47 protein-coding genes and 2 tRNA genes (1 of these 49 only partly in view) are annotated in these 56598 nt (G+C 69.2%); 19 read left to right on the top strand and 30 right to left on the bottom strand.

Translation table 11 applies throughout. The features are described from left to right. On the bottom strand, positions 1 to 17 hold the 5' portion of the coding sequence (locus WAE60_RS01765; RefSeq protein WP_337684618.1) for a UBP-type zinc finger domain-containing protein. Its footprint begins 289 nt before the window's first position; 17 of the gene's 306 nt are visible here — the first part of the coding sequence; its start codon is at positions 15 to 17; its stop codon lies off the left edge, out of view. A gap of 124 nt (positions 18 to 141) precedes the next feature. Between WAE60_RS01765 and WAE60_RS01760 the strand changes: the two genes are divergently transcribed. After that, a complete protein-coding gene (locus tag WAE60_RS01760; RefSeq protein ID WP_337684617.1) occupies positions 142 to 1158 on the top strand; it encodes an LLM class flavin-dependent oxidoreductase in 1017 nt (338 codons plus the stop codon). Here the strand turns inward: WAE60_RS01760 and WAE60_RS01755 are convergent. After that, positions 1155 to 2387, bottom strand: coding sequence for a glycosyltransferase family 1 protein (locus tag WAE60_RS01755; protein ID WP_029913290.1), 1233 nt, complete (start codon positions 2385 to 2387; stop codon positions 1155 to 1157). The genes WAE60_RS01760 and WAE60_RS01755 overlap by 4 nt on opposite strands. A 283-nt stretch (positions 2388 to 2670) precedes the next feature. Then, the gene (locus tag WAE60_RS01750) at positions 2671 to 3552 is read right to left on the bottom strand and encodes an SPFH domain-containing protein (RefSeq protein ID WP_337684616.1); all 882 of its coding nucleotides are present in this window, start codon (positions 3550 to 3552) and stop codon (positions 2671 to 2673) included. A 104-nt stretch (positions 3553 to 3656) separates the two neighbouring features. On the opposite strand from WAE60_RS01750, the gene WAE60_RS01745 reads away from it, so the two are divergent. Continuing rightward, complete coding sequence (locus tag WAE60_RS01745) at positions 3657 to 4910, top strand: glycosyltransferase (RefSeq protein WP_337684614.1); 1254 nt, start codon at positions 3657 to 3659, stop codon at positions 4908 to 4910. Here the strand turns inward: WAE60_RS01745 and WAE60_RS01740 are convergent. The 6 genes from WAE60_RS01740 to clpX all read right to left on the bottom strand — a co-directional run bounded on the left by WAE60_RS01740 (position 4907) and on the right by clpX (position 11978). Further along, positions 4907 to 5986, bottom strand: coding sequence for a winged helix DNA-binding domain-containing protein (locus WAE60_RS01740; RefSeq protein ID WP_337684611.1), 1080 nt, complete (start codon positions 5984 to 5986; stop codon positions 4907 to 4909). The genes WAE60_RS01745 and WAE60_RS01740 overlap by 4 nt on opposite strands. A 36-nt stretch (positions 5987 to 6022) precedes the next feature. Then, positions 6023 to 7201, bottom strand: coding sequence for an esterase-like activity of phytase family protein (locus WAE60_RS01735; RefSeq protein ID WP_337684609.1), 1179 nt, complete (start codon positions 7199 to 7201; stop codon positions 6023 to 6025). A gap of 56 nt (positions 7202 to 7257) precedes the next feature. Further along, positions 7258 to 7332 (bottom strand) — tRNA-Val (locus WAE60_RS01730). 157 nt (positions 7333 to 7489) lie between these two features. Then, the gene (locus WAE60_RS01725) at positions 7490 to 7768 is read right to left on the bottom strand and encodes an HU family DNA-binding protein (protein ID WP_029913280.1); all 279 of its coding nucleotides are present in this window, start codon (positions 7766 to 7768) and stop codon (positions 7490 to 7492) included. A gap of 147 nt (positions 7769 to 7915) precedes the next feature. Further along, entirely contained in the window at positions 7916 to 10315 is a 2400-nt protein-coding gene (gene lon, locus WAE60_RS01720) for an endopeptidase La (RefSeq protein ID WP_029913278.1), read from the bottom strand. A 400-nt stretch (positions 10316 to 10715) separates the two neighbouring features. Then, positions 10716 to 11978 carry an ATP-dependent protease ATP-binding subunit ClpX gene (clpX, locus tag WAE60_RS01715; protein WP_029913277.1) on the bottom strand — a complete coding sequence of 421 codons (1263 nt, stop codon included), beginning with the start codon at positions 11976 to 11978 and terminating at the stop codon, positions 10716 to 10718. A gap of 363 nt (positions 11979 to 12341) precedes the next feature. Between clpX and WAE60_RS01710 the strand changes: the two genes are divergently transcribed. After that, positions 12342 to 13013, top strand: coding sequence for an HAD-IB family hydrolase (locus WAE60_RS01710; protein ID WP_029913276.1), 672 nt, complete (start codon positions 12342 to 12344; stop codon positions 13011 to 13013). Here WAE60_RS01710 and WAE60_RS01705 read toward each other — a convergent pair. From WAE60_RS01705 to WAE60_RS01685, 5 genes are all read right to left on the bottom strand, one after another. Next, entirely contained in the window at positions 13010 to 14029 is a 1020-nt protein-coding gene (locus WAE60_RS01705) for a hypothetical protein (protein ID WP_337684605.1), read from the bottom strand. The two genes, WAE60_RS01710 and WAE60_RS01705, sit on opposite strands and share 4 nt — an antisense overlap. An 80-nt stretch (positions 14030 to 14109) precedes the next feature. Further along, positions 14110 to 14451 carry a hypothetical protein gene (locus WAE60_RS01700; protein WP_337684604.1) on the bottom strand — a complete coding sequence of 114 codons (342 nt, stop codon included), beginning with the start codon at positions 14449 to 14451 and terminating at the stop codon, positions 14110 to 14112. Between the two features lie 132 nt (positions 14452 to 14583). After that, the gene (locus tag WAE60_RS01695; RefSeq protein WP_029913273.1) at positions 14584 to 15210 is read right to left on the bottom strand and encodes an ATP-dependent Clp protease proteolytic subunit; all 627 of its coding nucleotides are present in this window, start codon (positions 15208 to 15210) and stop codon (positions 14584 to 14586) included. A gap of 179 nt (positions 15211 to 15389) precedes the next feature. After that, positions 15390 to 16748, bottom strand: a complete 1359-nt coding sequence (gene tig, locus WAE60_RS01690; RefSeq protein WP_029913272.1) for a trigger factor — start codon at positions 16746 to 16748, stop codon at positions 15390 to 15392. 206 nt (positions 16749 to 16954) lie between these two features. Then, positions 16955 to 17039 (bottom strand) — tRNA-Leu (locus tag WAE60_RS01685). A 329-nt stretch (positions 17040 to 17368) separates the two neighbouring features. On the opposite strand from WAE60_RS01685, the gene WAE60_RS01680 reads away from it, so the two are divergent. Continuing rightward, positions 17369 to 17545, top strand: a complete 177-nt coding sequence (locus tag WAE60_RS01680; protein ID WP_156035776.1) for a hypothetical protein — start codon at positions 17369 to 17371, stop codon at positions 17543 to 17545. Here WAE60_RS01680 and WAE60_RS01675 read toward each other — a convergent pair. After that, entirely contained in the window at positions 17542 to 18999 is a 1458-nt protein-coding gene (locus WAE60_RS01675) for an NAD(P)H-hydrate dehydratase (RefSeq protein ID WP_337684601.1), read from the bottom strand. The two genes, WAE60_RS01680 and WAE60_RS01675, sit on opposite strands and share 4 nt — an antisense overlap. Positions 19000 to 19019: 20 nt before the next feature. After that, complete coding sequence (locus WAE60_RS01670; RefSeq protein ID WP_029913264.1) at positions 19020 to 19589, bottom strand: histidine phosphatase family protein; 570 nt, start codon at positions 19587 to 19589, stop codon at positions 19020 to 19022. Between the two features lie 504 nt (positions 19590 to 20093). Between WAE60_RS01670 and WAE60_RS01665 the strand changes: the two genes are divergently transcribed. The 3 genes from WAE60_RS01665 (at position 20094) to WAE60_RS01655 (ending at position 22636) form a co-directional block, all read left to right on the top strand. After that, positions 20094 to 20432, top strand: coding sequence for a P-II family nitrogen regulator (locus WAE60_RS01665; protein WP_029913261.1), 339 nt, complete (start codon positions 20094 to 20096; stop codon positions 20430 to 20432). Positions 20433 to 20471: 39 nt separating this feature from the next. After that, positions 20472 to 21881, top strand: a complete 1410-nt coding sequence (gene glnA / locus WAE60_RS01660; protein WP_029913259.1) for a type I glutamate--ammonia ligase — start codon at positions 20472 to 20474, stop codon at positions 21879 to 21881. 161 nt (positions 21882 to 22042) lie between these two features. Then, a complete protein-coding gene (locus WAE60_RS01655) occupies positions 22043 to 22636 on the top strand; it encodes a hypothetical protein (RefSeq protein ID WP_156035775.1) in 594 nt (197 codons plus the stop codon). A gap of 21 nt (positions 22637 to 22657) precedes the next feature. Here the strand turns inward: WAE60_RS01655 and WAE60_RS01650 are convergent, their stop codons facing one another. Further along, positions 22658 to 23065 carry a putative quinol monooxygenase gene (locus WAE60_RS01650; RefSeq protein WP_337684598.1) on the bottom strand — a complete coding sequence of 136 codons (408 nt, stop codon included), beginning with the start codon at positions 23063 to 23065 and terminating at the stop codon, positions 22658 to 22660. Then, positions 23062 to 23952, bottom strand: a complete 891-nt coding sequence (locus WAE60_RS01645) for a LysR family transcriptional regulator (protein WP_337684597.1) — start codon at positions 23950 to 23952, stop codon at positions 23062 to 23064. The genes WAE60_RS01650 and WAE60_RS01645 overlap by 4 nt, the downstream gene beginning before the upstream one ends. 93 nt (positions 23953 to 24045) lie before the next feature. On the opposite strand from WAE60_RS01645, the gene WAE60_RS01640 reads away from it, so the two are divergent. Next, complete coding sequence (locus tag WAE60_RS01640) at positions 24046 to 24780, top strand: hypothetical protein (RefSeq protein WP_337684596.1); 735 nt, start codon at positions 24046 to 24048, stop codon at positions 24778 to 24780. A gap of 7 nt (positions 24781 to 24787) precedes the next feature. On the opposite strand, the gene WAE60_RS01635 is transcribed toward WAE60_RS01640, so the two are convergent. Then, positions 24788 to 25159, bottom strand: a complete 372-nt coding sequence (locus WAE60_RS01635; RefSeq protein WP_337684595.1) for a Kazal-type serine protease inhibitor family protein — start codon at positions 25157 to 25159, stop codon at positions 24788 to 24790. 163 nt (positions 25160 to 25322) lie between these two features. Between WAE60_RS01635 and parE the strand changes: the two genes are divergently transcribed. From parE to WAE60_RS01620, 3 genes are all read left to right on the top strand, one after another. After that, positions 25323 to 27422, top strand: a complete 2100-nt coding sequence (parE, locus tag WAE60_RS01630) for a DNA topoisomerase IV subunit B (RefSeq protein ID WP_337684593.1) — start codon at positions 25323 to 25325, stop codon at positions 27420 to 27422. Positions 27423 to 27717: 295 nt separating this feature from the next. After that, positions 27718 to 28044: a UrcA family protein gene (locus WAE60_RS01625; RefSeq protein WP_337684591.1), complete on the top strand. Its 327-nt coding sequence runs from the start codon at positions 27718 to 27720 to the stop codon at positions 28042 to 28044. A gap of 334 nt (positions 28045 to 28378) precedes the next feature. Beyond that, positions 28379 to 30604: a DEAD/DEAH box helicase gene (locus WAE60_RS01620; RefSeq protein WP_337684589.1), complete on the top strand. Its 2226-nt coding sequence runs from the start codon at positions 28379 to 28381 to the stop codon at positions 30602 to 30604. 151 nt (positions 30605 to 30755) lie between these two features. Here the strand turns inward: WAE60_RS01620 and WAE60_RS01615 are convergent, their stop codons facing one another. The 3 genes from WAE60_RS01615 to WAE60_RS01605 form a co-directional block, all read right to left on the bottom strand. Beyond that, positions 30756 to 31934, bottom strand: a complete 1179-nt coding sequence (locus WAE60_RS01615) for an NAD(P)/FAD-dependent oxidoreductase (protein WP_337684587.1) — start codon at positions 31932 to 31934, stop codon at positions 30756 to 30758. A 184-nt stretch (positions 31935 to 32118) separates the two neighbouring features. Continuing rightward, entirely contained in the window at positions 32119 to 33942 is a 1824-nt protein-coding gene (locus WAE60_RS01610) for a methyl-accepting chemotaxis protein (RefSeq protein WP_337684586.1), read from the bottom strand. A gap of 87 nt (positions 33943 to 34029) precedes the next feature. After that, on the bottom strand, positions 34030 to 34836 hold the full coding sequence (locus tag WAE60_RS01605; RefSeq protein ID WP_337684585.1) for an alpha/beta hydrolase-fold protein: 807 nt from the start codon (positions 34834 to 34836) through the stop codon (positions 34030 to 34032). 121 nt (positions 34837 to 34957) lie between these two features. On the opposite strand from WAE60_RS01605, the gene WAE60_RS01600 reads away from it, so the two are divergent. Both WAE60_RS01600 and WAE60_RS01595 read left to right on the top strand, forming a co-directional pair. Next, on the top strand, positions 34958 to 36274 hold the full coding sequence (locus WAE60_RS01600) for an Hsp70 family protein (RefSeq protein ID WP_337684584.1): 1317 nt from the start codon (positions 34958 to 34960) through the stop codon (positions 36272 to 36274). A 123-nt stretch (positions 36275 to 36397) separates the two neighbouring features. Beyond that, positions 36398 to 37621, top strand: coding sequence for a glycosyltransferase (locus WAE60_RS01595; RefSeq protein WP_337684581.1), 1224 nt, complete (start codon positions 36398 to 36400; stop codon positions 37619 to 37621). Here WAE60_RS01595 and WAE60_RS01590 read toward each other — a convergent pair. The 4 genes from WAE60_RS01590 to WAE60_RS01575 form a co-directional block, all read right to left on the bottom strand. Further along, a complete protein-coding gene (locus WAE60_RS01590) occupies positions 37515 to 38429 on the bottom strand; it encodes a hypothetical protein (protein WP_337684580.1) in 915 nt (304 codons plus the stop codon). The genes WAE60_RS01595 and WAE60_RS01590 overlap by 107 nt on opposite strands. A gap of 4 nt (positions 38430 to 38433) precedes the next feature. Beyond that, entirely contained in the window at positions 38434 to 39573 is a 1140-nt protein-coding gene (locus tag WAE60_RS01585) for a heme-binding protein (RefSeq protein ID WP_337684579.1), read from the bottom strand. A 112-nt stretch (positions 39574 to 39685) separates the two neighbouring features. Next, positions 39686 to 42373: a pyruvate, phosphate dikinase gene (ppdK, locus tag WAE60_RS01580; protein ID WP_337684578.1), complete on the bottom strand. Its 2688-nt coding sequence runs from the start codon at positions 42371 to 42373 to the stop codon at positions 39686 to 39688. 311 nt (positions 42374 to 42684) lie between these two features. Continuing rightward, positions 42685 to 43824, bottom strand: coding sequence for a carbohydrate porin (locus WAE60_RS01575; protein WP_337684577.1), 1140 nt, complete (start codon positions 43822 to 43824; stop codon positions 42685 to 42687). Between the two features lie 228 nt (positions 43825 to 44052). On the opposite strand from WAE60_RS01575, the gene WAE60_RS01570 reads away from it, so the two are divergent. From WAE60_RS01570 to WAE60_RS01550, 5 genes are all read left to right on the top strand, one after another. After that, the gene (locus WAE60_RS01570) at positions 44053 to 45861 is read left to right on the top strand and encodes a HAMP domain-containing methyl-accepting chemotaxis protein (RefSeq protein ID WP_337684576.1); all 1809 of its coding nucleotides are present in this window, start codon (positions 44053 to 44055) and stop codon (positions 45859 to 45861) included. Between the two features lie 35 nt (positions 45862 to 45896). Then, positions 45897 to 47594, top strand: a complete 1698-nt coding sequence (locus WAE60_RS01565; RefSeq protein ID WP_337684575.1) for an ATP-binding protein — start codon at positions 45897 to 45899, stop codon at positions 47592 to 47594. A gap of 88 nt (positions 47595 to 47682) precedes the next feature. Beyond that, entirely contained in the window at positions 47683 to 49317 is a 1635-nt protein-coding gene (locus WAE60_RS01560; protein ID WP_337684573.1) for an NAD(P)/FAD-dependent oxidoreductase, read from the top strand. A gap of 100 nt (positions 49318 to 49417) precedes the next feature. Continuing rightward, positions 49418 to 51130 carry an ATP-binding protein gene (locus tag WAE60_RS01555; protein ID WP_337684571.1) on the top strand — a complete coding sequence of 571 codons (1713 nt, stop codon included), beginning with the start codon at positions 49418 to 49420 and terminating at the stop codon, positions 51128 to 51130. 58 nt (positions 51131 to 51188) lie between these two features. Continuing rightward, the gene (locus WAE60_RS01550; protein ID WP_337684570.1) at positions 51189 to 51857 is read left to right on the top strand and encodes a phytanoyl-CoA dioxygenase family protein; all 669 of its coding nucleotides are present in this window, start codon (positions 51189 to 51191) and stop codon (positions 51855 to 51857) included. Here WAE60_RS01550 and glyS read toward each other — a convergent pair. From glyS to WAE60_RS01530, 4 genes are all read right to left on the bottom strand, one after another. Beyond that, positions 51854 to 54007 carry a glycine--tRNA ligase subunit beta gene (gene glyS, locus WAE60_RS01545; protein WP_337684568.1) on the bottom strand — a complete coding sequence of 718 codons (2154 nt, stop codon included), beginning with the start codon at positions 54005 to 54007 and terminating at the stop codon, positions 51854 to 51856. The two genes, WAE60_RS01550 and glyS, sit on opposite strands and share 4 nt — an antisense overlap. A gap of 4 nt (positions 54008 to 54011) precedes the next feature. After that, the gene (locus tag WAE60_RS01540; RefSeq protein ID WP_029913212.1) at positions 54012 to 54923 is read right to left on the bottom strand and encodes a glycine--tRNA ligase subunit alpha; all 912 of its coding nucleotides are present in this window, start codon (positions 54921 to 54923) and stop codon (positions 54012 to 54014) included. A gap of 86 nt (positions 54924 to 55009) precedes the next feature. Then, on the bottom strand, positions 55010 to 55393 hold the full coding sequence (locus tag WAE60_RS01535) for a hypothetical protein (RefSeq protein ID WP_337684564.1): 384 nt from the start codon (positions 55391 to 55393) through the stop codon (positions 55010 to 55012). A gap of 84 nt (positions 55394 to 55477) precedes the next feature. Further along, positions 55478 to 55828 (bottom strand): DMT family protein, encoded by a 351-nt coding sequence (locus WAE60_RS01530; protein WP_029913207.1) that lies wholly within the window; start codon positions 55826 to 55828, stop codon positions 55478 to 55480. Between the two features lie 322 nt (positions 55829 to 56150). On the opposite strand from WAE60_RS01530, the gene WAE60_RS01525 reads away from it, so the two are divergent. Continuing rightward, positions 56151 to 56489, top strand: coding sequence for a P-II family nitrogen regulator (locus tag WAE60_RS01525; protein ID WP_007665036.1), 339 nt, complete (start codon positions 56151 to 56153; stop codon positions 56487 to 56489). Positions 56490 to 56598: the final 109 nt, after the last annotated feature.

Raw genomic sequence — 56598 nt, 5'->3', positions numbered from 1 at the left:
GTGCACTTCAACGCCATGAGCCTCTCCGTTCGCCGCCCGGCGGCGCGATTGTCCGCGGCGATTCCTGCGCCGATCGCCGCGCCGACGCTAGTACGAACCGGTCGCCTTGAGGTTCGCCTCCCGCGTTCCGATCTAGCGTGCATGTCGCACGCTCATCCCCTGCCCTTTTCCGTCCTCGACCTGGCCCCCGTCCCGCAAGGGACCGGCGTCGGCCAGGCCCTCCACAACAGCCTGGACCTGGCCCGCCACGCCGAACAGTTGGGCTATCACCGCTACTGGCTGGCCGAGCATCACAACATGCCGGGAATCGCCAGCGCCGCGACCGCCGTGGTCATCGGCCACGTGGCGGCCGGGACCTCGACGATCCGGGTCGGTTCGGGCGGAGTGATGCTGCCCAACCACGCGCCGCTGATGGTGGCCGAGGCCTTCGGCACCCTGGCGGCCCTCTATCCCGGTCGCATCGATCTGGGCCTGGGCCGCGCGCCGGGCACCGACCAGGCCACCATGCGGGCCCTGCGCCGCTACATGGGCGCGGTCGACAGCTTCGCCCAGGACGTCGTCGAACTGCAGGCCTGGTTCAAGCCCGCCCAACCGGGCCAGGCCGTGCGCGCCGTGCCCGGCGAAGGCCAGGACGTACCGCTGTGGCTGCTGGGCTCCAGCACCTACAGCGCCCAGCTGGCCGCCGCCCTGGGCCTGCCGTTCGCCTTCGCGGCCCACTTCGCCCCCGACCAGCTGATGGAGGCCATCGCCATCTATCGGCGGACCTTCAAGCCGTCGGAAGCCCAGGCCCAGCCCTATGTGCTGGTCTGCATCGGCGTTTGCGCGGCCGACACCGACGAGGAGGCCCGCCGCCTGTTCACGTCCAGCCAGCAGCAGTTCGTGGCGCTGAGGCGCGGCAATCCCGGCCTGCTGCCGCCGCCGGTCGACGACATCCGCGACGTCGCCTCGGAATCGGAGATCGCGGGCCTGGACCACACCTTCCGCTATTCGGCGATCGGCTCGCCCGAGACGGTCCGCGCTAAGATCCAGAAGGTGCTGGACGCCACCGGCGCCGACGAGCTGATGGCCGCCTCGCAGATCCACGACCACGCCGCGCGGAAACGGTCCTACGAGATTCTGGCCGACGTGCGCGGCCGCCTCACCCAGGCCGCGGCCTAGTTCCAGCCGATCGTTTCGAGGACCGGCTGTTCCGCGTCCTCGAACGCGGCGCAGCCGGTCAGGCGGCCGTAGATCGCCGACAGCTTGCGGAACACCGGGTCCCAGCCGTGCCGCAGCTCGGCCCGCAGGCGGGCGGCCTGGCCCAGGGCCACCATGTCGCGCGCGAACACAGACTCCACCGCCTCGGCGAAGGCGCGGGCTTCCGAGGCCGTGGCCAGGGCGCCGACGGTCTCGTCCACGGACTCGGCCACGCCGCCGGCCGCCACGCCGATCACCGGCAGGCCGCAGGCCATGGCCTCCAGCACGATCAGGCCGAAGGGTTCGTTGTCGTTGGCGTGGACGAAGGCGTCGCAGCCGGCCAGCACGGCGGCCAGGCTCTGCGGGTCGCGCTGATAGTCCATGCAGATCACCCGGTCGCTGGACGGCGCGCCGCCGCCGGCGCCCACGAACAGCAGCACATAGGGGTCGCCCAGCCGCTCGACCGCCTCGACCAGCACGTCCAGCTTCTTCTCGCGGGCCGGACGGCCGGCGAACACCAGGATGCGATGGCGGCTGGTCAGGCCCAGGCGCCGGCGCAGGGCCTCGCGGTCGCCGCGATGGGGATTGAAGATCTCGGTGTCGACGCCCAGCGGCAGGCCGATCGCGTCCTTGACGCCGGCCTCGATCAGCCGGCCGGCGATGAACTGGCTGGGGGCCACGGCCTGGTCGAACTGGCTGTAGATCGCCGCCCAGCGCTTCTGGACCGGCTTCTCGGCCCACTCGCCGATGTGCAAGGCGGCCAGGGCGCCGAGATCGGTATGGCAGAAGCCCACGACGGGCACGCCCAGGGCGTCGCCGGCCTTCAGGGCGGCCAGGCCGGGCGTGTACGGATCACCGGCCTCGATGATGTCGGGGCGCTGGCGGATCAGCCGCTCCATCCAGGCGTTCTTGACCACCGGCCAGCGATAGCCGTCGCCGAACGGCAGCGGCGCCGCGTAGATCGAAACCCGTCCGTGCCCGTCGTGTGCGTCGCGCGGACCGGGCACGACCAGGGTGTGGCGCACCTGCGGCCGATTCGCCGCGATCCAGGTCCGCTTCGAGTTCAGATAGCGGCGCACGCCGCCGCTGCGGGGCGCGTACAGCATGGTGGTGTCGACCAGCCTGATCGGCTTTCCGCCGGACCGGACCGCCTTGAACTGGGGGTCTTCCGCCTCGCCGAACGTCGAGAGCTGATCAAACCTCAAATCCATCACGCCGGAACCTCGCTTGTCAGCCGCGTCCGTCGTGACGGTCGCAGAGCCTTAAGACACTCACGGGGACGGAGGTTCCTCCGAAGCTGAACCGGTGTCCAGCGCTCGCAGCACGCCACGTCGCGAGAGGGCCTCGCGCAGCAGCATTTCGACCTGGGCGTTCACGCTACGCAGTTCGGCCGCCGCGAGGGTTTCGACGGCGGCCAGCACATCGGGTCGCACACGCATCAGAAACGCGCGGCGGCCGCTTTTCGGCGACTCTGGGGGGGACGCGGGCACCGGATCAGCCGTAGAGCGTGCCGGTGTTGACCACGGGCTGGGCCTCCCGGTCGGCGCAGAGCACCACCAGCAGGTTCGAGACCATCGCCGCCCGCCGCTCGTCGTCCAGGACGACGACGTCGCGCTCGCTCAGCTGCTGCAGGGCGTGTTCGACCATGCCGACCGCCCCGGCGACGATCGTGCGGCGGGCCGCCAGCACCGCCTCGGCCTGCTGGCGCTTGAGCATCGACCCGGCGATCTCGGGCGCATAGGCCAGGTGCATCAGGTGCGCCTCGTCGATCGCCACCCCGGCCACGGCGATCCGGGTGCGCAGGTCCTTCTCCAGGCGGTCGCCCACATGGGCGGCGTCGGCCCGCAGGGTGGGCTCGCCGCTGTCGTCGTGGTCGTAGGCGTAGTGCGAGGCGGTCTCGCGCAGGCCGGTCTCGATCTGGATGTTCACGAAGGTCACGTAATCGTCGACGTCGAACAGGGCCTGGGCGGTGTCCGACACGCGCCAGACGATGTTGGCGGCGATCTCGATCGGGTTGCCGCGCTTGTCGTTGACCTTCAGCGTCTCGCTGGTGACGTTGCGCACCCGCAGGCTGATCTTCTTGCGCCCGTACCAGGGCAGCACCCAGCGCAGGCCGGTCCGGCGGTCGGTGCCGACATAGGTCCCGAACAGGGTGACCACATAGGCCTCGTTCGGCTGCAGGGAGTAGAAGCCGCAGCTGGTCAGCAGGAACAGCACGATCAGCCCCGCCCCGCCCAGGACGCCGGGAGGTCCGCCCAGCTTGAAGCACCAGACGGCGGCGATCAGCATCAGGGGAAGCGACAGCAGCGGCGGCCCGCCGCCGATCCCGCCAAAGGCGTGTTCGGTCGATCGGTTGATATTCGGCGCGTCGGACATGGAGCCCTCCAGGGTTGATCGCAAAGTGATATCACTTTGATTGCTTATGGCAAGGCTCGGCCCGACCGCGTACGCAGGGGGCGCGGATATGGTCGGGAGCTCTGATGGCGCGGTTTCTCTTCACCACCTGGGAAGGCGGCGGCCATGTGCAGCCCATGCTGCTGGTCGCCCGCGACCTGGCGGCGCGCGGCCACGCGGTGCTGGTCCTCAGCGATCCGTGCAACGCGCCTGACGCCGCGGCCTTGGACGTGCCGTTCCGCGCCTGGACAACCGCCCCCTTCCAGACCGGCAAGTCCCGCGACGACGACCGCCTGAAGGACCACGAGGCCGACAATCCGCTGGCGGTGATCCAGCGCCTGCTGGACCGCGTGATGGCCGGCCCGGCCCTCGCCTACGCCCACGACACCCTGGCCGCGATCGACGCCTTCGCGCCGGACGTCGTCGTCTCGCAGGAGCTGCTGCTGGGCCCGATGGCCGCGGCGGAGGCCCGGGGCCTGTCGCTGGCCCTCCTGGCCGCCAATATCTGGTCGCTGCCGACGATGCCCGGCGCGCCGCCGTTCGGGGCCGGCATGCTTCCCGCCGCCAACGACGAGGAACGCGGCATGCACGCCATGGTCGGCCAGATGAGCCGGACCTTCTTCCAGGCCGGCCTCCCCGACCTGAACGCCGCCCGCGCCGCCCTGGGCCTGGCGCCGCTGGAGGACCTGTTCGCTCAGCTCGACGGCGCCCGGGCGATCCTGCTGGCCACCAGCAAGGCCTTCGACTTCGCGCCGGAACCCCTGCCCGCCCCCTTCGCCCATGTCGGTCCCTATCTGGCCGATCCGGCCTGGGTCCAGCCGCTCGCCCCGCCGCCGGACGACGCGCCGCTGGTCGTGGTGTCGTTCTCCAGCCTCTACCAGGCGCAGGAGCCGGTGCTGCGGGCGATCATCGCCGCCCTGGGTCAACTGCCGGTGCGCGGCGTGGTCACCACGGGGCCGACGATCGATCCCGCCGAGTTCGAGGCCCCCGCCAACGTCGCCGTCGTCCGCAGCGCCCCGCACGGCGCCCTGCTGGAGGACGCCGCCCTGTTCGTCACCCATGCCGGCCACGGCTCGGCCCTGCGGCCGCTGATGGCGGGCGTACCTCTGCTGTGCCTGCCGATGGGGCGCGACCAGAACGACAACGCCGCCCGGATAGTCCATCGCGGCGCCGGCCTGACCCTGCCGGCCGACGCGGACTCCGACGCCATCGCCGCGGCCGTGCGCTGCCTGCTGGACGAGCCGGCGTTCCGAACCGCCGCCCAGACCCTGGGCGCGGCCATCCGCGCCGACGAAGCCGCCCGCGACGCGGCGGCCGTGCTGGAAGGCCTCGCGCCCTAGGCCTCGGCCACCGCGATCCGCACCTCGCCGCTGTCGTGCTTCGCGCCGAAGGCCAGCAGGCGCTCGCCCTCTTCCGCCAAGGCTTTGGCGACAGGCTTGGCGACCTTGTCGAACAGCTCCACGTGCAGGATCGACGCCGCCTTGCCGTCCTCGATGCGCCAGCGTCCGGCCGTGACGCCGTCGACCAGCACGGCTGCCCGCACGACGCCGTTGACCGTGTAGAGCCGGCGCTTGTGCTCGGCCGACATGATCCGCGACCGGTCATCGTGGCCCAGCAGCACGTTGTCGAACTCGCCCAGGAACCTGACCGGTGCCTCGGCGTCGCCCGGCGGCCGCTCGGCCTCGGGCAGGTCGAACAGCTCCGCGTCGTCTTCGCCCCGGAAGACCGCCAGCGACGGCCGGAGCGCATCGAAGACCGGCGCCAGGCGGGTGAGCCCCAGCCAGGTCTGGGCGTCGGCGACCGTGGCCGGGCCGAACGCCGCCAGATAGCGCCGCACCAACTCGGGCAGGTCCAGGCCCGGCTTGGGCGTGGCGAGGCGGTCCGCCATCGCCGCGAGGGTCGGCTGGCCGCTTCGTCCCCATAGGCCGCGCGGCGGCAGCTGCAGCATCGGCAGGCGGACGCGGGCCGCCATGGCCAAGGCCTGGGGATCGCGCCCGGGCCAGCGCTCGGCCAGGGCGTCGCGAAGCTCGGTCGCGGTGAGCGCGCCCTGGCGCAACAGGTCCCGCGCGGCCGATGCGATCTCGTCCGGCTCCAGCCCCGCCAGGGCGCGGCCGTGGACGCTTCCCTCGGTCAGGACCCGGTCGAGGCCGCGCTGGACCAGGGGACGGATCGCCGCGAAGTCGGCCGCCATCGCCACGTGCAAGGTTCCGCGCATCAGGGTCCCCCGCGCGACGTAAAGATCCTCCAGCCGGGCCGACAGGTCCTGGGGCGCGAAGGTCTTCAAACGGGTCCACAGGGCGAAATAGGGTGCGGGGGCGGCCTGGGCCTGGAGGGCGATCAACCGGTTCAGCGCCTCGGGCGCCGAGAGGTCGGCGCGCGCCAGAAGATGCTGTCGCGCCAGCAACGCCCGGTTCAACGCCCGCCGATCCAAGATTTCCGCCATCCGCCGTACCTAGACCGGCTCGCCGCCGGCAAGCGGCGCGGCGAACGTCACGCGATAGAAGGCCGTCTCCCGCCCCTCGACGCCGAAATCGTTGTCAGTGCTGAGCAGCAGGTCGCGATCCGAAAGCAACGCCATGCCCTCCAGATCGGCGTCGATCTCGGGCCAATCGTCGGTCGACAACACCAGGGTCTTGGTCAGCACGGGCGCGTCCAGGGTCACGCGATAGAGCTTGGACGTCCGCGAAATCCGCTCGAGCACCAACAGCCGGTCGCCGCCCAGCGACACGGCCTCGGAGATCTTCAGGTCGTCCGGCCCCACCGGCCCGCCCTGGGCGTCGCGACGGAAGGTCTCCGGCGCGTCGAACGGATAGAAATGCTCGGCCAGCGGCGCGCCGGTCCGGGCGTCCAGCGTCCAGAGCCGGGCGCGTCCTCGCCCTTCGTCGTCGGTCTCGTCCTCCGGCGCCAGCGGGCTTTGCAGGATCACGTGCAACCGCGTCTCGTCAGGCGACAGGGCGACGGCCTCGAAGCCGCGGTTCAGGCGACGGCGCGCGGACAGGGGCGGCAGCACGGCCTCGACGCGATAGGCCGCGCCCGCCAGGGCCGCCCCCTCGCCTTCCGGAACCCAGCGCGCCTGGACCACGCCGTCGGCCGCCACGACCAGGATCGAGGGCCCGTATTCGTCGGCCACTCGGAACGTCCCGTCGGCCAGGGCCACGACCCCTTCGGTGTCGCCGCCGGCCAGGCTGTGGCCCAGCGGGGCGCCCGACAGGTCGAAGGCCGGCTCCATCGCCGCCATGTCCCCGCCGGGGCCCGGAAGCCCGTCGAAGGCCGCGCCCGTCGCGTCGCGCAACGGCAGGACCTGGAGGCAGGCGACCGTGTCGCCCTCGACGCGCAGCTGGACCAGCATCGGACCGATCGCCGGGCTCGGCATGATCTTGGCCCCCTCCCGCCCGGCCAAGCCCGACAGATGCGCCAAGCCATGATCGTCGACCGCGGGACCGATCTTGAGGTTGGGGCCGCGATCCCCGATCGCCCACACCACGCCCGGCGGATCGCCCGCGCGCCGCGCCAGGCCCGAGCCCAGGCCCAAGGTGATCCGCAGGCGCCCGCGCGGCGTCTCGACCGCATCGAGGACCTGGTCGATCCAGGTCAGGCGCGTGATGGTGATGTCGGCGGGTTCGTCGGCCATGGCCGATCAGTGCGGGCGTCGACGGCGAATGTCCATCGCCGACCGGGTCCCGGTCTTGGTGGGCGGTGAGGGGATCGAACCCCCGACCCTCTCGGTGTAAACGAGACGCTCTACCGCTGAGCTAACCGCCCCAAGGCCAATCGGACCTAAGCCTTTTCAGGTCCGTTCGAGGCGGACGAGGCCAAGACGGACGAGGATGTGGGAGATACCCCGTCCGCCCGGGAAAGTCCTGCATAGAAAAAGGCGGGACGCCGTCGGGCGTCCCGCCCTTCCAAATCCTGTACTGGATCAGCCGTTCAGCGTGGTCTTCAGACCTTCGCCGACCTGGAACCGGGCGGTCTTCGACGCCGGACGGTTCACGGTCTCGCCGGTGCGCGGGTTGCGCGCGGTGCCCGCGGCGCGGGAGACGGCCTTGAAGGTGCCGAAGCCGACCAGACGCACGTCCTGGCCCGATTTCAGCGAACTGGTGACGGCGTCGATGAAAGCCTCGAGAGCGTCCTTAGCCTGGTTCTTGTTGATGCCCGCCTTTTCGGCGATCGCCGTGACGAGTTCGGCCTTTGTGGTCATGTTCTTCTCCCAGCATGAAAGCGGCGGCGCCGGCTTCAGCTCACGCCGCTTCGCTCGACCGGGAGTATGCGGGGTTCAGACGGCCCGTCAAACAAAGGCGGCGCGGAAAATCTCCGCGCCGCCTAAGTTATCACCAATAAGTTACTCTTAGTGGGTCAGAACAGCGTCACTGTCGCCGTCGTCGACCTTCGCAGTTGCAGCAATCGGCTCATCCTCTTCACTCCACTCGATCGGCGTCAGCGGCCCCGTGAGGGCATGCTTCAGCACTTCGTCGGCCGTGGAGACCGGGATGATTTCCAGTCCGTCCTTCACGCTTTGCGGGACGTCGGCCAGGTCCTTCTCGTTCTCCTGAGGGATCAGGACCGTCTTCACGCCGGAGCGCAGGGCGGCCAGCAGCTTCTCCTTCAGGCCGCCGATCGCGGTGACCCGGCCCCGCAGGGTGATCTCGCCGGTCATGGCGATGTCCTTGCGGATCGGGATGCCGGTCAGCACCGAGACCATGGCCGTGACCATGGCGGCGCCGGCCGACGGACCGTCCTTGGGCGTCGCGCCGTCAGGCACGTGCACGTGGACGTCGGTCTTCTCGAACACCGGCGGCTTGACGCCGAACTGCAGGGCCCGCGAGCGGACATAGCTGTGGGCCGCCGAGATCGACTCCTTCATCACTTCCTTGAGGTTGCCGGTGACCGTCATGCGGCCCTTGCCCGGCATCTTCACGGCTTCGATGGTCAGGATGTCGCCGCCGAACTCCGTCCAGGCCAGACCGGTGACGATGCCGACCTGGTCGACTTCGTCGGTCTCGCCGTAACGGTACTTCCGCACGCCGGCGTACTTGGCCAGACGCTCGTCGTCGATCGTGATCGAGGTGAGCTTCTCGCGCGCCAGGTCACGGACCGTCTTGCGGGCCAGGGCGCCCAGTTCCCGCTCCAGCGACCGCACGCCGGCTTCCCGGGTGTAGTAGCGGATCAGGTCGCGGATGGCCTTTTCCGGCACGACGAATTCCGACGGCTTCAGGCCGTGGTCCTTCATCTGCTTGGGCAGGACGTGACGCTTGGCGATCTCGACCTTCTCGTCCTCGGTGTAGCCGGGGATGCGGATGATCTCCATGCGGTCCAGCAGGGGCTGGGGCATGTTGAGGCTGTTGGCCGTGGTGACGAACATCACCTGCGACAGGTCGTAGTCGACCTCCAGGTAGTGGTCGCCGAAGGTCCCGTTCTGAGCCGGGTCCAGCACTTCCAGCAGGGCCGAGGACGGGTCGCCGCGATAGTCGCTGCCCATCTTGTCGATCTCGTCCAGCAGGACGAAGGCGTTGGTGGTCTTCGCCTTCTTCATGGTCTGGATGATCTTGCCGGGCATCGAGCCGATGTAGGTCCGGCGGTGACCGCGGATCTCGGCCTCGTCGCGCACGCCGCCCAGCGAGATGCGGGCGAACTCGCGACCGGTCGCCTTGGCCAGCGAGCGGCCCAGCGAGGTCTTGCCGACGCCCGGAGGACCGACCAGGCACAGGATCGGGCCCTTCAGCGAGTTGGTGCGCGCCTGGACGGCCAGGTATTCAAGGATGCGCTCCTTGACCTTCTCCAGGCCGTAGTGGTCCTCCTCGAGGATCGCCTCGGCCTCGACCAGGTCGATCTTCTTGGTCTTGGCCTTGCCCCACGGGATCGACAGCATCCAGTCCAGATAGTTCCGGACCACGGTGCTCTCGGCCGACATCGGGCTCATGTTGCGCAGCTTCTTCAGTTCACCCTCGGCCTTGGCCCGGGCTTCCTTGGAAAGCTTGGTCTTCTTGATGCGCTTTTCGAGCTCGATCAGCTCGTCGCGCTGATCGTCGGGGTCGCCCAGCTCGCGCTGGATCGCCTTCATCTGCTCGTTCAGATAGTACTCGCGCTGGGTCTTCTCCATCTGGCGCTTCACGCGCGAGCGGATTTTCTTCTCGACCTGCAGCACCGAGATCTCGCCCTCCATCAGGGCGAAGACCTTCTCCAGGCGCTTCACGACGTCGAAGATTTCCAGCAGGTGCTGCTTGTCGCCGATCTTGACCGACAGGTGGGCCGAGATGCTGTCGGCCAGCTTGCCCGGCTCGGCGATCTGCGGGATCGAGGCCAGGGCCTCGGGCGGCACCTTCTTGTTCAGTTTGACGTAGTTCTCGAACTGCTCGACGACCGCGCGCGACAGCGCCTCGGCCTCGGGGCCGACGCCCTGGTCCTCGTTCACCTCGCCGACCTGGGCCTCGTAATAGGCCTCCTGGTCGGTGAAGCGCACGACGGCCGCGCGGCCCTTGCCCTCGACCAGCACCTTCACGGTGCCGTCGGGCAGCTTCAGCAGTTGCAGGACGGTGGCGAGGACGCCGACGTCGTAGATGTCGGCGGGGGCCGGATCGTCGTCGGCCGAGTTCTTCTGGGTGACCAGAAGGATCTCCTTGCCGCCGCGCATCACCTCTTCGAGGGCGCGAACGGACTTGTCACGCCCGACGAACAACGGGACCACCATGTGCGGGAACACAACGATATCCCGCAGGGGCAGCACAGGAAGCGTACGAATCTCAGACATGATGCTTTCTACTCCTGGCCGGCGCGTTGCACTCGCGCTCGGCCACGCGGGCCGCCGTCACCCAGACGATGCGCCTGAGTCGTACGGCCCGTCCGCTCGGGACTGAGCGGATGTTCGTTATTTATGTGGACCTTTTGCAACACGGTTCAAGCGCACTCGCCCGGTAGCGGCGACGGGTCGCGGACCAGCGGTCAAGGTGCAACGCCCATGCCCCCCGCCCTGCTCCACCATGCATGATCCGTGCTGCCGCGTGAGCCGGGACGCCTAAGTCCTGCCGCCGCCCGGATTTTTTCGGACGCGCCCGGCGCCAAGCGTCACGACGCGCGAAGGTCCACTGTGACGAAAAGGGCGCGCCCGGCGAGGCCGGACGCGCCCGATTTGGCGAGCTTCGCCGAAAGGCCTAGGCCGAAGCGGCCCCGCCCTTCTTCTCGGCGTAGATCAGCAGCGGCTGGGCCCGGCCTTCGACGACCTCGGCGTTGACCACCACTTCCTCGACGCCCTCGTAGTTGGGCAGCTCGAACATGGTCTCCAGCAGGATGCCTTCCATGATCGAGCGCAGGCCGCGCGCGCCGGTCTTGCGGGCGATGGCCTTCTTGGCGACGCCGTGCAGGGCGTCGTCGGTGAAGGTCAGGCCGATGTTCTCCATCTCGAACAGGCGCTGGTACTGCTTGACGAAGGCGTTCTTCGGCTCGGTCAGGATCTTCACCAGGGCGGCCTCGTCGAGGTCCTCCAGGGTGGCGATCACCGGCAGACGGCCGATGAATTCCGGGATCAGGCCGAAGCGCTGCAGGTCGTCGGGCTCGACGCCGCGCAGGATCTCGCCCGTGCGACGCTCCTCCGGATCCGCCACCTTCGCGCCGAAGCCGATCGACTTGGCCTGGCCGCGCGCCGAGATGATGCGCTCCAGGCCGGCGAAGGCGCCGCCGCAGATGAACAGGATGTTGGTGGTGTCGACCTGCAGGAACTCCTGCTGCGGATGCTTGCGCCCGCCCTGCGGCGGCACGGAGGCGACGGTGCCTTCCATGATCTTCAGCAGGGCCTGCTGCACGCCCTCGCCCGACACGTCGCGGGTGATCGACGGATTGTCGGACTTGCGGCTGATCTTGTCGATTTCATCGATGTAGACGATGCCGCGCTGGGCGCGCTCGACGTTGTAGTCGGCGGCTTGCAGCAGCTTCAGCACGATATTCTCGACGTCCTCGCCGACGTAACCGGCTTCGGTCAGCGTCGTGGCGTCGGCCATCGTGAACGGCACGTCGATGATTCGAGCCAGGGTCTGGGCCAGCAGGGTCTTACCCGTACCGGTCGGACCGACCAGCAGGATGTTCGACTTGGCCAGCTCGACGTCGTTGTTCTTCGAGGCGTGGTTGAGGCGCTTGTAGTGATTGTGCACCGCCACGGCCAAGACCTTCTTGGCGTGGTTCTGCCCGATCACGTAATCGTCCAGGACTTCGCAAATCTCGCGCGGCGTCGGAACGCCGTCCTTGGACTTCACGAAGGCGATCTTGTGCTCTTCACGGATGATATCCATGCAGAGTTCGACGCATTCATCACAGATGAACACCGTCGGGCCGGCGATGAGCTTGCGCACCTCGTGTTGGCTCTTTCCGCAGAAAGAACAGTACAGGGTGCTCTTGGTATCGCCGCTCGCGGCTTTCGTCATGGTCGCTTCTCACGCTAGGGCGGTCCAGGCCGAAGCCGAAACCACCGACTCCTTAGCGCCTAACCCGCCACCGAAGTAGCAGGATATCCGCCGGGAGTTGTCTAATCCTTGACATTCCCCGATCCGGACGCACGGCACAAGCCTTGGAGCCGATTTACAGCCCCCAAGTTCGTGGATGATGCATACGGTTTCATGGAATTCTTCTCTAAGATGGCGTTCCAGACCCTCAACGCAAGACGGCGGCGGTTCGCTCCGCGCGACACTCTGGCGCGAGCGTCCCTGAATCCGCGAAGAGCTTAGCGGTGGAAGCGGAATCGTGATGCAAGACGGGCTCGGTTGCGGGGCGCGTGAGCGCGGAGACGAATGGCGAAACGTTCACTGATGGCCAAGGGCCTTTCGGCCTCGACGCCGATGACGGGGGATTTGCACGAGGGCCCTCCCCTGGTCGCTTTCGATTTCGACGGCACCCTGACGGTTCGCGACAGCTTCACGGCCTTCCTGAAGTGGCGGGTCAGCCCCGCGCGGCATTTCATGGGCATGGTGCGGCTGTTCCCCGCCGCCGTCGGCTACGTGTTCGACCGCAACCGGGGCAAGATCAAGGCCGCCGCAGTCCGGGAATTCCTGCGCGGCGTGCCCCTGGAGCAGCTGGAGAAGGAGGCCCGCGCCTTCGCCCAGTCCGAGGCGCCCAAGCTGTTCCGCCCCGACGCACTGGCCGTCTGGCGGCGCTGGCGGGCCAAGGGCGCCAAGCTGGTGATCGTCACCGCCTCGCCCGACGTGGTGGTGGCCCCGTTCGCCCGCGGCCTGGGCGCCGACGTCTTGATCGGGTCGAAACTGATGATCAGCACCGACGACAAGGTGCTGGGTCCCCTGCTCGGCGCCAACTGCCGGGGCCCCGAGAAGGTGGTTCGCCTGAAGGAGGTCTTCGGCGACGATTTGTCGCTGGCCGCCGCCTATGGCGACACCTCCGGCGACCGCGAGATGCTGGCGATCGCCCACGAGAAGGGCTACCGCATCTTCCGGGGCAAGCCGGGCTAGCCCGCCGGGATCGTCAGCAAGGGCGCGTGGGTCGCGCCCTCCTCGTCATTGAGGAACAGCAGCATCTGCGTCAGCAGGAAGATCCGGCGCGAGTGTTCGTCCGCCCCGTCGATCCAGAACCACCGCCCGCGATAACGCACTGAGGCGTAGGCGTCGGCCGGCGCCTTGGGGCCGCTGTGCACGCGGATCAATGCGTCGGCGCGCGGAACCGCGCTCTCGCCGATCTCCACGCCCAGCGCGAGTTCACTGAGGATCTCGAACATCGAGCGGGTGGCCAGGGCCAGCTCGTTCTCGCCGCCGACCTTGGCGAAGACGACGGTGCTTTCGCCGCCGTCGAACCGTAGGCCCAGAGCCTGCTTCAGCAGGGCCAGGTCCGCTCGGTCGACGTCGCTGATGTCGGCCCCGACCATGGCGCTGCCCGAATAGGTCTTGTCGCGCTCCTTCAGCCGCACGGAGATGGCCCCGCTCCGCTGCAGGCGGCGGAAGGCGCCCGCGACCTCGGTGAACTTCGGATCGACCTTCTGCTGGAAGAGATCGGCATGGCTGGCGTTGGTCACGCCGTTGATCGAGCGGACGCCGACGTTCAGCAGGTCGTCGGAGGCCCACCCCGCCTCCATCATCGCCAGCAACGAAGCCGGCGGCATCGGCGCCAGCATGCTGCGCGCGAACCGCGAGCCCGTGACCGGGGTGTAGGTGACGGTGGGCGTCTCGCGCAGCAGCACCTCGCCGCCCGCCGAGCCGCCGTCGGAGTCCGAGGCGGGATCCAGGGTCGCGCCCATGTGAGCCGAGGCCTCACGGGTGTACTGGCTGATGACCGAGGTCACGTTCAGGAACAGCGGGGCGTCGCCGTACCGGATGGCGACAATGTTGGAGAGCAACTGCTGCTTTTCGCTGTCGCGCAGCTTGTCGACATAGTCGACACGATCCACCCCGACCTGCCGGACGCCCAGGCTGGTGCAGCCGCCCAGCGCCAGGGAAACAGCCAGGATCGGGGCGGCGAACTTGCCCAGCGGCATTCCGGACTCCGAGACTGTCGAAGGCGGATCGGCCGCCTGCGTCAGAAACAAAAGACCGGTGGAGCTAGGGGCGTTGCATTCTAGCGCGGCTTGCGCCCCGCCGCGGCGTCGATCCGCGCCACGGTCTGGGCGTGCGAGCGGCACATGTAGAAGCCCGGCTTGATCGTGCCGTAGCCCTTGGTCTTGGCGGCGTAGATCTTTCCGCCGGCGTTCGCCCGCCAGACGATCGGCTCCGAGCGGCAATAGCTCTTGGCGGCCTCCAGCGTCGTGAAGGTTCGCGGCGCCAGGGCGGTCGGCGTGTTCTGGGAGGAGTACGGATTGGCGCAAACCACCGGGTCGCATTGCGCGTGAGCCGAGGCGGCCAGCGCCAGCACCGCGCCCGACAGACCGAACGCCGCCACGCGGCTGAACTTGAAGGCCATGGCTTGAACTCCCCCTGAGGTCCGCATTTCACATGCGCCGCGGCCCGAAGACAAACCAAAGTTATCCGAAATGAAAAAGCCGCCGACCTCGCGGCCGACGGCTTTTCCAAAGCTTCAAGGACTGAGAGAGGCCTAGGCCTTCTCGTCCGAGGCGTCGCGGTTCTCGTTGATGTGGTCGATCAGGCCCCAGGCCTTGGCTTCCTCGGCGCTCATGAAGTTGTCGCGGTCCAGGTCGCGCTCGACCTCGTCATAGGTGCGGCCGCAGTGCTTGACGTAGATCTCGTTCAGGCGGCGCTTGGTCTTCGCGATGTCCTCGGCGTGACGCATGATGTCCGAGGCCTGGCCGCGGAAGCCGCCCGACGGCTGGTGGACCATGATGCGGGCGTTCGGCAGGGCGATGCGCTGGCCGGGAGCGCCGGCGCAGAGCAGCAGGCTGCCCATCGAGGCGGCCATGCCCATGCACACCGTCGACACCGGGCTCTTGATGTACTGCATGGTGTCGTAGATCGCGAGACCCGCGGTCACCACGCCGCCCGGCGAGTTGATGTACATGGCGATTTCCTTCTTGGGGTTCTCGGACTCCAGGAAGAGCAGCTGGGCGCAGATCAGGCTGGCCATCCCGTCTTCGACGGGACCGGTCAGGAAGATGATCCGCTCTTTCAACAGACGGGAGAAGATGTCGAACGCCCGCTCGCCGCGGCTGGTCTGTTCGACCACCATCGGCACGAGGTTCATCGCCGTCGCCATCGGATCATACATAGGGATCGCCCTTTTTAATCGTGTCTGGGCGGCGCGAGCACGAATCGGCCCCGCGCGCCGTCGTCAACGCATATCGCGTGGCCCTTAACAGGTTGCAAGGAGCCGGGGCGAAGCTTCCGCCACGAAAAAGGGCGCGGCCCTCGCGGACCGCGCCCTCTTCGCGTCGGGTGACGGAAGCCTTAGCCGCCGTAGCCTTCCGGCAGATCGTCTTCTTCCAGGAGCTCTTCCTTGGAGACTTCCTTTTCCTCGATCTTGGCCTTGCCGAAGATCAGGTCGACGACCTTGTCTTCATAGATCGGGGCGCGCAGGGCGGCCTGCAGGTCGGCGCGCTGGCGATACATGTCGAACACCTGCTGGGCCTGCGGGCCGTACTGGCGGGCTTCGCGCATCATGGCGTCGGCCAGTTCCTGCTCGGTGACGGCCACGTCGTTCTTGCGGCCGATCTCGGCGAGCACCAGACCCAGGCGCACGCGGCGCTCGGCGATCTTCTTGTACTCGTCCTTCAGCTGGTCCTCGGTCTTGCCTTCGTCCTCGGGCGGCAGGCCGCCTTGCGACTTGTCGGCCTGGACCTGTTGCCAGATGCCGGCGAACTCGGCGTCGACCATGCGCGGCGGCAGGGCGAAGTCGTGCTTGCTGTCCAGGATGTCCAGCAGGGCGCGCTTCAGCTTGAAGCGCGAGCTGTTGGCGTAGCGGCCTTCCAGGTTCGACTTGAGCAGGTCCTTCAGGGCCTGCAGGTCCGACAGGCCCAGGCGCTTGGCCAGCTCGTCGTCCGGCTCGGCGTCGACCGGGGCGCGCACTTCCTTGACGGTGGTGGCGAACTCGGCGTCCTTGCCGGCCAGATTGGCGGCTTGGTAGTCGGCCGGGAAGGTCACCTTCACGGTGACGACGTCATCCGGCTTGGCGCCGACCAGCTGGTCTTCGAAGCCCGGGATGAACTGGCCCGAACCCAGCGTCAGCTCGGCGTCGTTGGCGGTGCCGCCGTCGAAGGCCACGCCGTCGATGGTGCCGACGAAGTCGATCAGCAGCTGGTCGCCGTCCTTGGCCTTCAGGGACTTGCCCGTGCGCGGCGCGTAGGTGCGGGCCTGCTTGGCCAGATCGGCCAGGGCCTCGCCGACTTCGGCGTCCGAGACCTTGTAGACCGGCTTGGTCAGCTCGATCGAGGCGGGGTCGATCGGTTCGAATTCCGGCATCACCTCGACGGCCAGTTCGAAGGCCAGGTCCTCGCCGCCGGCGAGCACCTTGTCCATGTCGGACGACGGCTTCAGGTCCGGCTGGCCGGCGGGGCGCAGCTTGTTGTCTTCCAGGACCTTCTGGGTCCCTTCGTTCAGCGTCGCCTCGATGACTTCGCCCATCAGGGCCTTGCCGTACAGGCGGCGAACGTGGGCGGTCGGCACCTTGCCGGGACGGAAGCCCTTGACGTTCATCTGGGGCGCGACTTCGGCGATACGGGCCTCGAGACGCGTGGCGAGTTCACTCGCGGGCACCGTCACGCCATAAACGCGGCTGAGGCCTTCGCCCGACTTTTCAACGATCTGCATCGACATTCTTAGCTTCTCGGCTCTTCGGGCGCCCGCGCCCGTCGTCCGCCCCAGGGGTCAAAACATCAAAGCCGCCCACGTCACCGGGGCGGCGAAAGAGCGCCCTTATGTCACGCGTTTCGCGACCATCCAAGGGCATTGGTGCACTCTCACGGGCCATTGACCCGATAAAGCGGCGCGTCCGCCGGGCGCGAGGCCCGACGGCGTGGTGCGGATGAGAGGACTCGAACCTCCACGCCTCTCAGCGCCAGAACCTAAATCTGGTGCGTCTACCAGTTTCGCCACATCCGCACGATGCGCCGCAGCGGGTTAGACATGCCCGGCCGGCTTGGCAAGTCGCCAGGCGATCGCGACCGCCGACTCGCCCCTTCAGCGACCTTCCGGCGGCGCATCCGCGAAGCGCGAAAATTTCTTCGGAACACCGGGAACAAAGAAGAGGCCGGCCGGTTATGCAGATGTCCGCGGCTGTTCAAGAACGCCCCGGATTTACGCCGGCCCGGGCCATGCCCCCCCGACTGACGCCCGGGCCGGTGTTTCCCCCTGAAAACCAAGAGAGTCGGCGCGGAACGATCTCGCCCCGGATGGGTTTGCGTCTCAGTCCGTCCCCGGGTGAGCGCGTCATGGAAACCATCGAAGTCGTCCAAGATGAAAAAGGCTGGACCGTGAAGCACGGTTCGCGCGTGCTCTTCATCGACACCGTCGAGGAGCGCACCTTCCAGACGGCGCTGGCCATCAGCCACACCCTGTTCGACGAGGGCGTCCGCACCCAGGTCGTCCTGGTCCGGCGCGACCACTAAGCGCGCGCTCGCGCCTTCCACAGCCTGCGCAACACGGCGGTCGACAGGTCCGGCAGGTCCTCGGCGATCAGGCCCGGCCCATACGCCGCGCCCGCTTCGGCGTGGATCCAGGCTGCCGCGCACGCCGCCTCGAAACTCTCCATGCCCTGGGCGATCAGGCCGGCGATGAACCCGGCCAGCACGTCGCCCGCGCCGGCCGTCGCCAGCCAGGGCGCGCCGTTCAGGCCGACCGCCGCCCGGCCGTCGGGCGCGGCGACCACCGTGTCCGGCCCCTTCAGCAGGACCACCGCCCCGGCCCGCCGCGCGGCCTCCCGCGCCGCCGCGATGCGCTCGGGCGAGGCCGCCAGCAGCCCGGGAAAGACCCGCTCGAACTCGCCGGGATGCGGGGTCAGCACGTCGTCGCGGTCCAGGGCCGAGAACAGGGCGGCCGGGTCCTCGGCGAAGCTGGTCAGGGCGTCGGCGTCGATGACCAGGGCCGCGCCGTTGCGGGCCAGGGCGAAGACGTGCCGCATGGTCGCCTCCCCCACCCCGGCCGCGGGTCCGATCACCACGGCGTCCGCATTCGCCGCGCGGGTCTGCAGGTCGTATTCGCTCTCGAACGGGGCCAGCATGATCGCTTCCAGGTGGGCGGCGTTGACGGCCAGGGCGTTGGGCGGCGACAGCACGGTCACCACCCCGGCCCCGATCCGCAGGGCCCCGCGCGCCGCCAGCCGGGCCGCGCCGGTGTTCCAGGCCTCGCCGCTGACCGCCATCATCCGTCCGCGCGCGTGCTTGTGGGCGTCGATCGCCGGCCACGGGAAGCGCTCGGCCCAGAGGCCGGGCTCGTTCTCGAGCAGACGCCCCTCGCCGATCTCCTCCAGGCCGATATCGGCCACCACCACCTCGCCGCACGCGGCCCGCCCCTGCGCCAGGACGTGCGCGGGCTTGCGCCGGTGGAAGGTGACGGTCAGCTCGGCCTTCACGGCCCGCTCGCCCAGGGGAAGCCCGGTGTCGCCCAGGATCCCGCTGGGAACATCGACGGCGACGATCCGCGCCGCGCCCGGCATGACCCGCGCCAGGCGGTCGGCCTCACCCTCGAGCGGTCGCGACAGGCCCGCCCCGAACAGGCAATCGATATAGAGCGCCGACGAGCCGGGCTCCGAAACCAGCGGACCGACCTCGCCCTTCCAGCGGGCGGCGGCCCACTGGGCGGCGGGACTGGCCGGCGGCGCCAGCGCCTCGACCCGCACCGGCCAGCCTCGACGCTTCAGATGCCGGGCGATCACATAGCCGTCGCCGCCGTTGTCGCCCGGTCCGCACCACACCACCGTGGCACAGCGGGCGTAGCGTTCGCGGACGACCTCGGCCACGGCGCGGCCGGCGCGCTCCATCAGCACGGCGGTCGGGGTTCCGGCCTCGGCGGCCGCGCGGTCCGCCGCGGTCATCTCGGCGACGGTCATGATCTCGCGCGGCACGGCGGCTCCTCTCTCCAACTCTACAGCACCTGGGTGGAGGCCTCTTGGCCCTTTTCGACCAGGATCAACGCGCCGTCGACCACATCGAACACCGTGACCGACACGTGGTCGGGCCGGAACGCCGCCACCGCCTCGTCGCCCGTCGCCGCCGACACCGCCGCGTTCAGGGCCACGAAATGGCTGAACACCGCCGCGCCGGGATGCGAGGCCACGCCCTCGGCCACCTGCCGGGTCCAGGCGACATAGTCCAGATCGCCCTGGATATCGCGCCATCGTCCCTGGAAGGCCTGGCGCAGCCAACCGGGCCGCGCTTCGGCGTCCAGGGCCGCCGGCGTCGGGATCTCGCCGACCCGGGGATCGATCTCGACCGGCACGCCCAGGGCGTCGGCCAGCGGCTGGGCCGTTTCGCGGCAACGCCGCAGCGGCGAGCTGACCACCCGGGACGGGCGCTCCCCCTCGGGCAAGGCCAGCAGGCGCCCGGCCACCGCCCTCGCCTGCTCGGCGCCCGCGGGGTCCAGTCCCGGGTCCGGATCGCTGTCGCCCCAAGTCGAGGCGGGACGGCCGTGGCGGATCATCCGAATGCGGTTCATGGCCTTCCCCGTCCTCGCAATATCTTCCCGGTCGCGCCCGTGACGCCGGATGTTGTTCCAAGATTTCCCGGCCGGCCTGGGCGCGCTTCACCGTCGAAACGTGCGAACGCGCAAAAACCAACCCCGACTTCTCCGCCACGTCCGTCGCGGATTCCGCCACAATCTTCAGCAGTTTTCGAATCGGCGACGCATTTTTGGCCATTCCGCCGAAACGCCCGCGACGCCCTCCCGCCTCGCACCATGCGCGTTCGGACCGGTTCTTCGTCCCAGAAACGGCGGTTTCGACGATCCTCGATCCGCAATCGACGCTCCCGGAGCGGTTTGGGCGCCCAAACACGCACTGATGAAGTTTCAGGCTTTACGTGCACAAATAATGATCAATGAGCCAAACTCGACAGAACTCGGCCCATAAAGCGCGTCAGCACGCTTGTGAGCCGACAGGCCGGCGTGCTCCGTGCCGCTCAGTCAGCGGCGCCCGCGCCGTATGGGCGTGAAAGAAGTCTGATGAAAAAGATCGAAGCCGTCATCAAGCCGTTCAAGCTGGATGAGGTCAAAGAGGCGCTTCAGGACATGGGCGTGCAGGGCATGACCGTGCTGGAAGCCAAGGGCTACGGCCGCCAGAAGGGCCACACCGAGCTCTATCGCGGCGCCGAGTACGTCGTCGACTTCCTCCCCAAGATCAAAGTCGAAGTCGTGGTCGAAGACAGCCAGTTGGACGCCGCGCTCGAAGCCATCACCAACGCCGCCCGCACGGGCCGCATCGGCGACGGCAAGATTTTCGTGTCGGAGATCACGGAAGTCGTCCGCATCCGTACCGGAGAAACCGGCCCGTCCGCCGTCTAGGCCCGGACCGAAACCGCTTAACGCTCAAAGGGGATAACGATGAGCACCGCCAAGCAAATCCTGGACCTGATCAAGGAAAAGGACGTCAAGTACGTCGACGTCCGTTTCACCGACGTGCGCGGCAAGCTGCAGCACGTGACCTTCGACATCGATCTGGTCGATGACGACTTCCTCAACGACGGCACCATGTTCGACGGCTCGTCGATCGCCGGCTGGAAGGCCATCAACGAGTCGGACATGAAGCTGCGTCCCGACCTGACCAGCGCGATCATCGACCCGTTCTACCAGCAGACCACCCTGGCGCTGTTCTGCGACGTGGTGAACCCTGACACGGGCACCCCCTACAACCGCGACCCGCGCTCGATCGCCAAGAACGCCCTGGCCTACGTCAAGTCGTCGGGCATCGGCGACACCGTGTTCTTCGGTCCGGAAGCCGAGTTCTTCATCTTCGACGACGTCCGCTGGAACACCGCGTCGAACAACACCGGCTATTCGTTCGACAGCGTCGAACTGCCGGGCAACTCGGCCAAGGAATATCCGGAAGGCAACATGGGCCACCGCCCGGGTCCGAAGGGCGGCTACTTCCCGGTCAACCCGATCGACTCGGCTCAAGACCTGCGCGGCGAAATGCTGGCCGTCATGGGCGAGCTGGGCATGAAGCCGGAAAAGCACCACCACGAAGTGGCGCCCGCCCAGCACGAGCTCGGCCTGAAGTTCGACACCATGGTCACCATGGCCGACCGGATGCAGCTGTATAAGTACGTGATCCACAACGTGGCCCACGCCTACGGCAAGACCGCCACCTTCATGGCCAAGCCGATGTTCGGCGACAACGGCTCGGGCATGCACGTGCACCAGTCGATCTGGCAGGACGGCAAGCCGCTGTTCGCCGGCGACAAGTACGCCGGCCTGTCGGACATGTGCCTGTGGTACATCGGCGGCATCATCAAGCACGCCAAGGCGATCAACGCGTTCTCGAACTCCACGACGAACTCGTACAAGCGCCTGGTGCCTGGCTACGAAGCCCCGGTGAAGCTGGCCTACAGCTCGCGCAACCGCTCGGCCTCGATCCGCATCCCGCACGTCGACAGCCCGAAGGCCAAGCGCATCGAGGCTCGCTTCCCCGACCCGATGGGCAACCCGTACCTGACCTTCGTCGCCCTGCTGATGGCCGGCCTGGACGGCATCAACAACAAGATCGATCCGGGCGCCGCCGCCGACAAGAACCTGTACGACCTGCCGCCCCGCGAGCAGAAGAAGATCCCGGAAGTCTGCGGCTCGCTGCGCGAAGCCCTGGAGAACCTGGACAAGGACCGCGCCTTCCTGAAGGCCGGCGGCGTCATGGACGACGACTTCATCGACAGCTACATCGAGCTGAAGATGGAAGAGGTGATGCGCCTGACGCTGCACCCGCACCCGGTCGAATTCGACATGTACTACAAGTGCTAGGCCTCAGGGCTTAGGACCAGGGAAGAGGCCCGCGGAGCGATCCGCGGGCCTTTTTCTTTGGCCCAAGGCCACACGCGGAGGTGGCCGCTTGCATCAAGCTCTACTATAGATTACGCCTTTGGATAGTGCTCGTCTGAGTAAGATCCCGAGGACCATCCGACATGATAACAATCGCCCGTCGCGCCGCCTTGGCGGCGATCGCTGTCGCTTGCCTGTCGCTCAGCGCCTGCGAAAACAAGGGAAAGATCGTCCAGATCACCTACCAGCACCTGGGCAACGCGCAGAGCTGGAACCTGGAGAACGTCAGCGGCGGCGACGCCAACGGCATGTGGCACGTCTACATGCTGCGCGGCGTGGTCAACCAGGGCGAAAACGCCGCGCCGTTCACCTTCGACCTCAACAAGGTCGCGCTGAAGGACGGCTCCACCGTCGCGTCGGCCAGCGGGCCGATGCTGCACGCCGCGCCCTATGTCCTGCCGCTCGGCTTCAAAGCCAATGTGGCGGCCAAGTCGGCCTACACCGTGCCCTATGGAACGGGCGTGATGTTCATCATCAAGGAGGACGGCGACACCGACAAAACCGCCGCCACCTCGCTCACCTACAAGTCCGAGAAGGGCGAGTCGGTGCTGATCACGGCGCTCGATCCCAAGGCCGTGCCGGCCTTCGGCTCGATCGACCAGGCCTTCCTGCAGACCCTGCACAGCAAGCAGAACGACTACGAGAACAGCTACACGCCGGACGGCAAGAAGAAGTGATCGCGGGCGGGCGGCGTCGGCTCAGACGCCGCCCAGTCCCACGCCGCCGACCGGCGCGGTCTCGAACCGGTGGCCGAAGCCGGCGATGATCGGGCGGGCCTTGGCGATTGCGGCCTGGACCGAGGGCAGCTTCAGCGAGGCGGCGTGGCTGTCCTTGTCGGTCCAGACCTCGGTGATCCACAGGGCGTCGGCGTCCGTGGTGTCCTTGGCCACGATGTAGCTGAGGCAGCCGGGCATGCCTTGGGTGTCCTCCGCCAGGATCGCGACCAGTTCGTCCCGCTTGCCGGGCGCGGCCTTCATCTGGCCGATCAGTCCGTACATCGCCTTGTTCTCCTGGGCTTGGGTGAGCGAAGGGCCGGCGAGCGCCGCCAAGGCCAGACCGCCGGCCAGCAGGTCGCGTCGTCCGATATCGCCGGGTGCGGTCATCATGGTTCCTCCCCCTCGCCATTGTCGGCGAGCATGGACCGGATCGTGTCAGCATCCGCCGATCCCAACGCCGCGCCAAGACCCAGCAGGTGCAGGGCGTTGAAGCACGGCGGCCGTTCTGCCGGCCGGACGATCCGCACGCGATCGCGCCAGCAGGCCGAGCGGACCAGGTCCAGCGGCGCGACGATCGCCCCTCGACCGGCCGCGCAGCTCTCCATCGCCTCCTCGATCTCGCCGGCATGGTCCAGCCGCCGCAGGCCGTCGGGCTGGGCGCCGAACACCGTCTCGAACCAGTGGCCGAAGACGAACTCGTACTCGTCATAGGTGGCGAAGATCGTGCGCGAGAGCCCCGCCAGGTCCTCGGGGACCTCCATCCCCAAGGGCGCGGCCAGCACCAGTTCCTCGCGGGCGATCGGCGCCGACTGCACCGGCGCGGCGGTCACCGGCCGGTAGGTGACGCCCAGGTCGACGGCGCCGGTCGTCACCGCCGATAGCACCGCCTCGTGCGAGCCGAACGTCAGCTCGATCGGCCGGTCCGCCGGCAGGCCCGCATAGAGGCGCGGCGCCAGGCGATAGCGTCCGAAGGCCGAGACCACGGCCAGGCGCAGGGGGCGCAGCGCCGGGTCGGCGCGGCTCAACCGCTCGCGGGTGCGCTCCACCTCGTCCAGGGCGCGGCCGACGCTCTCGAACAACGCCTGGCCGGCGGCGGTCAGGCGCAGATGCCGCCCTACGCGCTCGAACAGCGGCCGGCCCATCTCGCGCTCGAAAGCCTTGAGGTCGTGGTGGATGGCCGGCGGCGACTTGCCCAGGCGTGGACTGGCGGCCGCGATCCCGCCGGCCGCCGCCACCGCGTGGAACACCGCCGCCCGGCGCAGATCGACATGTCGCATCGTTTCGTTTTCCAGAACGAAGGCCCGATCCGTTCGAAATATCGCCGATCGTTGTTCGCGACTAGGGCTGGGGCTCCACCCAAGGAGGCGACGATGACCTGGAAACAGACCCTGACGACGATCGCCCTGGCCGCCGGACTCGCGAGCGGCCCAGCCCGCGCCCAGACCGAGCAGGCCGCCTTCCTGTTCACCTACGACATCGACCGCGGACAGCAGGCCGCGTTCGAGGCGGGCTACACCGCCCACCTGGATTGGCACGCCGCCCACCACGACGCCCTGCCCTGGTTCGGCTGGTCCGTGACCAGCGGCCCCCGCACCGGCCTGTTCGTGGACGGCACGTTCGGGATCCCGTTCGCCGCCATGGACACGCGGCCCGACCCGACCGGCGACGGCGCCGACATGGCCGCCCGCGTCCTGCCCTACGCCAAGGCCCGCGCCTATTCGGCCTACACGCTGTGGCCCGAGCCCAGCACGGTCCGCAGCCTGGAGGACCGCCGCCCCACGCCCGAACTCGACGCCTACGACCTGAGCGTCGCGCCGGGCGACGTCGCCACCTTCGAGGCCGCCCTGCTGGCCTCGGCGCGTACGGGCAAGGGACGCCTGGGATGGACCTGGTACCGCCTGGCCGGCGGCGGCGAGGTCGGGAGCTATCTGGTGCTGGTCCCCCGATGGAGCTGGGCCGACCTGGCGGGCCGTCCCGCCGACCTGGCCGGTCTGATCGCGGCCGCCCATGGCCTAGGGCCGGACGCGTCCCGCGCCGCCGCCCTGGTCAGGCGCGTCGAGGTCGAGACCTGGTCCTACAAGCCAGATCTCAGTCGTCTGCCTTGAACGCGCCCTAGGCCGCCTTGCATTCGCCCTGGGACGCGACGCTGACGCCCTTGGCGGCGGCGTTGCAGGCGCTGGCGTAGGTTTTGCCGTCGCAGCCGCAAACAGGGGCGTAGATCATCGTGCACATCTGCGGCGGCTTGCGGCAGACGCCCGAGGCGTCGGCCACCGTCTTGCACTGGCCCGCCTGCATCTGGCAGCTCAGCCCCTCGGCGCACTGGAAGCCCGCGAAGCCGCCGCACATCCCGCCCTCGGCCACCGGCGTGCGGGCATTGGTCGGCGGAGTCGGTTGCGCGGGGCCGGAACCGGGGCTGGAGCAGGCCAGCAAGCTCAGCGAGGCCAGCAGGATGGCCATGGGACGTATTGAGGGCTTCCAGGTCATCGGGCGCTCCGGTTGGGTTGAAACCGTCTGAGGAACGCGCCACCCTGCCATGTGTCCGTCCGAGCGGGCAAATCCGCCCGTCCCACGACCTGTCCCCCTCTTTTCTTCGCGCCCGGCGCGGCCCATACGGGGCGCTCCGGCCGAATCGACGCATGTTCCCGTAATGTCCTCCAAAGACGCTCCCGCTTCCTTCTCGCTGTTCGACGACGACGCCCTGGCGCCCGTGCCGGCCTCGCCGTTCCCCGCCCGCGAACCGCATCCGCAGCCCGCGCCGCGTCCGGCCGCGCCGCCGCCCCCCTCGGCCAAGTCGGATGCCGCCCCGCCCTCGTCGGGCGCGTACGACGCCAGCGCCATCGAGGTGCTGGAAGGCCTGGAGCCCGTGCGCATGCGTCCGGGCATGTACATCGGCGGCACCGACGAGCGCGCCCTGCACCACCTGTTCGCCGAAGTGCTGGACAACTCGATGGACGAGGCCGTGGCCGGCTTCGCCAAGACGATCGAGGTCAAGCTGGACGCGGACGGCTTCCTCTCGGTCCGCGACGACGGCCGCGGCATGCCCGTGGACCCGCACCCCAAGCATCCGGGCAAATCGGCCCTGGAAGTGATCATGACCGTCCTGCACGCGGGCGGTAAGTTCAGCGGCAAGGCCTACGAGACCTCGGGCGGCCTGCACGGCGTCGGCGCCAGCGTCGTCAACGCCCTGTCCGAACTGGTCGAGGTCACCGTCTGGCGCGACGGCTTCGAGCACCGCCAGAGCTTCGCGCGCGGCAAGCCGCTGGGCCCGGTCGAGAAGATCCAGCCCAGCAAAAAGCGCGGCACCCAGGTGCGCTTCAAGCCCGACGACCAGATCTTCGGCGAGGGCTGCGCCTTCAAGCCGGCGCGCCTGTACCGCATGGCCCGCTCCAAGGCCTATCTGTTCCGCGGCGTGCAGATCAAATGGTCCTGCGATCCCTCGCGCATCCACGACCAGACTCCGCCCGAGGCCACCTTCCACTTCCCCAACGGCCTGGCCGACTTCCTGGCCGAGCGCACCAAGGGGCTGGAGATGGTCACGCCCGACAGCTTCTCCGGGCGTATCGAGCGCCAGGGCGAGGCCGGCGCGGTCGAATGGGCCATCGCCTGGACCCCGCGCGGCTTCGGCGAGCACGACGGCTTCATGCAGTCGTACTGCAACACCGTGCCCACCCCCGAGGGCGGCACCCACGAGAGCGGCCTGCGCGCCGCCCTGACCCGGGGCCTCAAGGCCTATGCCGAGCTCAAGGGCGAGAAGCGCGCGACGATCATTACCGCCGACGACGTCATCGCCCAGGCCGGCGCCCTGATCTCGGTGTTCATCAAGAACCCGGAATTCCAGGGCCAGACCAAGGAAAAGCTGTCGTCGAGCGAGGCCCAGCGCTTCGTCGAGAACGCCCTGCGCGACCCGTTCGACCACTGGCTGACCGGCTCGCCCAAGGCGGCCCAGGCCCTGCTGGAGTTCGTGATCGAGCGGGCCGAGGAGCGCCTGAAGCGCCGCAAGGACAAGGAAGTCCAGCGCGCCTCGGCGACCCGCAAGCTGCGCCTGCCGGGCAAGCTGGCCGACTGCGCGGCCGGGGCCGTGGACGGCGCCGAGCTGTTCATCGTCGAAGGCGACTCGGCCGGCGGCTCGGCCAAGCAGGCCCGCAACCGCAAGAACCAGGCGATCCTGCCCCTGCGCGGCAAGATCCTCAACGTGGCCTCGGCCAGCGGCGAGAAGTTCACGGCGAACAAGGAACTGTCGGATCTGATGCTGGCCCTCGGAGCCCAGGGCGGCAACCGGTACAAGGAAGAGGATCTGCGCTACGAGCGGATCATCATCATGACCGACGCCGACGTCGACGGCGCTCACATCGCTTCGCTGCTGATCACCTTCTTCTACCGGACCATGCCGGACCTGATCCGCCAGGGTCACCTGTTCCTGGCCCTGCCGCCGCTCTACCGCATCAGCCATGGCGGCAAGAGCGCCTACGCCCGCGACGACGAGCACAAGGAAGAGCTGCTGGCCACGATGTTCAAGGGCAAGAAGCCCGAGATCGGCCGCTTCAAGGGCCTGGGCGAGATGATGGCCTCCCAGTTGAAGGAGACCACCATGGACCCCGAGGTCCGCACCCTGGCCAAGATCACCCTTCCCCGTTCCGAGGAAGCGGTGGAGGCCCTGGTCGAGACCCTGATGGGCCGCAAGCCCGAGCTGCGCTTCCGCTTCATCCAGGAAAACGCCGAGTTCGCGGCCGACGACCTGGACCTCTAGGACCCGCTCCCTCCCCCTTCGCGGGGAGGGAAACGGCGACCTATGAAAGAATCTGACATTTCAGATTTGCGCCCATCAAGCGACGCTAAGTCCCCAAATGAATTCGACATTTCGCGCATTCATGAGGCGCGATCGCTCGGTTTTTGACCGTTTTGTCGACCTTTTTCGCTTTTCCCGCGCGCAAACTAGGCAGATGCAGGGTTTCGAACTCGATTTCGAACCACCCCTCTTGCGGTTCGAGCGGGATCGATCCGAGCGGCGCCCCGAGACGCCGCCGAAACAGGGAAGACGTCAAATGAAGACCCTTGTCGCCTCGACCGCCGCTCTGCTCCTGCTGGCCGGCGCCGCGCCCGGCTTCGCCGCCCAGGCCGAGACCGAAACCGTCAGCATCCCGGTCTCCAAGGCCAAGCTGAACCTCAACAACCCGCAGGACGCCCAGCGGATGATGCGCCGCATCGACGCCGCCGCCCTCCAGGCCTGCGGCGCCGACGCCCACAGCTTCCCGTACGTGAAGCAGGCCGTGGCCGCCTCGGCCTGCCACCGCGAAGCCGTCGCCGGCGCCGTGTCGCAACTGAACTCCCCGCAAGCCTCGCTGACCGTTACGGGCGTGCGCAACCGCTAGAGCCTTTCATCCCCCGCCAAGAGGGGAAGTGTCGGCGATGCGCCCGGAGCCGAGCTCCGGGCGTTTTGCGTTCTGCGTCCCGGGTCAGGCGCGACCATTCCGCCGCATCGCAGCATTCTTTCCCCGGCGCCCTTGCTTTCCGGACCGTTTTGGCCTCCTTAGGCCGCCCATCTGACCGCCTTTCGTCGCGCCTCATCGGCATCCCGGCGAAAATGGTCTACTTTCTGAAGATATTGACCAAGAAGCACGGTCCGTTTGGGGGTCGTCATTTGGTCGTGGTGCGGGCCGCGCGCTTTTGTGTGTGCGCCGTCCGCTTGAACGAACTGGACCCCGTATGCCCTTCCCCGCCTCCCACCCCGCTCTTGAGCGGGCTCTCGCCGCTCAAGGTTACGCCGAGCCCACCCCCGTCCAGGCCGCCGTGCTGGACGCCGACGCCGCCGACCGCGACCTGCTGGTCAGCGCCCAGACCGGCTCGGGCAAGACCGTCGCCTTCGGCCTGGCCGCCGCCCCCACCCTGCTGGGCGAGGCCGAGACCTTCGAGCGCGCCGCGGCGCCGCTGTGCCTGGTCATCGCCCCGACCCGCGAACTGGCCATCCAGGTCAATCGCGAGCTGACCTGGCTCTACGCCGAGGCCAAGGCCGTGGTCGTCAACTGCGTGGGCGGCATGGACGCCCGCCGCGAGCAGCGCGCCCTGAACTACGGCGCCCACATCGTCGTCGGCACCCCCGGCCGCCTGCGCGACCACATCGAACGCGGCCACCTGGACCTGTCGGAGCTGAAGGTCGCCGTCCTCGACGAGGCCGACGAGATGCTGGACATGGGCTTCCGCGAGGACCTGGAGTTCATCCTGGACGCCGCGCCCAAGGAACGCCGCACCCTGCTGTTCTCGGCCACCCTGGCGCGCGACATCGTGCAGCTGGCCAAGAGCTATCAGAACGACGCCATCCGCATCGACACGATCGGCCGCAACGAGCCGCACCGCGACATCGAATACCGCGCCGTGCGCGTGGCCCCCAACGAGGTCGAGCACGCGGTCGTCAACCTGCTGCGCTATTTCGAAAGCCCCGGCGCCCTAGTGTTCGCCAACACCCGCGAAAGCGTCCGCTCCCTGCACGCCAAGCTGCGCGAGCGCGGCTTCGACGTGGTGGGCCTGTCGGGCGAGCTGAGCCAACGGGAACGCGCCGACGCCCTGCAGGCCCTGCGCGACGGCCACGCCCGCGTCTGCGTCGCCACCGACGTCGCCGCCCGGGGGCTGGACCTGCCCGACCTGGGCCTGGTCATCCACGCCGAACTGCCGGTCAACAAGGCCACCCTGCTGCACCGCTCGGGCCGTACGGGCCGGGCCGGCAAGAAGGGCGTCAGCGCCCTGGTCGTGCCCTACACCCGCCGCCGCAAGGCCGAGCAGCTGCTGATGGCCGCCGGCGTCGAAGGCCAGTGGGGCGGCGCCCCGACCGCCGACGAAATCCGCGTGAAGGACACCGAGCGCCTGCTCGACGATCCGATCTTCTCGGAGGCCTCGAACGAGGACGACGCCGGCCTGGTCGCCGCCATGCTGGAGCGGCGTACGCCGGAAGAGCTGGCCGCCGCCCTGATCCGAGCCCGCCGCGCCAAGCTGCCGGCGCCGGAAGAAATCTACGACGACCCGCGCCACGGCGCCGACCCGGGCCCGCGCGCCCGCGCCGATCGCGGCAATGACCGCTTCGCCGACCGCGAGCCTCGGGAGTACGGCGACCGTCCGGAACGCGAGCCGCGCGCCGACATGGCCAACTCGGCCTGGTTCCGCCTCAACACCGGCCGCCGCAACAACGCCGACCCCAAATGGCTGATCCCGCTGATCTGCCGCCTGGGCCACATCACCAAGAAGGACATCGGCTCGATTCGGATCTTCGACTACGACACCAAGTTCGAGATCTCGGCCGAGGCGGAAGTGAAGTTCGGCGCCGCCGTGCAGTCCACCGTGCGCGACGACGTGACCATCACCCCGACCACGGCTCCGGCCGCCCGCGAGGCCGGTCCGCGCCGGGAATACGCGCCGCGTCCGCCGCGTGACGACAACGACGCCCCGCGCCGTGACTTCAAGCCGCGCGCGCCGCGTGGCGATGACGACCGAGGCCCCCGCGCCCCGCGTCCGTCCTCGTTCGGCGCCGACGGCGTCAGCAACGCCAAGCCCTACGCCCGCAACGAAGAGCCCAAGCGCGACTACAAGCCGCGCGACCGGGACGAGGCGCCGAAGCGGGACTTCAAGCCACGCGCCGAAGGCCCCCACACGGGCGCCCCGAAGCGCGAGTTCAAGCCGCGTGACGAAGCCCCGCGCGCCTATGCCGAGGCCGCCCCGCGCCGCGCCCCGCGCACCGACCGCGAGAGCGTGCCCTACGATCCGGCCGCCGCGCCGGAAAAGCCGTTCCGCAAGCCGCGCGTCGATGCGGGCGCCGGTCCCGCCAAGCCGTTCAAGGGCCCCAAGCCCTTCAAGGCCAAGGGTGCGTTCGGCGACAAGCCGGCGTTCGGCGCCAAGCCCGCCTTCGGCAAGAAGCCGGGCAAGGCGCCGTTCAAGAAGAAGTAGGCGAGCGCGTAGGGGGTGATCACTTGCCCCCTACGGACCGCTTCGCGGTCGTCTTCCCCCGCAGGGGGAAGAGCGCCAGCACGTGAAGGCTCCGCCCCCTACGGGGGCGGACAGGCGGCAAAGCCGCCAGGTGGGGGCAAGTCGGCGGCTACTAGACCGCCTGCCCCGCGCACCACCCCGACGCCCAGGCCCACTGGAAGTTATAGCCGCCCAGCCAGCCGGTGACGTCCACCACCTCGCCGATGAAGTAGAGCCCCGGCGCCGCCTTGGCCTCCATGGTCCGCGAGTCCAGGCCGTCGGTGTCGACGCCGCCCAGGGTCACTTCCGCCGTCCGGTAGCCTTCCGACCCCACCGGCTTGAACGTCCAGGCGTTCACCGTCGCGGCGACGCCGCGCAGCAGCACATCCGAGCAGTCGGCCATGTTGCCGTAGGCCCCGGCGTCTTCGGCGATCAGCTGGGCCAGGCGCTTGGGCAGCATCTCGGCCAGCACCGTCGACAAGGCCCGCTTGGGGGTGGCCGTCCGCGCGGTGCGCAGCGCCTGGAACACGTCGACGCCCGGCGCCATGTTCACGCTGATCTCGCCGCCCTCGCGCCAGTAGGACGAAATCTGCAGGATCGACGGCCCCGACAGGCCGCGATGGGTGAATAGCATGGCCTCCGCGAACTTCGTCTTGCCGCTGGAGACCACCGCGTCCACGGCGACGCCCGACAGCGGCGCCAGGCGCTCCAGGGTCTTCACCTCGAAGGTCAGCGGCACCAGGGCCGGGCGGGTCTCGACGATGGCCAGACCGAACTGCTGGGCGATCTCGTAACCCAGGCCCGTCGCGCCCATCTTGGGGATCGACTTGCCGCCCGTGGCGACCACGACCGAGCGGCAGGTCACCGGACCGTTCGAGAAACCGACCCGCCAGCCCTCCCCGTCCCGGGCCACGCCCTTGACCTCGGTCTCCAGGCGCAGCGTGACGCCGGCCTTGTCCATCTCGGTCAGCAGCATCTCGATGATCTGCTTGGCCGAGCCGTCGCAGAACAGCTGGCCCAGCGTCTTTTCGTGGAAGGCGACGCCGTACTTCTGGACCAGCGCGATGAAGTCGCTGGGCCGATAGCGCCGCAGGGCCGAGACGCAGAACTTCGGATTGGCCGACAGGAAGTTGGCCGGCGCCGTGTTGACGTTGGTGAAGTTGCAGCGACCGCCGCCGCTGATGCGGATCTTCTCGCCCGGGGCCTTGGCGTGGTCGACGACCAGCACCTTGCGGCCGCGCTTGCCCGCCTCGATGGCGCACATCATGCCGGCCGCGCCGGCGCCCAGCACCACGACGTCGAAGTCTTCCAAGGCGATCGCCCTCTCTATTGAGGGGCGTATCGACAGGAGGCGGGCCGGGAAGTCAATGCGCCGGCGGTCAGACCGGCGTCGGCTCGTTCAGTACGAAGACGCCGATGCCGATCAGCAGCAGGACCAGCCCGCACCAGATCGACACCGCGATCCACCGGGCCCTGGCCAGACGGCGGGTCATCGCCTAGCCCGCGCGCCGCATCGGCTGGGCCGAAGCGGAACCGCCGCTGACCTGGAAGCGGCTCATCATCTGCACCAGCCCACCGATCTCGGTCTTCAGCGCGTGGCTGACGGCGGTGGCCTGCTCGATCATGGCGGCGTTCTGCTGCACGCCCTGGTCCATCTGGTTCACGGCCGAATTGACCTCGTGCAGGCTGGTGGCCTGCTCGCCGGCCGAAGCGGCCAGTTCCTTCACCAGGGCGTCGATCTCGCCCACTTTGAACACGATGCCTTCCAGGGCCTCGCCGGTCTGGCCGACCAGCTTGACGCCCTGGCCGACCTGGCCGGCCGAGGTCGAGATCAGGGTCTTGATCTCCTTGGCCGCCTCGGCCGAGCGCTGGGCCAGGGCCCGCACTTCCTGGGCGACGACCGCGAAGCCGCGGCCCGCGTCGCCGGCCCGGGCGGCTTCGACGCCGGCGTTCAGGGCCAGCAGGTTGGTCTGGAAGGCGATTTCGTCGATCACCCCGATGATCTGGCCGATCTGCTGCGAGGACTGCTCGATGCCGTTCATGGCCGCGACGGCGTCGCGCACGACGTCGCCCGAACGCTCGGCGTCCTCGCGGGTCGAGCCGACCACGCGGGCGGCGTCGTTCGCGCCCTGCGAGGCGCGGCGCACGGTGGCGGTGATCTCGTCGAGAGCCGCGGCGGTCTCTTCCAGGCTGGCGGCCTGTTGCTCGCTGCGGCGGGCGGTGTTGTCGGCGGCGGCGGTGATCTCGTCGGAGCTGCGGCCGATGCCGCCGACCGCCGTGAGGATCTGGCCCATGGCCTGGTCCAGGTGCTCCATGGCGCCGTTGAAGTCGGTGCGCAGCTGGCCGTAGCCCTCGGGGAATTGATCGACCACGCGGACGGTCAGGTCGCCGCGCGACAGGCGCGCCAGACCGGCGGCGATGCGCTCCATGACGAAAGCCTGGTCGTCGGCCGCGCCCTGGCTGGCCGCCTCGTTGCGGCGACGCTCGTCCTCGCTGGCGGCGCTGATCCGCTGCTGCTCGGCCTCGGAGGTCCGCAGGGCCACGGCGTTGTCCTTGAACACCTGGACCGCGCGGGCCATCAGCCCGACCTCGTCCTTGCGGCCGGCGCCGGCCACTTCGACATCGACCTCGCCCTGGGCCAGGGTGGTCATGCTGCGCGACAGCGAGGCCAGCGGCCGCGAGATCTTGCGCGAACCGATCCACAGGGCCAGGCCCATGCCGCCCAGGGCGGCGACCAGACCCAGCACCATGGTCGTCAGCGCGCCCTGGTTGGCCTTCTTGTTGGCGGTCGCCACCAGGGCGTCGGTCTCGACGTGATAGCCGTCGCCCCAGGCCTTGGCGTCCTTGGACAGACTTTCGATGGCCGGATCGAGGGCGGACAGGCGCGCGATGGCACCGGTGTCATCATTGGCCAAGCCCAGGTCGGCGGCGGCGCGGCCGTCGGCGTAGAGGGCATCGATGCGCTGGCGGAAGCCGTCGGCGACCGGGGCGATGGCCGGGTCGGCCTTAACCATCTTGTCCAGACTGTCCTTGCCCTCGGCATAGACCTTGTCGAGTTCCTTGGAGGCCGATTGGGCGGCTTCCGACGTCCCCTCATAGGTGACCACGCGGTGGGCGGCGTGGCCCATCATGCTCAGGCGACGGCTGAAACGGGCCGACTGCACCTCGGCCGGCGAGCGATGCTCGACCAGGATGCGCGTGGCGTCCTGCAGGCTCTTCTGCTGCCAGACGCCCATGCCCGTGCAGCCGAGAACGGCGACGGCCAGGACGGCGGCGGGCAGCAGAACCTTGGTCGAGATCTTGAGGTCGTCGAGACCCATGGCTTCCCCCGTCAGGCCTGAGCGCAAGAACACACGCGGCCCAGTCATCTTTACGGGAAGTCTTTGCCCGACCGCGTGAAAGACGGGTTAACGCGAGGGAAACAGCCAGGGCAGCCCGGCCTTCGCGGACGGGTCGTAGATCGTGGAATGATGTTCCTTGGGCATGGGGTCGTAGCGCCACAGCAAATCCTTGGGCGGCTTGGCTTTCAGCGCCGCCACGACCCGGTCGACGCCCGCCTGCATGGTCGTGCCCTCGTCGCCGATCGACAGGTAGAGGCGACGTCCGCTGAACTTCCCCTTGGCCAGCAAGGCGGAGGCCTCGCGCGACAGGCTCTGGTCGTCCCACCACAGGCTGGGGCTGGCGGCCAGATAGGCGTCGAAGGCCTGGGGCTCGCGCAGGAAGGTCTCGACCACGAACAGGCCCGCCAGGGACTCGCCGATCAACCCCTTCTGTCCGTTGAGGCGATAGCGGGCCTTCACCCACGGCTGCAGCTCGTCGACCAGGAAGCGGCGATACGCCGCGGAGCCGCCGGACTGCGGCAACAGCTTGAGGTCGTCGGCGAAGGTCGCCGGGTGGGTCAGGTCGTGCTTGCGGTCGACGCCTTCGATCCCGACCACGATCATCGGCGCCAGCGTCCCGGCGGCGATCATCTGGGCGACGAAGTCGGTGATCTTGGGGAAGTCCTCCTGAACCGTGCCGCCGTCCAGCAGGTAGAGCACCGGGTACTTCCGCTTCGACCCGGCGTAACCGGGCGGCAGGGCGATATTGACCCGGCGCTGGCCGCCCAGCACGCGGCTGTCGACCATGAAGGTCCCGTCCGGCGTCACCGCGCGGGCCAGGGAGGGAGCGAGGGCGGCGACGGCCGCGGCGGCGAGGAATCGTCTGCGATGCATGCCTAGACCTTAGCCATGGGACACGGGTCGCCAAGGCCTTGCCGTCGAAACCGCCCTCCCGCGCTTGACGCCAGCGCCTGGAGGGTTAGGAACCCTGCCCTCCACCCGCCCAGGCTTTCCCATGACGTCCCCTCAAGCGACGATCGGCATCGATTTCGGCACGACCAACACCGTGGTCTCGATGACCCATGGCGACGGCCCGGCCACGCTGGTGAAGTTCCCGACGGCCGGCGGCGACATCTTCGCCTTCCGTTCGGCGCTCAGCTTCCACGCCCTGATGGGCGCGGGCGGGCGTCCCAACACCCTGGTGACCGAGGCGGGGCCGTGGGCGATCGAGGCCTATGTCGAAGACCCGCTGGAGACCCGCTTCATCCAGTCGTTCAAGACCTTCGCCGCCAGCGCCGCCTTCACCGAGACCAAGATCCTCAACAAGCGCTACCTGTTCGAGGACCTGCTGTCGGACTTCCTGCTGAAGCTGCAGGGCCACGGCGGCGCGGCCATGGAGAACCTGCCCGCGCGGGTGATCGTCGGCCGCCCGGTGACCTTCGCCGGCGGCAATCCCGACGAGGCCCTGGCCCTGGCGCGCTACGAGGCCGGCTTCAAGCGCCTGGGCTTCACCGACATCCGCTACGCCTACGAGCCGGTCGGGGCGGCGTTCTTCTTCGCCCGCCAGCTGAAGCACGACGCCACCGTGCTGGTCGCCGACTTCGGCGGCGGCACCAGCGACTTCTCGATCGTGCGGTTCGAGCGTGAAGGCGGCAAGCTGCGCTCCACCGCCCTGGCGCGCTCGGGCGTCGGCGTGGCCGGCGACGCGTTCGACTACCGGATCATCGACCAGCTGGTCTCGCCGGAGCTGGGCAAGGGCAGCCTCTACAAGGCGTTCGACAACCGCCTGCCGATCCCGCAGCGCTACTACACCGCCTTCGCCCGCTGGGATCAGCTGGCCCTGCTGCGCGCCTCCAAGGACATGCGCGACATCCGCGCGCTGGAGCGCACGGCCGTGGAGCCGGAGAAGATCGCCCGCCTGATCGAGGTGCTGGACGACAATCACGGCTACGCCCTCTACCGCTCGGTCTCGGCGCTGAAGGAGGCGCTGTCCAGCCAGGACGAGGCCAGGTTCCGCTTCGAGGCCGGCTCGGTGCTGATCGAGAAGGACGTCAAGCGCACCGACTTCGAGGGCTGGATCGCCCCGGAGCTGAAGGCCATCGAGACGGCCGTCGACCAAGCGCTGGAGCGTTCCGGCCTGGGCGCGGACGGCGTCGACCGCGTGTTCCTGACCGGCGGCAGCTCGTTCGTCCCGGCCGTCCGCGAGATCTTCCTGCGCCGCTTCGGGGCCGCAAAGATCGAGAGCGGCGGCGAGTTCGAGTCCATCGCCTCGGGCCTGGCCCTCATCGGCCGCGAGGACGACCTGGACCTGTGGAGCGAAAAGGCCGGCTGATCCGCCTCACCGCCGGATTCCGATTTGTTTCCCTCCCGCAACAAATCCTTCCGGTTCCCCCGCCTCGGCGACGTCTAGCCCATACGGCGCGTGTTGCGCCGCAGGTCGGGGGACCTCTCGGATATGGGCGACAACGCGCGCACGATCGCGATCGTGCTGCATGACCTGCCGTTGGGCGGTTCGGAACGGATCGCGGTGCGGCTGGCCAACCGCTGGGCGGCGCTGGGACGGCGGGTCACGCTGTTCTGCGGTTCGCGCCAGGGCCCCCTGGCCGACCTGATCGGCGCCGAGGTCGAGGTGGTCGAGGCCGACCCGCCGATTCCGCGCGGCCGGGGTTCGCGCAAGGCCCTGGGCAAGGCCACGGCGGCGTTCGTCGCCCAGCGCCAGCCCGACATCCTGTTCGTGCCCGGCAACTATCACTGGCCGGTCCTGCCCGGCGTCGACGCCCTGCCCGCCGATCAGCGCCCCGGCGTGATCGCCCAGATCGGCACCCCGCTCTACCGCCACGGCCGCAACGCCCTGGCCCAGATCCCCTACAATCTGAAGACCCGCTTCCAGCTGCGTCGCATCGACCGGGCCATCTCGCTGTCCGACAGCATGACCGACGACGCCAACCGCGCCCTGGGTCGCCGCGTCACCCAGTGCATCCGCCTGCCGGCCCTCGACGACGACGACCACGCCTTCGTCCCGCCGGCCGAGGGCAAGCTGATCCTGGCGGCGGGCCGGCTGGTCAGGGAAAAGGGTTTCGACGTCGCCCTGCGCGCCTTCGCCCTGCTGGACGATCCCGACGCCCGCCTGGTCATCGTCGGCGAAGGCGAGCGCCGCGCCGAACTCGAGGCCCTGGCGCTTGAGCTGGGCGTCGCCGGCCAGGTGCACATGCCCGGCTACGTGCCCGACATCCGCCCCTGGCTGGAGCTGGCCCGCACCTTCCTGCTGACCTCCTGGTACGAGGGCTATGCGGCGGTCATCGTCGAGGCCCTGGGCGCGGGACGGCCGGTGGTCAGCACCGACTGCACCCCGGCGGCCCGCGAACTGCTGGGCGACAGCCATAACGGCCGCGTGGCGCCGATCGGCGACGCTTTCGCGCTGGCCGAGAGCCTGCGCGCGGTGCTGGAAACCCCCGCCCCCGATCCCCGCGTCCTGGCCCGCGCGGTCGACGCCTATCGGCTGGGACCGATCGCCGAAGCCTATCTCGACGTGTTCGACGCCGTGGTCGCCAAGCGCGCCGGCCCGGCGACGGTCAAGCGGTTCGCGCCCTTCTCCGGGCGCGCTTTGCCCATTCCCATCGGACGTCCAGCGCCAGCGAGCGCGGCGAGACTTCGAAGCGCTTGGCGTCGATCAGCGTGACGGGCCCGGCGGCCGACAGGGTGTGCAGCCCGTCGGTCAGCTTGCCGAAAGCGGGCGGCGGGGTGATCGGCGCGTCGGCCTCGGCCTCGAACCGGTCCGGCGTCAGGGTCGTGACCCGCAGCGCCCGGATCGCGCCGCCATAGGTCCGGCGACAGTCCTGCATCGGCAGCACGATCGCGCCGTCGACGACGATGGGCGTGCCGCCCGGCCGCGAACTGGAAGGGTCGAAGCGCACGGGATTGCCCGGATGCGGCGTCCAGGGACCGGTGATCCGGTCGGCCCAGGCCACGTGCAGGGCGCTGACCTTCTCGGCCTTGGTCGTGGCGGGGGTGTAGAACAGCCACCATTGGCCGTCGTGGAACACCGGAGTGGCGTCGATGGCGACCTGGTCCAGGTCGATCGTCCCGACGGGCGTCCATTTCGCCGGGAACGCCTCGGCGCGGTACAGGGTCAACCGCCCCGACTTGTGCGCTTCCGGCAGCATGTAGGTCTCGCCGCCCTCCTCGATGATGAAGGGGTACGACAGGTGCCAGGGCTCCTTCAGCGCGGGCTCGCGGCTCAGCAACTGCAGGTCCGCGTCGAAGGTCAGCACCTCGATGGCGCCCACCCGGTCGCGGTAGTCGTAGATCTCGGCGAACACGTAGAGCCGTCCGTCGCGCCAGACGCCCATCGGATCGGCGAGGAAGCGCAAGGGACCGGGATCGGGGATCCAGGTCACCGGGTGCTCGGCCAGGGCGCCCGGCTTCAGCAGATCGGCCATCGGCGCGCGGACCAAGCCGACGCGCCACATGTCCTTCACCACGCCCATGGGCTCAGTTCACCTTGCCGGCGAACCTGGCCAGGGCCTCGCGGGCGCAGGCGTCGGCGGTCTCGTGGCTCGTGTCGGCCACCGCCAAGCCGCCCACCAGCTGGCCGCCCATGTGCAGCGGCAGGGAGCCGGCGTGCGGGTTCAGGCGCTCGGGCTCGGCCTTGATCAGGGCGGCGAAGGCCGGATCGGTCTTCTCGCGCGGCTCCATCACGCTGCCGGGGGCGTCGAACTGGACGGCCGTGGCCGCCTTGCGCGGCGCGGCGACGGGCGGCTTGGGGCTGGCGGGCGAGCGCAGCACGACCAGCGGATTGCCCTTGTCGTCGACCACGGCGGCGCTGACCGCCGCGCCCTTGGCCGCGCAGGCGTCGACGGCGGCCCGCGCCAGGTCGACGGAGAGCGGCAGGTCCAGGGCCGGGGCGGCGAAGGCGTCGGTGGGGACCACGCTCGCCAGGCCGGCCAGGGTCATCATCAGCGCCGTCGCGGTCGCCCGGACCGGACGCACCACCGCCACCAGCCAGCCGCCGCCCCAGGGCGTGTTGACCGCCGCCTCGTCCAGCACCCGGCCCAACCGCTTGAGCCGGTGCCACAGCCGCAGGGGCTTGAGCGCCAGCCACATGGTCAGGCCCACCCCGCCGTCGGGCTTCAGGTTGGGGGCGTAGTGGGCGACCAGGTCCTCGACCTCGCCCAGGTGCTCGATGCATTCGGAAAACACGACCACGTCGAAGGCCTCGTCGCTGCGGAAGGTGCGACCGTCGCCCAGCAGCAGCTCGACCTGCCCCGCTGCGCGCTCGGCCGACAGGCGCTCCAGACCCTTCTCGACGGCGGGGGCGGAGAAGTCGACGCCGACATAGCGGGCCGGCGCATGGGCGCGGAAAGCCTCGAACAGCACGCCCTCGCCGGCGCCGATCTCCAGGATACGGGGATTGGGCCAGCGGTCGGCGATCATGGCGGCCAGCAGGCGATGGTGGTGACGCTGGTCCGAGCGGGCCAGGCGATCGTAGACGCCGTCGCGGTACTCGCGGTCCCACTTCTCGACCGGGGCCGCGACGATGGGCTTGTGGCGCTTGCGCATGAACAGCTCGCCGACCCACGGCCGGTCGAGCGAGACCATTTCCACGAACCGCCGCCAGCGCAGATAGGCCATGCTTCCCCCCCGAATATCCTCGATACCCGGATAGGCGCCGACCGGCCCGCTGTCCAGCGTCCCTAGGCTGTCATCGCCGGGCGGGATCGGACCGCCCGGCGATGGAAAGGCCTCAGCCCTTGTTGGCCAGGGCCGCCTGGGCGGCGGCCAGGCGGGCGATCGGCACGCGGTAGGGCGAGCAGGACACGTAGTCCAGGCCGACCCGCTCGCAGAAGTCGATCGAGGCGGGGTCGCCGCCGTGCTCGCCGCAGATGCCCAGCTTGATTCCGGGACGCGCCGCGCGGCCGCGCTCGGCGGCGATGCGGATCAGGTCGCCGACGCCGTCCTGGTCGAGGCTGACGAAGGGATCCTTGTCGAAGATGCCCTTCTCGATGTAGGCGCCCAGGAACTTGCCGGCGTCGTCGCGGCTGATGCCGAAGGTGGTCTGGGTCAGGTCGTTGGTGCCGAAGCTGAAGAACTCGGCGTTGGCCGCCAGGTCCGCGGCCCGCAGGGCGGCGCGCGGCAGCTCGACCATGGTTCCGACCGTGTACTGAAGATCGACGCCCTGCTCTTCCAGCACCGCCTTGGCGGTGCGGTCGGTCAGGTCGCGCAGGTACTTCATCTCCTCGCCCTTGGTGACCAGCGGGTGCATGATCTCGGGCACGGGCGCGGCCTTGCCCGACTTGGCGATGTCGCAGGCCGCCTCGACGATGGCCCGCACCTGCATCTCGTAGATTTCAGGATACGACACGCCCAGGCGGCAGCCGCGATGGCCCAGCATCGGGTTGGTCTCGTGCAGCTCCTTGGCCCGGCGCAGCAGCTTGGCGGCGTCCAGGCCCGTGGCGTCGGCCACCGCCTTCACGTCTTCTTCCGTATGCGGCAGGAATTCGTGCAGCGGCGGGTCGAGCAGGCGGATGGTGACCGGCAGGCCTTCCATGATCGTGAACAGCTCGACGAAGTCGGCCTTCTGGAAGGGCGCGATCTTGGCCAGGGCGGCGCGGCGGCCGGCCTCGTCGTCGGCCAGGATCATCTCGCGCACGGCGGCGATCCGGGTGTCGTCGAAGAACATGTGCTCGGTGCGGCACAGGCCGATGCCCTCGGCGCCGAAGCCGCGGGCGGTCTGGGCGTCCAGCGGGGTCTCGGCGTTGGCGCGGACCTTCAGGCGGCGGACTTGGTCGGCCCAGCCCATCAGGGTGGCGAAGTCGCCGGTCAGCTCGGGCTCGATCATCTTCGGCGCGCCGTTGAGGATCTCGCCGGTCGAACCGTCGATGGTGATGGTCTCGCCCGCCTTGAAGTCGCGGCCGCGCACCCGGAACAGGCCTTCCTTGGGGAAGATCGCCACGTCGCCGGCGCCGCTGACGCAGGCCCGGCCCATGCCGCGCGCCACGACGGCGGCGTGGCTGGTCATGCCACCCCGGGCGGTGATGATGCCCCGCGCGGCGTGCATGCCGTGGATGTCCTCAGGGCTGGTTTCCTCGCGCACCAGGATCACGGCTTCGCCGCCGGCGGCGGCTTTCTCGGCCGCCTCGCTGTCGAACACGATCTTGCCGGTGGCCGCGCCGGGCGAGGCCGGCAGACCCTTGGCGATCAGCTCGCGGTGGGCGGTGGGATCGATGGTCGGGTGCAGCAACTGGTCCAGCGAGGCCGGCTCGACGCGGCCGATGGCCTCCTCGCGGGTGATCACCCCTTCGGCGGCCATGTCCACGGCGATCTTCAGGGCGGCCTTGGCCGTGCGCTTACCGCTGCGGGTCTGCAGCATGTAGAGCTTGCCCTGCTCGACCGTGAACTCGATGTCCTGCATGTCGCGGTAGTGGCGCTCCAGCGTCTCGACCACGGTCTTGAACTGGCCGAACACCTCCGGCATGGCCTCTTCCATCGAGGGGGCGGTGTCGCCCATCTCCTCGCGGGCCGCCTTGGTCAGGGACTGAGGCGTGCGGATGCCGGCCACCACGTCCTCGCCCTGGGCGTTGATCAGGAATTCGCCGTACAGACGGCCGTCGCCGTTCGAGGGGTTGCGGGTGAAGGCGACGCCCGTGGCCGAGGTCTCGCCCATGTTGCCGAACACCATCGACTGGATGTTGACGGCGGTGCCCCAGGCCTCGGGGATGTCGTGCATGCGGCGATAGAACTTGGCCCGGTCGTTCATCCAGCTGGCGAACACCGCGCCGATCGCGCCCCACAGCTGCTCCTGGGCGTCCTGCGGGAAGGGCTTGCCCAGGGCGTCGCGCACCGCGGCCTTGTAGTCCTTGATGACCGCGGCCCAGTCGTCGGCCGTCAGGGCCGTGTCGACGGTGACGTCCAGGCGGTCCTTGTGGTCGTCGAGGATCTCCTCGAACATGTGGTGCTCCAGGTCGAGCACGACGTTCGAGTACATCTGGATGAAGCGGCGATAGCTGTCATAGGCGAAGCGGCGGTCGCCCGAGAGCTTGGCCAGGCCCTCGACCGTCTCGTCGTTCAGGCCCAGGTTCAGCACCGTGTCCATCATGCCCGGCATCGAGGCCCGGGCGCCCGAGCGCACCGAGACCAGCAGCGGGTTGGCCACGTCGCCGAACGTCTTGCCGGTCAGGGTTTCGACCTTGGCCAGGCCGGCCTTGACCTGGTCGGCCAGCTCGGTCGGGTACTGCTTGCCATTGGCGTAGTAATGGACGCAGGCCTCGGTGGTCACCGTGAAGCCTGGCGGGACCGGCAGGCCCAGGGACGACATCTCGGCGAGATTGGCCCCCTTCCCCCCCAGCAGATTCTTCATCTTGGCGTCGCCGTCGGCGCCGCCTCCCCCGAACGAATAGACCCACTGCGTCTTCGTCAGCGTATCAACCGGCATTTCTTGTTCACCCTGCGATAGTGAAAAGCCGGCGGCTCTCTTTTGGAACCGTCCTGGCCTGGGACAATGAGCGTTAACGCCCATCCCGCACTGCAATATCCGGGCGTTCAGTAGCACCTTGTCAAAGAACCCGTCCACCGACGGTTTTCCGTTCGCAGTCTAAACCGAAATTTCGGCAAATTCTTCCAATGACAACGTTGTCCTGTTCGAGATTTGCGCGAATACCGGCGCGATCGAACACCGTCCCGAGTCTTGGGCGGCGCCGAACGCGTCGCGCCTCGCCATGCTTAAGCTGGCGGGCGCGGGTCTTTCTAGAACAGGTTGATGGTCAACCGCAGTGCGGCCACGACCACGGGTTCGGCGTCCCGATCCCCGCCGGCGCGGCGGATGATCTGCAAGTCGGGCTGCAGGGCCACCCGGGGCGAGACCTTGTCCGAATAGGTGATCTCGACGCTGGATTCGGCGTCGGCGGGCGTCATCCCGGCGTCCAAGGTGTTGGCGCGTTGCTTGGACGACAGCCGGCCCTGCTCCATCCCGATCGAGAAGGCGCTGTCGGGACGGGAAGCGAAGACCCGCTCGACCAGCACGCCGGCCTGCCAGCCCGAACTGAACGGCGTGGTGTCGCCGTCCGAGAAGCCCAGACGCGCGAAGCCGCGCACGGATCGTCCGCTCTCGCCGCCGTCGACGAACGGATATTCAGCCAGGACGTAGCCGCCGCGCGCCTTGCTCAGCGCCGAATCGCCGTTGACGTCCAGCGCGCGCAGGTCGGCCTGGCGTTCGGTGTAGAACCACCCGCCGGCCGCCAGCCGCCAGCTGTCGCCGAACCCGGCCTCGGCGATGATCAGGGCGCCGTTGTCGAAGCTGGTCGACGGGCCGTCCGGATCGCCGACCGTGCCGGCATGGGCGTTGAGCGCGGCGGCCTGGAGATAGGCGCCCTTGCCGCCTTCGATCCTGGCGCGGACGGCCAGGGCCGTTGAGGGGAAGATCGACGGGCCGTTGGGTCCGGTCGAGGCGAACTCCGAACCGATGCCGAACGGCGGCGCCAGCAGCAGGCCCGAAGCCTCGGTCGAATAGAACTCGCTGTTGAGGTCGTAGAGGCCGGCCAGCACCGAACCGTGGTCGCCGGCGAACTTGGACTGGACCCACAGCTCGTAGAGCCGCGCGCGCGGCCGGGCGACTTCGATGTTGTCGATCCCCTGCAGCGTGCCGGCCAGGTCGTTGGGCGCGCCGCCGCTGTTGTTGAGCAGGTAGCCGTGCACCGTCGCGCCGCGCCAGCCGATCAGCTTCTCCAGGTCGCCGTCGACGATCACGTCGAGATTGTCCAGGGCCCGGCCGGCGTGGGCCGTTCCGCCGCGCACCGTCCCGGCGACGTCCGCCGTATAGGTGACCTCATGGGTCCAGGCGCCTTGCCCGGCCTCGGTCTGGGCCAAGGCGGCCGAGCTCGCGGCCACGCCAATTGCGAATGCCGCGCATGAACAGATTGAATGGATCGAAGTCATGGTTCTGCCCCGTGAACACGAGGACAAGTACCCAGAGGCCCTGAAGCACCCCTTAAAGTTCTGGAGGCGCGGCTTTTTGTCTCAGTTCGACGATTTAACACGACTGACGCGAATGGCGAAGACGCCGTTAACCCCACTGGCGGAACATGTTCGCACTTGGATACGACGCAGGGGTCGGCAATGCTTCGGACGATCAACCACAAGGTCATGGGCGCGGGCGCGGCCGTCATGGTGCTGTGCACCGCCAGCGCCGGCGCGGGCCTGTGGTCCACCACGCGTCTGGACGCCGCCCTGCGCGACGCCAACGTCTCGGCGGCCGTGCTGCGCAACCACATGGAAGCCGACATGATGCACGACGCCCTGCGCGCCGACGTCCTGTCGAGCCAGCTGTCGGACGACACCGGTTCGGGCGTCGACATCGCCGAGACCCGCAAGGACCTGACCGCCCACGTCGCCAACTTCCGCAAGGCGATCGCCGACAACGACGCCCTGGCCACCGACCCAGCCAGCCGCGCCGCCCTGGCCGAGCTCAAGGCCCCGCTCGACACCTACATCAAGTCGGCCGGCCAGATGGTCGACCTGGCCGCGACCGACCGGACCCAGGCCATCGCCGCCATGCCGGGCTTCATGAAGCAGTTCTCGACGCTGGAAGGCGCGATGAGCCAGGCTTCCGACAAGATCGAGGCGGCCTCGAACGCCGCCGCCGTCCGCGCCAATGCCGTGGCCCGGTTCTCCGAGATCCTGATGACCGCCGCCGTGGTGGCCGGGATGATCTTCGCCGGCATCCTGATCGTGATCTCGCGCGCCGCCATCGTACGGCCGGTGCTGAACCTGGCCAACGACATGCGCCGCCTGGCGGCCGGCCAGAACGACATCACCGTCTCGGGTTCCGGCCGCGCCGACGAGATCGGCGAAATGGCCAAGAGCGTCGAGGTGTTCCGCCAGTCGGGCATCGAGCGCGCCCGCCTGGAGGCCGAGGCCGCCGGCTTCCAGCAGGAGCTGGACCGCAAGCTGCGCGACATGGAGGCCGCCTTCGAGCTGGCCGGCCGCGAGCAGAAGGCCGTCGTCGACGTCATGGCCAAGGGCCTGTCCAGCCTGGCCGGCGGCGACCTCTCGACCCGCATCGCCGCCCAGGTGGCCAGCGACTACATCGCGCTGAAGAACGACTTCAACGCCGCCGCCGAGGGCCTGGAGAACGCCATCCGCACGATCTCGGGCGTCGCCTCGCAGATCGGTTCGGGCACCCAGGAGATCGCCCAGGCCTCCAACGACCTGTCGCGCCGCACCGAGCAGCAGGCCGCCAGCCTGGAAGAGACCGCCGCGGCCCTCGACGAGATCGCCGCCACCGTGCGCCAGACCGCCGACGGCGCCACCCGCGCCACCACCGAGGTCGCCTCGGCCCGCACCGACGCCGAGCGCTCGGGCCAGGTGGTCGGCCAGGCCGTCGCGGCCATGGGCGCCATCGAGGATTCCTCGCGCCAGATCACCCAGATCATCGGCGTCATCGACGAGATCGCCTTCCAGACCAACCTGCTGGCTCTGAACGCGGGCGTCGAAGCCGCGAGGGCCGGCGACGCCGGCCGCGGCTTCGCCGTCGTCGCCCAGGAAGTGCGGGCCCTGGCCCAGCGCTCGGCCGAGGCGGCCAAGGAGATCAAGACCCTGATCTCGACCTCCACCCAGCAGGTCGAGACCGGCGTGGACCTGGTCGGCCAGACCGGCGAGGCCCTGGGCCGCATCGTCGGCCGCGTGGCCGCCATCGACGACCTGGTGCGCCAGATCAGCTCGTCCAGCCAGGAACAGGCCTCGGGCCTGGCCGAGGTCAACACCGCCGTCAACCACATGGACCAGGTGGTCCAGCAGAACGCCGCCATGGTCGAACAGGCCACCGCCGCGACCCATTCGCTGAAGGGCGAGACGGCCCAGCTGGTCTCGCTGGTCGGGCGCTTCAAGATCGGCGGCGAGCGCGAATCCCTGCGGATGGCGGGCTAAACGGTCGCTGCGGCCAAGAGCCGCGTACGCCGCCCATGGCGCGGAAAATCAGCTATGCCGGAGGCATGGCGTGGCTCAATCCCCCTTCCCTGACGCGCGGGTTGCGGTCGATCCACTGGATCGTCGGAGCCAGCATCATTCTGGTCGCCGTTTCCGTGGTGGGCAGCCTGGTCCTGATGCTGTTCGCCGCCCGCTCGCTGGACCACATGGAAAGCCAGGACGAGCACGAGCTGGTCCAGCGCACGATCCAGCGCGACCTCAACCGCATGGCCCGCGACCTGACCTCGGCGACCGTCTGGGACGACGCCGCCCAGGCCATGGGGCCGCCCGTCGACCGAACCTGGGCCGACGTCAATTTCGCCGAGTACTACCACCAGTACTTCGGGCACGACCTGACCTTCATCGTCCGCGACGGCCAAGTGATCTACGGCTCGCTGGCCGGCGCGCGGGTGTCGGCGACGGCCCTGGGCGCCCTGCCCCACGACGCGGCGCCGCTGATCGCCGGGGTCGCCGCCAAGGCCGGCGCCGCCCACGCGGCCAAGCGCTTCAGCCTCGAAGGCTCGACCTCGAAAGGCGGCCTGGTCCGTTCCGGCGACGAGATCTACCTGGTCGTGGCCGCCGACGCGATCGCCGAGACGCCTCGCATGGCCCAGCTCACCCAGGACATCCCGCCCGCCGTGGTTGTCACCGCGCGCCGGGTCGGCGCCGGCTACACGCGCGGCCTGCAGAACGACCTGGGCATCGAGGGCCTGACCCTGAGCGCCGCGACCGCTCCCAGCGTGTCCAGCGTGCCGCTGATCGACATTTCCGGCCGCCCGGTCGGGTCCCTGACCTGGCCGGCGCGCGATCCGGGCATGTCGCTGCTGAAGGCCGGAGCGCCCTGGCTGGCCCTGGGCTTCGTCATCCTGGCCGCCGCGGCGGTCGTGCTGCTGCTGCGCGTCGCCGACGCCCTGAACAAGCTGGCCGCCAGCCAGCGGGCCATGATCGCGGCCAAGGAAGAGGCCGAGGCCGCCAACGCCGCCAAGACCCAGTTCCTGGCCAATATGAGCCACGAGATCCGCACCCCGCTGAACGGCGTGCTGGGCATGACCCAGGTCATGCAGGCCGACCAGTTGCCCGAGCGCCAGCGCCACCGCCTGGACGTGATCCGGCATTCGGGCGAGGCGCTGCTGACCCTGCTCAACGACATCCTCGACATGGCGCGGCTGGAAGGCGGCGGGGTCCGGCTGCGCGCCGAACCGTTCGAGCCGGCCGCCCTGGTCGAGGCGACCTGCGCCCTGTTCTCCGGCGCCGCGGCCAACAAGGCCATAGCCCTGTCGTTCGACCTGGCCCCCGGCTGCGAAGGGACCTGGATCGGCGACCCGATCCGCCTGCGTCAGGTGCTGGGCAACCTGGTCGCCAACGCCGTGAAGTTCACCCGCCAGGGCTCGGTGCGGATCGTCGTGTCGCCCACCGAGACCGGGCTGCGGTTCGAGGTCCGCGACACCGGTCCGGGCATCGCGCCGGAGCACCGCCCCAGGCTGTTCAAGATCTTCTCCCAGGTCGACGGCTCCTTGACCCGCGCCCACGAGGGCTCGGGCCTGGGGCTGGCGATCTGCCACGACCTGGTCGCTCTGATGGGCGGCGTGATCGGCGTCGAGAGCGTCCCGGGCCGCGGCTCGACCTTCCATTTCGACGTGCCGCTTCAGCGCGCGTGGGTCGAGCGCCCCGCTCTGCGCGTGGTCGGCGGGTAGACAGGGATGGACTGCCCCTAGGGCAGTTCCGTAGCCTCCACTCCACCGGTCGCCCTCAGGGGCGGAAACAAGAACCGGGGAGGAAACCATGGCGTCAGTAACGACCGCGAGCGCGGCCGCTCGCGAAGCCGTCCGCACTCCCGCCCACGCGCCGCTGGACGCCGTGGTCGTCGGGGCCGGCTTCGGCGGGCTCTACATGGTCCACCGGCTGCGTCAGGCCGGCCTTTCGGTCCAGGGCATCGAGGCCGCCGGCGACGTGGGCGGCACCTGGTGGTGGAACCGCTATCCCGGCGCCCGCTGCGACATTCCCAGCCTGCTCTATTCCTACACCTTCTCGGACGACCTCCAGGCCGAATGGCGGTGGACCGAGAAGTACGCCACCCAGCCCGAGATCCTGGCCTACGCCCGGCACGTAGCCGACCGCTTCGACCTGCGCCCGTCCTTCCTGTTCGAAACCCGCGTGGTCTCGGCGATCTTCGACGAGGACGCCAAGCTCTGGCGGGTGACCACCGACAAAGGCGACCAGATCACCGCCCGGTTCTGCGTGATGGCCACCGGCTGCCTGTCGGCCCCGCGCGGCCTGGACCTGCCCGGCGCCGAGACCTTCCAGGGCAGGACCCTGGTCACCGGCCTGTGGCCGCACGAGCCCGTCGACTTCACCGGCAAGCGGGTGGCGGTGCTCGGCACCGGTTCGTCGGCGGTGCAGTCCACGCCCCTGATCGCCGAGCAGGCCGACCAAGTCTACGTCTTCCAGCGCACGCCCAACTACAGCCTGCCGGCCCTGAACGCTCCGCTGACCGACGAGGAAGTGGCCGGCTTCCGGGCCAATTTCCCGATGTATGTCGAGCTGCTGCGCAGCGGCCAGCCGCCCCTGCCCATCCCGCCGGCCGACTACGTGCCCTCCGACGAGGAGCTGAACGCCCTGGTCGCCCAGCTTTGGAACGGCTGGGGCCTGATCTCGGCCGTGCAGATCCCCAACATCGTCCGCGACGAGCGGTGTAACCAGGCCGCCGGCGACTTCGTGCGGGCCCGGATCGCCGAGACCGTCAAGGACCCGGCCCTGGCCGAGAAGCTGACCCCGCGCGACTTCCCGATCATGACCAAGCGCGCCTGCGTCGACACCGGCTATTACGAGACCTTCAACCGCGACAATGTCGAACTGGTCGACCTGCGCGAGACGCCGATCGAGGCCATCACCCCGACGGGCGTGCGCACCAGCCAGCGGGAATACGCCGTCGACGTGATCGTCAGCGCCCTGGGCTTCGACGCCATGACCGGGGCCCTGCTGCGGATGGACATCCGCGGACGCGACGGCCGCCCGCTGGCCGAGGCCTGGGCCGAGGGTCCCAAGACCTATCTGGGCCTGGCCGTGGCCGGCTTCCCCAACCTGTTCACCGTCACCGGCCCGGGCAGCCCGTCGGTGCTGACCAACGTCCTGACCGCCTGTGAGCAGCACGTGGACTGGATCATGGACGCCATAGCCCACGTGCGGAGCACCAACGCCGCGACCCTGGAGGCGACCGCTGACGCCCAGGAGGATTGGGTCGCCCACGTCAACGACGAGGCCGACAAGACCCTCTTCCCCCGCGCGGCCTCCTGGTACATGGGCGCCAACATCCCGGGGAAGCCCCGGATGTTCATGCCCTATGTCGGCGAAGGCTATAAGATCCACTGCGACAAGGTCGCGGCCGAGGGCTATCCGGGATTCGCGCTGGGGTCCTGAGTCCGGGACCCGACTTAGGTGCGACTGTTTCGCAATTTAATTTGACCTGACGTCCCAGGCGTGACTGAACACGTTCGCTCGATTGCGGGAGGGCGAACGCGTGGCGTACGGGTCGAAATGGCTGGACGACGGCATGGACACCGTCACGGTCACCTCGCTGCCGACCCTGGGACTTCGCCTGCTGGGCTCGGCCTTCTGCGTGGTCATGGCCGGCGTCAATCTCGGCTGGGCGGTCACCCTGCCCTGGACCGCCGCGATGGTGATCGCCGAGGTCTCCACCTGGATCACCGCCACGCCCCAGCGACGGGGCCAGCGTCCCACCGCCCGCCAACGGCTGCTCTATTTCCTGGCGGTGGCGTGGACCAACCTCGTCTGGTGGACCTACGTGCTGGGGCTATGGTTCCTGGGCGGCCCGGCCATGCGCGTGGCGGCGATCCTGCTGCTGATCGCCCAGATGATCCACGGCCAGGCCTTCGCCTCGCGCTCCAAGCCGATGTTCATCATGATGGGCGGCGGACCGGCCCTTCTGCTGGTGGTCCTGTGCGGCTTCTTCGCGGGCTTCAAGGGACAGGAGCAGGCCTTCGTCGCCCTGGGGGCGGCGATCTCGGCCGTCTACAGCCTGCGCGCCACCCTGGCCAACCGCCGGCAGGCCGAGCTGCTGGAGACCTCGCGCGCCGAGGCCGTCGCCGCCAACCAGGCCAAGTCCTCGTTCCTGGCCCTGATGAGCCACGAGCTGCGCACGCCGATGACCGGGGTGCTGGGCATGGCGCGCGCCCTGGAGCTGGAGCGGCTGTCGTCGCGCCAGACCCAGCAGGTGCGCATCCTGCGCCGCTCGGGCGAGGGCCTGCTGACCCTGCTCAACGACATTCTCGACCTGTCCAAGGTGGAGGCCGGCAAGCTGGACTTGGAAAGCCTGCCGTTCGATCTGGCCGCCGAGGTCGAGCAGGTCGGCGAACACTGGAGCCAGGCCGCCGAGGCCAAGGGTCTGCTGCTGACCTGCGTCCTGGAGCCGGCCGCTCCGACCTGGCTGCTGGGCGACCCGACCCGGCTGCGCCAGATCATGATGAACCTGCTGTCCAACGCCCTGAAGTTCACCGAGGCCGGCGAGGTCCAGCTGGCGGTGCGCGTGGCCGACGACGCCGACGGCGTGGCCAGGCTGAAGATCGCCGTCTCCGACACCGGCGCGGGCATGTCGGCCGCGGACCAGGCCCGCCTGTTCGACGCCTTCGCTCAAGCCGACGCCTCGGTGGCCCGGCGCTTCGGCGGCTCGGGCCTGGGCCTGGCTATCTGCCGTCGTCTGGCGCGGATGATGGGCGGCGACATCGCCGTGGACAGCCGCAAGGGGCTGGGCTCGACCTTCACCGTCGACCTGCGCCTGCCGCGCTGCGAACCGGCGCCGAAGCCCGCCGATACGACGGCGAGCCTCGACCTGACCGGCTGCCGGGTGCTGATCGTCGACGACAACGCCACCAACCGCATCGTCGCCCAGACCCTGCTGGAGGCCTTCGGCTGCGCGGTGACCACGGCCGAGGACGGCTTCGACGCCCTGGCCCGCCTGCGGTTCCAGCGTTTCGACGCGGTGCTGATGGACATCCACATGCCGCGCATGGACGGCCCAGCCGCCCTGGCGGCGATCCGCGCCGGCGAGGCCGGCGACCCGGCCGTCCCGGTGGTGGCCCTGACGGCGGACGTCATGACCGCCAGCGTCCGGTCGCTGAAGGCGCTGGGTTTCGACGGCGTCCAGCCCAAGCCGATCGACCCCGAAGGCCTGGTGGCGACCTTGGCGGGACTGCGGACGAAGGCGGACGCCTAGGCGGGCGACGGCGCGCGGCTGGCGCGGAGCGGGCGCCAAGGCTAGGCTTCGAGCGCCCATGACCGATCTCGTCACGCCCACCAAGGTCGCCCCGCTGGAGGCGGCGCAAGCCGCCGCCCTCGACCGCGACGGCTATCTGCTGCTGCGCGGCGCCGTGCCCCAGGCCTGGCGCGAGAGCCTGCGCGCCGCCTTCGACGCCGGAGTGGGACCGCCGGAGCAGTGGGCCGTGGCGCGCGGCGCGGGCTGGCGCCACGCCTTGCTCGACCTGGACCCCGTGGTGCAGGCGACCTGCCGCCTGCCGCCCCTGCTGGGCGCCGCGGCGCGGATGCTGGACGGCCCGTTCTTCCTCAGCCAGGTCGAAGGCCGCGAGCCGTTGCCGGGCCAGGGCCACCAGGTCCTGCACCGAGACGGCGCGGGCCGGAAGGTCGTCTCGGCCTTGGTCTTCCTCGACGCCTACACGCCGGACAACGGGGCCACTCGGGTGGTCCCCCGTCCCCTCGACCAGGGCGAGCCGGACGAGACCCTGTCCCTCACCCTGTCGGGCGAGGCGGGCGACATCCTGGTGTTCGACGCCGACCTGCTGCACGGGGCGACGCTCAACCGCTCGGGCGCGCGGCGGCGCTCGCTGCTGCTGAGCTTCGTGCCCGAGGTCCATCGGGCCTCCGACGACGCCTGCCGGGCCATCCGCAGCGTGCGGATGGACACCAGCGAGGTCTTCGTCCCCTAGCCGCCGATCAGCGAGAAATCGGCCACCTGGCCCATGGCGTCGCGGACGGCGGCCAGGGTCTTCAGGCGACTGTCGCGCTCGGCGGCGACGTCCGAATTGACGAACACGCCGTCCAGGAAGGCGTCGACCGGACCGCGCAGCCCGGCCAGCTCCTGCATGGCGGCGGTGAAGTCCTCGGCCTTCAGGGCGTCGGCCAGCGGCTGGCGAACCAGCCGCAGGGCATCGTGCAGGGCTACTTCGGGTTCGGAGGCGTTGGGCAGGAGTTCCGCCTCGCCCTCGCCCTTCCAGCCCTTCTTCTCCTCGGCCTTGAGGATGTTGGACGCGCGCTTGTAGCCGGCCAGCAGGTTCTTGCCGTCGTCGGTCTTGAGGAACCCGTCCAGCGCCTCGACCCGGGCGACGATGCGCACCAGGTCGTCGTCGCCGAGCGCGAACACGGCGTCGACGAGATCGTGGCGCTTGCCCTGGTCACGAAGCATTACTGCCAACCGGTTGGCGAAAAACGCCAATAGATGTCCCGAAAGTGAAACTTCTGCTGACTCAACCGGACGCTCGTAAACGATCTCATGTCCTTCGGTGCGCCCCGCCGCCAGCTTCGCATGAGCGTCCCAAAAGGACGCATCAACTCCATGGTCGAAAACGAAACGCGCGTGCTTTGCGAGCAGGTCGCGCAGCGGGAGGCGTACATTATTTTCCAGGACAGGCCGCGCTACCCCAAGCGTTGCCCGGCGAAGCGCGTAGGGATCCTTCGAACCCGTGGGGACCTCGTTGATGGCCCAAAACTCCACCAGCGTGTCCAGCTTGTCCGCCAGGGCCACGGCCACGCTCAGCGGCGCGGTCGGCACGGCGTCCGACGGGCCCTGCGGCTTGTAGTGGTCGCGGATGGCGTCGGCGATCTCGGGGTCCAGGCCGGCGGCGCGGGCGTAGTAGCCGCCCATCAGGCCCTGCAGCTCGGGGAACTCGCCGACCATCTGCGAGGCCAGGTCGGCCTTGGCCAGGCGCGCGGCTTCCTTGGCCTTGGCGACGTCGGCGCCGACCAGCGGCGCGATCTCGCCGGCCAGGGCGACGATGCGCTCGACGCGCTGCGCCATGGTCCCGAGCTTGGCGTGGAAGGTCACGCCGTTCAGCTTCTCCAGCCACGGCTCGAAGCCGACCTTGACGTCCTCGTCCCAGAAGAACCTGGCGTCGGACAGACGCGAGCTCAGCACCTTGGCGTTGCCGGCGGCGATCACCGCCCCGCCGTCGGCCGACTGGACGTTGGCGATGGTGATGAAGTGCGGGGCCAGACCACCCGTCGCCGGATCACGGACCGCGAAATACTTCTGGTGGGTGCGCATCGAGGTGCGGATCACCTCGCCGGGCAGGTCCAGGAACGCCGGGTCCATGTCGCCCAGCACCGGGGTCGGCCATTCGGCCAGGCCGGCGACCTCTTCCAGCAGACCGAGGTCCTCGACCAGCTCCAGGTTCCGCGCGAAGCACAGGGTCTTGCAGCCTTCCAGGATGCGCGCCTTGCGCTCCTCGACGTCCAGCACCACGAAGTGCTCGAGCAGGCCCTTGGCGTACTCGTCGAAGTCGCGCGCCTTGAACGGCTGGCCGCCCCAGCCGAAGCCCACGCGCATGAAGCGATGGCCTTCGGTGATGTCGCCGGCCTCGATGCCCTCGATGGCGAACGGCACGACCTCGCGGTCGAAGACGCAGAGGATGCGCTTCAGCGGCCGCACCCAGCGCAGCTTGCTCGTGCCCCAGGTCATCGACTTGGGCCACGGGAAGCCGCGGATGATCGCTTCCACCATCTCGGCGACGATCTCGGTGGTCGGGCGGCCGGTCTTCTCGATGAAGGCCATCCAGACGCCGTCGCGCTCGACCAGTTGGTCCTGGGTCAGGCCCGCCTTGCGCAGGAAGCCTTCCATGGCCTGGGGCGGCGCGCCGACGCGCGGGCCCTTCAGCTCTTCCTTGCGGTCGGCCTGGGCGATCGGCAGGCCCTCGACCACCAGGGTCAGGCGGCGCGGGCCGGCGAAGGTCTTCAGGGCCTCGGGCAGGAAGCCGGCGGCGGCCAGGTGCTCGCGCGCCATCCGCTCCAGGTCGCGCGCGGCGCCGGCCTGCATGCGGGCGGGGATTTCTTCGGAGAACAGTTCGAGAAGCAGTTGGGGCATGACTTTACGCGGCTTCCTGCTGCTCGACCCAGGCGCTGGCGCACAGCTTACAGAGGTCGCGGATGCGGCCGATGTAGCTGGCGCGCTCGGCGACGGCGATCGCGCCGCGGGCGTTCATCAGGTTGAAGAGGTGGCTGGCCTTCAGGACCATGTCGTAGGCGGGCAGCACCAGGGACTTGCCCTGGTACGAGCGGGCCAGCATCAGCGGCACCTGCTCTTCCATGTCCTCGAACTGGCGCTTGAGCACGGCCACGTCGTAGCCGTGGAAGTTGGCCTCCGACTGCTGGCGCTCGTTCTCCAGGAACACGTCGCCATAGGTCAGGTGGCCCAGCGGCGCGTCGGGATCGTTGAACGGCAGGTCGTAGACGTTGTCGACGCCGAACACGTACATGGCCAGGCGTTCCAGGCCGTAGGTCAGCTCGCCCGCCACCGGCGAGACGTCTAGGCCGCCCACCTGCTGGAAGTAGGTGTACTGGCTGACCTCCATGCCGTCGCACCAGACTTCCCAGCCCAGGCCCCAGGCGCCGACGGTGGGGTTTTCCCAGTCGTCCTCGACGAAGCGGATGTCGTGGGTGCGCAGGTCCAGGCCGATGGCCTCCAGCGAACCCAGGTACAGGTCCTGCATGTTCGGCGGGTTCGGCTTCAGGATCACCTGGTACTGGTAATAGTGCTGCAGGCGGTTGGGGTTCTCGCCGTAGCGGCCGTCGCCCGGACGGCGCGAGGGCTGGACGTAGGCCGCGTTCCAGGGCTTGGGACCGAGAGCCCGCAGCACCGTGGCCGGGTGCAGGGTCCCCGCCCCCACCTCGACGTCGTGCGGCTGCAGGATCACGCAGCCCTGGGCGCTCCAGTAGTCGTGGAGCGTCAGGATGAGGTCCTGGAAAGACCTCGGTTTTTCTTGGGTTTTCGCGGCGGGCATCAGGGTCCGAACAGGGCCAGAAAAAAGTCGGCGGACCATAGGGCCCGCCGACTGACGCTTCAAGCTCGTTGGGACCGCTGAAGGGCCTAGTTGCCCTTGGCGGCGGTGTGACGTCCGGCGTTCGACAGCGGCGCGCCGTAGAGCTTGCGGTTTTCCGGGGTGTCGGCGACCGGCTGGTTGGAGACCACGTTCGGGTCGCCGGCCTTCAGACCGGCCTGCTGCTCGGCCGGCATCGACGAGACGCGGCCGGCCGTGTCGGTCGCCGCGCCGGTCGGAGCGACGGTCGACTCGGTCGTGGTGGTGGTCGTCGTGGTGGTGGCCGTCGGGTCGGCCGGCATCGTCTGGTCGGCCGGGGCGGCGGCGGTGGGGTCCGGGTTCACCGGCGCGCCGGCGGGGGCGGTGGACTGGGCCATGGCCACGCCGGACATCAGCGCCAGGGCGGCGGTGGCGGTAGCGATACGCACAAACATGGGGCTGATCCTTATTGAGGAAATACAGCCCAATCAGCGTCCAAAGCTTGAGTCCGTTGCGAGGATCACGGGTTCGTGAACGCTTTACTTGAAGAACATCACGATCGCCACGCCCACGAAGATGAAGCCGAAGCCGACCAGCGCCTTCCAGCTGATCGCCTCGCCCAGGAAGAACACCGAGAACAGCGTGAAGACGATCAGGGTGATCGCTTCCTGGCCGGTCTTCAGCTGAGCCGTCGTGTAGACTTGGTGGCCCAGCCGGTTGGCGGGCACGGCCAGCAAGTATTCCGGCAGGGCGATCAGCCAGCTGCTGAAGATGGCCACCAGCATCGTCGTCGAGCGATTCTTCAGATGGCCGTACCAGGCGAAGGTCATGAAGACGTTCGAGGCGATCAGCAGGCACCAGGGCGCGATCTTCAACCAGAGGGACGGCATGGGCGGCGGGAACTCCAAAACGCGATGCGGGGTCGGCGATTGTAAGCGCTTCGCGACAAGCTCGGCCACCCCGCCCTCCGCAGGGCGAAACGCCGCGTTTCCGTGCGCTCAACGTCCCTAATGCACGCTTTTTAGGCGCCGCGCCCCTTTCACCGCCAAATCCCGACCACGCGACAGTCATGTCCGAAGCGCGACCGATAGCGTGAAACCCGCCGGGGAAACGACGAGGACCGCTGGGTCCGCGTCGCGGTGCGAACGAGCAACGCGCTCTAAAGCCAATTTCAAGGGGAACCCGCGCAGTCGGCGGGTCGGAGCAAGGCGGATGAAACTGATCATAGCGATCGTCAAACCCTTCAAGCTCGACGAGGTCCGCGAGGCGCTCGTCGCCGCGGGCGTCGAAGGCCTGACCGTGTCCGAGGTCAAGGGCTACGGCCGTCAGAAGGGCCAGACCGAAATCTATCGCGGCGCGGAATACCAAGTGAACTTCGTGCCGAAAGTGAAGCTGGAAGCCGTGGTCGACGACGCGTCGGCCGCCAAGGCGGTCGAGGCGGTCAAGGCCGCCGCCGCCACGGGCAAGATCGGCGACGGCAAGATCTTCGTCCTCAATGTCGAGGAAGCCGTTCGCATCCGGACCGGCGAGACCGGCCCGGCCGCTCTGTAATTCGTCGGGGAAAAGGGGATACCAACGATGAGACTGACCTTTAAACCGCTGGCCGGGCTGATGCTCGCGGCGACCCTGGCGGGGGCCCCGCTGGGCGCCGTCGCCTTCG

This window comes from Caulobacter sp. CCG-8, from assembly GCF_037402475.1.
Classification (GTDB): Bacteria; Pseudomonadota; Alphaproteobacteria; order Caulobacterales; family Caulobacteraceae; genus Caulobacter.
This window is presented reverse-complemented; position numbering and strand designations above follow the sequence as displayed.

Coding starts and splice junctions, on each gene's coding strand:
- WAE60_RS01760 (WP_337684617.1), top strand. CDS start 142: ATGTCGCACGCTCATCCCCTGCCCTTTTCCGTCCTCGACCTGGCCCCC.
- WAE60_RS01755 (WP_029913290.1), bottom strand. CDS start 2,387: ATGGATTTGAGGTTTGATCAGCTCTCGACGTTCGGCGAGGCGGAAGAC.
- WAE60_RS01750 (WP_337684616.1), bottom strand. CDS start 3,552: ATGTCCGACGCGCCGAATATCAACCGATCGACCGAACACGCCTTTGGC.
- WAE60_RS01745 (WP_337684614.1), top strand. CDS start 3,657: ATGGCGCGGTTTCTCTTCACCACCTGGGAAGGCGGCGGCCATGTGCAG.
- WAE60_RS01735 (WP_337684609.1), bottom strand. CDS start 7,201: ATGGCCGACGAACCCGCCGACATCACCATCACGCGCCTGACCTGGATC.
- WAE60_RS01725 (WP_029913280.1), bottom strand. CDS start 7,768: ATGACCACAAAGGCCGAACTCGTCACGGCGATCGCCGAAAAGGCGGGC.
- lon (WP_029913278.1), bottom strand. CDS start 10,315: ATGTCTGAGATTCGTACGCTTCCTGTGCTGCCCCTGCGGGATATCGTT.
- clpX (WP_029913277.1), bottom strand. CDS start 11,978: ATGACGAAAGCCGCGAGCGGCGATACCAAGAGCACCCTGTACTGTTCT.
- WAE60_RS01710 (WP_029913276.1), top strand. CDS start 12,342: ATGGCGAAACGTTCACTGATGGCCAAGGGCCTTTCGGCCTCGACGCCG.
- WAE60_RS01705 (WP_337684605.1), bottom strand. CDS start 14,029: ATGCCGCTGGGCAAGTTCGCCGCCCCGATCCTGGCTGTTTCCCTGGCG.
- WAE60_RS01700 (WP_337684604.1), bottom strand. CDS start 14,451: ATGGCCTTCAAGTTCAGCCGCGTGGCGGCGTTCGGTCTGTCGGGCGCG.
- WAE60_RS01695 (WP_029913273.1), bottom strand. CDS start 15,210: ATGTATGATCCGATGGCGACGGCGATGAACCTCGTGCCGATGGTGGTC.
- tig (WP_029913272.1), bottom strand. CDS start 16,748: ATGCAGATCGTTGAAAAGTCGGGCGAAGGCCTCAGCCGCGTTTATGGC.
- WAE60_RS01680 (WP_156035776.1), top strand. CDS start 17,369: ATGGAAACCATCGAAGTCGTCCAAGATGAAAAAGGCTGGACCGTGAAG.
- WAE60_RS01670 (WP_029913264.1), bottom strand. CDS start 19,589: ATGAACCGCATTCGGATGATCCGCCACGGCCGTCCCGCCTCGACTTGG.
- WAE60_RS01665 (WP_029913261.1), top strand. CDS start 20,094: ATGAAAAAGATCGAAGCCGTCATCAAGCCGTTCAAGCTGGATGAGGTC.
- glnA (WP_029913259.1), top strand. CDS start 20,472: ATGAGCACCGCCAAGCAAATCCTGGACCTGATCAAGGAAAAGGACGTC.
- WAE60_RS01655 (WP_156035775.1), top strand. CDS start 22,043: ATGATAACAATCGCCCGTCGCGCCGCCTTGGCGGCGATCGCTGTCGCT.
- WAE60_RS01650 (WP_337684598.1), bottom strand. CDS start 23,065: ATGATGACCGCACCCGGCGATATCGGACGACGCGACCTGCTGGCCGGC.
- WAE60_RS01645 (WP_337684597.1), bottom strand. CDS start 23,952: ATGCGACATGTCGATCTGCGCCGGGCGGCGGTGTTCCACGCGGTGGCG.
- WAE60_RS01640 (WP_337684596.1), top strand. CDS start 24,046: ATGACCTGGAAACAGACCCTGACGACGATCGCCCTGGCCGCCGGACTC.
- WAE60_RS01635 (WP_337684595.1), bottom strand. CDS start 25,159: ATGACCTGGAAGCCCTCAATACGTCCCATGGCCATCCTGCTGGCCTCG.
- parE (WP_337684593.1), top strand. CDS start 25,323: ATGTCCTCCAAAGACGCTCCCGCTTCCTTCTCGCTGTTCGACGACGAC.
- WAE60_RS01625 (WP_337684591.1), top strand. CDS start 27,718: ATGAAGACCCTTGTCGCCTCGACCGCCGCTCTGCTCCTGCTGGCCGGC.
- WAE60_RS01620 (WP_337684589.1), top strand. CDS start 28,379: ATGCCCTTCCCCGCCTCCCACCCCGCTCTTGAGCGGGCTCTCGCCGCT.
- WAE60_RS01610 (WP_337684586.1), bottom strand. CDS start 33,942: ATGGGTCTCGACGACCTCAAGATCTCGACCAAGGTTCTGCTGCCCGCC.
- WAE60_RS01605 (WP_337684585.1), bottom strand. CDS start 34,836: ATGCATCGCAGACGATTCCTCGCCGCCGCGGCCGTCGCCGCCCTCGCT.
- WAE60_RS01600 (WP_337684584.1), top strand. CDS start 34,958: ATGACGTCCCCTCAAGCGACGATCGGCATCGATTTCGGCACGACCAAC.
- WAE60_RS01595 (WP_337684581.1), top strand. CDS start 36,398: ATGGGCGACAACGCGCGCACGATCGCGATCGTGCTGCATGACCTGCCG.
- WAE60_RS01590 (WP_337684580.1), bottom strand. CDS start 38,429: ATGGGCGTGGTGAAGGACATGTGGCGCGTCGGCTTGGTCCGCGCGCCG.
- WAE60_RS01585 (WP_337684579.1), bottom strand. CDS start 39,573: ATGGCCTATCTGCGCTGGCGGCGGTTCGTGGAAATGGTCTCGCTCGAC.
- ppdK (WP_337684578.1), bottom strand. CDS start 42,373: ATGCCGGTTGATACGCTGACGAAGACGCAGTGGGTCTATTCGTTCGGG.
- WAE60_RS01570 (WP_337684576.1), top strand. CDS start 44,053: ATGCTTCGGACGATCAACCACAAGGTCATGGGCGCGGGCGCGGCCGTC.
- WAE60_RS01565 (WP_337684575.1), top strand. CDS start 45,897: ATGGCGCGGAAAATCAGCTATGCCGGAGGCATGGCGTGGCTCAATCCC.
- WAE60_RS01560 (WP_337684573.1), top strand. CDS start 47,683: ATGGCGTCAGTAACGACCGCGAGCGCGGCCGCTCGCGAAGCCGTCCGC.
- WAE60_RS01550 (WP_337684570.1), top strand. CDS start 51,189: ATGACCGATCTCGTCACGCCCACCAAGGTCGCCCCGCTGGAGGCGGCG.
- glyS (WP_337684568.1), bottom strand. CDS start 54,007: ATGCCCCAACTGCTTCTCGAACTGTTCTCCGAAGAAATCCCCGCCCGC.
- WAE60_RS01540 (WP_029913212.1), bottom strand. CDS start 54,923: ATGCCCGCCGCGAAAACCCAAGAAAAACCGAGGTCTTTCCAGGACCTC.
- WAE60_RS01535 (WP_337684564.1), bottom strand. CDS start 55,393: ATGTTTGTGCGTATCGCTACCGCCACCGCCGCCCTGGCGCTGATGTCC.
- WAE60_RS01530 (WP_029913207.1), bottom strand. CDS start 55,828: ATGCCGTCCCTCTGGTTGAAGATCGCGCCCTGGTGCCTGCTGATCGCC.
- WAE60_RS01525 (WP_007665036.1), top strand. CDS start 56,151: ATGAAACTGATCATAGCGATCGTCAAACCCTTCAAGCTCGACGAGGTC.